The 46,117-nt window shown below is 69.3% G+C and carries 32 protein-coding genes and 2 pseudogenes; 17 read left to right on the top strand and 17 right to left on the bottom strand.

Annotated elements, in window-relative coordinates:
• Positions 1-1,590: ATP-dependent DNA helicase (locus K2Z83_RS19045; RefSeq protein ID WP_305082512.1), on the top strand; the 1,590-nt coding region annotated here is incomplete at its 5' end.
• Between the two features lie 124 nt (positions 1,591-1,714).
• Here K2Z83_RS19045 and K2Z83_RS19040 read toward each other — a convergent pair.
• On the bottom strand, positions 1,715-2,095 hold the full coding sequence (locus tag K2Z83_RS19040; protein WP_220596773.1) for a hypothetical protein: 381 nt from the start codon (positions 2,093-2,095) through the stop codon (positions 1,715-1,717).
• A gap of 218 nt (positions 2,096-2,313) precedes the next feature.
• Between K2Z83_RS19040 and K2Z83_RS19035 the strand changes: the two genes are divergently transcribed.
• On the top strand, positions 2,314-2,889 hold the full coding sequence (locus K2Z83_RS19035) for a DUF1997 domain-containing protein (protein ID WP_220596772.1): 576 nt from the start codon (positions 2,314-2,316) through the stop codon (positions 2,887-2,889).
• A gap of 84 nt (positions 2,890-2,973) precedes the next feature.
• Here the strand turns inward: K2Z83_RS19035 and K2Z83_RS19030 are convergent.
• Positions 2,974-3,246: pseudogene (locus tag K2Z83_RS19030) on the bottom strand (FHA domain-containing protein); the annotation flags it as partial.
• Between the two features lie 161 nt (positions 3,247-3,407).
• Here K2Z83_RS19030 and K2Z83_RS19025 point away from each other — a divergent pair.
• Together K2Z83_RS19025 and K2Z83_RS19020 are read left to right on the top strand one after the other, a co-directional pair.
• Positions 3,408-4,676, top strand: coding sequence for a DUF190 domain-containing protein (locus tag K2Z83_RS19025; protein WP_220596771.1), 1,269 nt, complete (start codon positions 3,408-3,410; stop codon positions 4,674-4,676).
• A 47-nt stretch (positions 4,677-4,723) separates the two neighbouring features.
• Entirely contained in the window at positions 4,724-5,764 is a 1,041-nt protein-coding gene (locus K2Z83_RS19020) for an NAD(P)-dependent oxidoreductase (RefSeq protein ID WP_220596770.1), read from the top strand.
• Here K2Z83_RS19020 and K2Z83_RS19015 read toward each other — a convergent pair.
• The 3 genes from K2Z83_RS19015 to K2Z83_RS19005 all read right to left on the bottom strand — a co-directional run bounded on the left by K2Z83_RS19015 (position 5,748) and on the right by K2Z83_RS19005 (position 8,447).
• Positions 5,748-6,692 carry a metallophosphoesterase gene (locus K2Z83_RS19015; RefSeq protein WP_220596769.1) on the bottom strand — a complete coding sequence of 315 codons (945 nt, stop codon included), beginning with the start codon at positions 6,690-6,692 and terminating at the stop codon, positions 5,748-5,750. The two genes, K2Z83_RS19020 and K2Z83_RS19015, sit on opposite strands and share 17 nt — an antisense overlap.
• Before the next feature lie 120 nt (positions 6,693-6,812).
• The gene (locus K2Z83_RS19010) at positions 6,813-7,721 is read right to left on the bottom strand and encodes a DUF72 domain-containing protein (protein WP_255604258.1); all 909 of its coding nucleotides are present in this window, start codon (positions 7,719-7,721) and stop codon (positions 6,813-6,815) included.
• 21 nt (positions 7,722-7,742) lie between these two features.
• Entirely contained in the window at positions 7,743-8,447 is a 705-nt protein-coding gene (locus tag K2Z83_RS19005; RefSeq protein ID WP_255604257.1) for an MATE family efflux transporter, read from the bottom strand.
• Positions 8,448-8,927: 480 nt separating this feature from the next.
• Between K2Z83_RS19005 and K2Z83_RS19000 the strand changes: the two genes are divergently transcribed.
• Positions 8,928-10,289 carry a TrpB-like pyridoxal phosphate-dependent enzyme gene (locus K2Z83_RS19000; RefSeq protein ID WP_220596767.1) on the top strand — a complete coding sequence of 454 codons (1,362 nt, stop codon included), beginning with the start codon at positions 8,928-8,930 and terminating at the stop codon, positions 10,287-10,289.
• A 59-nt stretch (positions 10,290-10,348) separates the two neighbouring features.
• Here the strand turns inward: K2Z83_RS19000 and K2Z83_RS18995 are convergent, their stop codons facing one another.
• Positions 10,349-12,289 (bottom strand): hypothetical protein, encoded by a 1,941-nt coding sequence (locus tag K2Z83_RS18995; protein WP_220596766.1) that lies wholly within the window; start codon positions 12,287-12,289, stop codon positions 10,349-10,351.
• Positions 12,290-12,348: 59 nt separating this feature from the next.
• Between K2Z83_RS18995 and trpS the strand changes: the two genes are divergently transcribed.
• From trpS to K2Z83_RS18975, 4 genes are all read left to right on the top strand, one after another.
• Positions 12,349-13,395, top strand: a complete 1,047-nt coding sequence (gene trpS / locus K2Z83_RS18990) for a tryptophan--tRNA ligase (RefSeq protein ID WP_220596765.1) — start codon at positions 12,349-12,351, stop codon at positions 13,393-13,395.
• A gap of 211 nt (positions 13,396-13,606) precedes the next feature.
• A complete protein-coding gene (gene trpE, locus K2Z83_RS18985) occupies positions 13,607-15,106 on the top strand; it encodes an anthranilate synthase component I (RefSeq protein WP_220596764.1) in 1,500 nt (499 codons plus the stop codon).
• 544 nt (positions 15,107-15,650) lie between these two features.
• A complete protein-coding gene (locus K2Z83_RS18980; protein WP_220596763.1) occupies positions 15,651-15,950 on the top strand; it encodes a hypothetical protein in 300 nt (99 codons plus the stop codon).
• Between the two features lie 80 nt (positions 15,951-16,030).
• Positions 16,031-19,411 (top strand): choice-of-anchor D domain-containing protein, encoded by a 3,381-nt coding sequence (locus K2Z83_RS18975; RefSeq protein WP_220596762.1) that lies wholly within the window; start codon positions 16,031-16,033, stop codon positions 19,409-19,411.
• A gap of 62 nt (positions 19,412-19,473) precedes the next feature.
• On the opposite strand, the gene K2Z83_RS18970 is transcribed toward K2Z83_RS18975, so the two are convergent.
• The 10 genes from K2Z83_RS18970 to K2Z83_RS18925 form a co-directional block, all read right to left on the bottom strand.
• Complete coding sequence (locus tag K2Z83_RS18970) at positions 19,474-20,364, bottom strand: alpha/beta fold hydrolase (protein ID WP_220596761.1); 891 nt, start codon at positions 20,362-20,364, stop codon at positions 19,474-19,476.
• 92 nt (positions 20,365-20,456) lie between these two features.
• Positions 20,457-22,430: a hypothetical protein gene (locus tag K2Z83_RS18965; RefSeq protein ID WP_220596760.1), complete on the bottom strand. Its 1,974-nt coding sequence runs from the start codon at positions 22,428-22,430 to the stop codon at positions 20,457-20,459.
• Between the two features lie 182 nt (positions 22,431-22,612).
• Positions 22,613-24,100: an HlyD family secretion protein gene (locus K2Z83_RS18960; RefSeq protein WP_220596759.1), complete on the bottom strand. Its 1,488-nt coding sequence runs from the start codon at positions 24,098-24,100 to the stop codon at positions 22,613-22,615.
• Positions 24,101-24,264: 164 nt separating this feature from the next.
• Positions 24,265-24,972 (bottom strand): ABC transporter ATP-binding protein, encoded by a 708-nt coding sequence (locus tag K2Z83_RS18955; protein ID WP_220596758.1) that lies wholly within the window; start codon positions 24,970-24,972, stop codon positions 24,265-24,267.
• 71 nt (positions 24,973-25,043) lie between these two features.
• Entirely contained in the window at positions 25,044-27,431 is a 2,388-nt protein-coding gene (locus K2Z83_RS18950) for an ABC transporter permease (protein WP_220596757.1), read from the bottom strand.
• 146 nt (positions 27,432-27,577) lie between these two features.
• Complete coding sequence (locus K2Z83_RS18945; RefSeq protein ID WP_220596756.1) at positions 27,578-28,426, bottom strand: DNA methyltransferase; 849 nt, start codon at positions 28,424-28,426, stop codon at positions 27,578-27,580.
• Positions 28,427-28,536: 110 nt separating this feature from the next.
• Complete coding sequence (locus K2Z83_RS18940) at positions 28,537-29,271, bottom strand: CBS domain-containing protein (RefSeq protein ID WP_220596755.1); 735 nt, start codon at positions 29,269-29,271, stop codon at positions 28,537-28,539.
• Between the two features lie 149 nt (positions 29,272-29,420).
• Complete coding sequence (carA, locus tag K2Z83_RS18935) at positions 29,421-30,545, bottom strand: glutamine-hydrolyzing carbamoyl-phosphate synthase small subunit (RefSeq protein WP_220596754.1); 1,125 nt, start codon at positions 30,543-30,545, stop codon at positions 29,421-29,423.
• A 63-nt stretch (positions 30,546-30,608) separates the two neighbouring features.
• The gene (locus tag K2Z83_RS18930) at positions 30,609-31,472 is read right to left on the bottom strand and encodes a hypothetical protein (RefSeq protein ID WP_220596753.1); all 864 of its coding nucleotides are present in this window, start codon (positions 31,470-31,472) and stop codon (positions 30,609-30,611) included.
• 58 nt (positions 31,473-31,530) lie between these two features.
• Positions 31,531-31,824, bottom strand: coding sequence for a hypothetical protein (locus tag K2Z83_RS18925; protein ID WP_220596752.1), 294 nt, complete (start codon positions 31,822-31,824; stop codon positions 31,531-31,533).
• 148 nt (positions 31,825-31,972) lie between these two features.
• Here K2Z83_RS18925 and K2Z83_RS18920 point away from each other — a divergent pair, with 148 nt between their 5' ends.
• Positions 31,973-33,097 (top strand): glycosyltransferase, encoded by a 1,125-nt coding sequence (locus K2Z83_RS18920; RefSeq protein WP_220596751.1) that lies wholly within the window; start codon positions 31,973-31,975, stop codon positions 33,095-33,097.
• Between the two features lie 7 nt (positions 33,098-33,104).
• A complete protein-coding gene (locus K2Z83_RS18915; RefSeq protein WP_255604252.1) occupies positions 33,105-34,754 on the top strand; it encodes an amidase in 1,650 nt (549 codons plus the stop codon).
• Positions 34,755-34,887: 133 nt separating this feature from the next.
• Here K2Z83_RS18915 and K2Z83_RS18910 read toward each other — a convergent pair whose 3' ends face one another.
• A complete protein-coding gene (locus K2Z83_RS18910; RefSeq protein WP_255604251.1) occupies positions 34,888-35,214 on the bottom strand; it encodes a biotin/lipoyl-containing protein in 327 nt (108 codons plus the stop codon).
• Positions 35,215-35,304: 90 nt separating this feature from the next.
• Here K2Z83_RS18910 and K2Z83_RS18905 point away from each other — a divergent pair.
• The 6 genes and pseudogenes from K2Z83_RS18905 to treS all read left to right on the top strand — a co-directional run.
• A pseudogene (locus K2Z83_RS18905) lies at positions 35,305-35,955 on the top strand (AAA family ATPase); the annotation flags it as partial.
• A 55-nt stretch (positions 35,956-36,010) separates the two neighbouring features.
• Complete coding sequence (locus tag K2Z83_RS18900; RefSeq protein ID WP_220596750.1) at positions 36,011-38,278, top strand: DUF5682 family protein; 2,268 nt, start codon at positions 36,011-36,013, stop codon at positions 38,276-38,278.
• An 83-nt stretch (positions 38,279-38,361) separates the two neighbouring features.
• Positions 38,362-39,045: a uracil-DNA glycosylase gene (ung, locus tag K2Z83_RS18895; RefSeq protein ID WP_220596749.1), complete on the top strand. Its 684-nt coding sequence runs from the start codon at positions 38,362-38,364 to the stop codon at positions 39,043-39,045.
• On the top strand, positions 39,042-40,184 hold the full coding sequence (locus K2Z83_RS18890) for a VWA domain-containing protein (RefSeq protein ID WP_220596748.1): 1,143 nt from the start codon (positions 39,042-39,044) through the stop codon (positions 40,182-40,184). Before ung ends, K2Z83_RS18890 begins: the two co-directional genes overlap by 4 nt.
• Positions 40,185-40,467: 283 nt before the next feature.
• Entirely contained in the window at positions 40,468-42,519 is a 2,052-nt protein-coding gene (locus K2Z83_RS18885; protein ID WP_220596747.1) for an alpha-1,4-glucan--maltose-1-phosphate maltosyltransferase, read from the top strand.
• 166 nt (positions 42,520-42,685) lie between these two features.
• Positions 42,686-46,045 (top strand): maltose alpha-D-glucosyltransferase, encoded by a 3,360-nt coding sequence (treS, locus tag K2Z83_RS18880; RefSeq protein ID WP_220596746.1) that lies wholly within the window; start codon positions 42,686-42,688, stop codon positions 46,043-46,045.
• The last annotated feature ends 72 nt before the right edge of the window (positions 46,046-46,117 follow it).

Below are 46,117 nucleotides of genomic sequence, written 5' to 3'. Positions count from 1 at the left end.
CGGGTCAACGTCACCCCCGAGACCTGCATCGGCCCGCGCTGCACCCACTTCCGCGAGTGCTACTTCTTCCAGGCCCGCCGCAGGGCCGAGGCCGCCCATATCGTCGTGGTCAACCACGCCCTGCTGATCGCCGACCTCTCGGCCCAGTCAAACGTGCTGCCGGCCTACGAGCACCTGATCGTCGACGAGGCCCACAACCTTGAGGATGTCGCCACCGACCAGCTCAGCTTCGCGGTCGACCAGGCCGCCCTGATCACGTTCCTCGACGACCTCTACTACGAGGGCGGCGCCCAGGCGGTGAGCGGCCTGCTCTCTGAGCTGCCGAAGTATCTCAGCGAGAGCTCCGCCGAGCCGGCCGAGCGCGAGAAGATCGCCCAAATCGCCGGCCAGATCCAGCCCTCCCTCGTCCGCGCCCGCGCCACCATCTACGAGTGCTTCAACCAGCTCGCTGGCTTCGTCGCCGGCGCGACGGAGTCCAACCAGTACGACACGCGCCTGCGGCTCACCCCAGAGGTGCGCAGGAAGCCGGCCTGGCAGGCCATCCAGGCCGGCTGGCAGAACCTGATCGACGGGCTCTCCACGATCGGCGACGGGCTGGGCAAGATCGACGCCATGCTGCGCGATATGGAGGGCGACGGCATCCCCGGCTACGACGAGCTGATGCTGCGGGTCAGCTTCCTCAACCGCTTCGCCCTGGAGGCCCGCGTGCAGACGGGCCACATCATCTTCGGCAACGAGGAGAGCATCTGCTGGCTCAACCACGACCGCCTGCGCGACACGCTCAGCCTGCTGGCCGCGCCGCTCAGCGTGGCCGAGATCCTCGCGGCCCAGCTCTTCGCCCAGAAGCAGACGGCGGTGCTCGCCTCGGCCACCCTGACGATCGAGGGCCGCTTCGACTTTGTGCGCGATCGGCTTGGCCTGCCCGAGCCCGAGGAGCTGATGCTCGAGAGCCCCTTCGACTACGAGCGCCAGGCCCTCGTCTTCATCCCTAGCGACATCCCCGAGCCGAACCAGCGCGGCTACCAGCAGGCCGTCGAGCAGGCCCTGGTCGAGCTGTGCGGCGCCACCGGCGGGCGCACCCTGGCCCTCTTCACCGCCAACAGCGCCCTCAAGCAGACCTACGCGGCCATCCAGGAGCCGCTTGAGGAGCTGGAGATCGCCGTGCTCGGCCAGAACATCGACGGCTCGCGCCGCTCGCTGCTCGACCGCTTCAAGGAGTTCCCGCGCACGGTGCTGCTCGGCACCAGCAGCTTCTGGGAGGGCGTGGATGTCGTGGGCGACGCGCTCTCGGTGCTGGTGATCGCCAAGCTGCCCTTCGCCGTGCCCACCGACCCGATCTACGCCGCGCGCAGCGAGCGCTTCGACGACCCCTTCGGCGAGTACAGCGTCCCGCTGAGCATCCTCAAGTTCAAGCAGGGCTTCGGCCGGCTCATCCGCTCCCGCGAGGACCGCGGCATCGTGGTGATCCTCGACAAGCGCCTGATCAGCAAGCGCTACGGCCAGCAGTTCCTGGCCTCGCTGCCCCACACCCGCGTGCGCACCGGCCCGCTCAAGCAGCTGCCGGCCCTCGCCGCCCGGTTTCTGGTGTAGATGTCACCTCACCCTCACCGTGTACAGTGTTGTGCTGGCAACAAAACCGGGGTTGCTTTGACCAACATGGCCAGCTTCGCTGGCCATGTTGGTCAAAGCAACCCCGGTTTTGAGAATGATGCGCTTACTTCTCGCCGCGAAACTTCGCCAGAACGTCGTCGACATTCAGGCCGGCCTGCTTCGCGAGCCGCATCTGCTCAAGCAGGCGCGACTCGGCGTCGGCGCGGCGGGCCGATGACTCGTTCGCCCGGCGCTTCTGATCCTCGGTCAGCTGACGATCAACCCACTGGTTCATCTGCTTCGTCTGCTGGTCGGCCCACTGGGTCGCCTGCTTCGCCTGCTGGTCGGCCCACTGCGACGCCTGCTTCGCCTGCTGATCGACCCAGTCGAACGTCTCCTTCCCCTGGACATCGGCCCGCTGAAGGGCCTGCTCCAAGAACAGCCCCGTCTCACGGAACAAGATTCCGAAGATCCCCGTCGTGCTGCCCTGCGGTCGCTCGCTCATTGGTGACTCCTTCCGCTCCATGTGACCTGGCTGCATCTTATTACGCTAGAGATAAAAAGTCAACGCGTTGTAGCCGCCGCTCGATGATTTCGCAGTCATTATCTTGCATAAAGATCGGCGAGATGCTATAATCGCCTGCATCGAATGCTTGCATATATGCAAGGGAATCACGACAGGCCGGTGAGGCGCTCGTCGCCCACCCGCGCAAGGAGCGCCGTATGGCAACGGCCAGCCCAACCAGCCCTCGGGTAGATCGCGCCGGCAGACATATTGTCCAGCTTGGCGGCCAGGCAGTCCACGTCTTCCGCTTCGCCGCCCCCGCCGATCTCGCCTACGAGTACTTCTGCGACGTCCCTGCCGTCTTCCAGCTGCTTCCCGACGCCCTCGACATCCAGCCCTATGGGCCCAACCGCTACCGTCTCGTCGTCGGCGCGACCGACGGCCACGGGCACACGATGGCCGCGATCTTCGACCTGCTGGCCATCCACGCGCCGGGCCAGTCGATCCGCGTCGTCCCCGACGACAGCGGCCCGCCGGCCAGGATCCCTGGCCTCGTCTTTAACGGCGCCCTCTCCGCTGAGGCGGTCTTCTTCCCCGAGCGCGACGGCACCGCCATCGAGTACACCGTCGATATCGCGATGGATATCCCTGTGCCGTCGGTGCTCCGCCTCATGCCCCAGCACTTTCTCCAGAACCTGGCCGAGCGCTCGATGGAGCATAAGATGACCCAGATGATCACGGGGTTCACCAACAACATCACCACCGACTTCCACGCCTGGGCCAGCGGCGAGTAGGACGTCTGGGGGAATACACAAGCGGGACCAGCGCCGGGTGGTGCCGACCTCGTTCACATCCTGGATCGCCGCCTTAAACGTCGCCGTCCCCACCGTCACCAGATCATTCTCGTCGATGCGCTGCTTCCCGCGCACGGGCGTGCCGTTGATAAAGACCAGCCCGCCCGCGTCGAGCGGCACAATAAACCAGCGGTCGAGCAGCACGCGGATCTCGGCGTGCCGCGGCAGCACCTGCCGGTCGTGCAGCACCACATCACAGCTGCCACTGCTGCCGATTATACTCAAACGGCCCGACACGATCGTCTGCAGGCCGGCCCGCGATCCGGAGATCCCGGTGAGCACAAGCGACTTGGCCATGGCGGCTCCCTTTCGATGCGGCGCTGTCTGATCAGGGGCAAAACCGGGCGAGCCGGTTAGATGCATGTTGTATCATGCGGCATCGCCCGCTGTCAATAGAAAATGAGTCATTTTTCTACGATGATAGAATCGCCATAACGCACCCGCTACGGATCAACCCTATGCCATCATCAGAGCACGTCCAGCGCGTCCGCATGTATCTGAGCCGCGACGACCAGTGGGAAGGCCGCCCCCGATACCTGGCGGTGCTGGATCGGCTGCGTAGCGCCGGGGCCACCGGCGCCACGGCGATCCAGGGGCTTGCCGGATTTGGCCCGGGCCATCGCATCAGCACCAGCCTGATCGAGCCGGCCAGCCAGCGCCAGCCTGTGGTGATCGAGTGGATCGACCGCGCCGACCGCGTGGCCCGCCTGCTGCCCCTGCTCGACGAGCTGCTGGAGCAGGCGATGGTCACCGTCGAGGATGTGCCGGTCTACCGCGCCGTGATGCGCGCCAGCGGCCCCTTCGCCGTCGACCGCACCGTCGGCGATACGATGCGAACCCCGGCCCCCTCTGTGCCCGTGAGCGCTAGCCTCGGCGAGGCCATCGCCCTGCTGATCGAGCGCCCGATCGCCGCCCTGCCCATCGTCGGCCCTGATGGCGCCCTCGTCGGCATGCTCTCCGAGCAGGAGCTCACCTGGCGCGTGGGCCTGCGCCTGCCCCCCGCGCTGATCCGCCTGCTCACCCCCGCTGAGCGCGACGCGATCCTCGCCCCCCTGATCGGCAGGGGCGTCCGCGAGGTGATGAGCGCCGAGCCGCGCAGCGTCTCCCTCAGCACCAGCCTGCCCCAGGCGCTCGTCACTATGGTCGAGTGGGGCTACGCCCAGATCCCGGTGATCGGCCGCGACGGCATCCTGGCCGGGATCATCGGTCAGGATGATGTGCTGCGCGCCGCCGTCGAGCAGGCTGAGCCGGCCGAGAGCGCCGTCAGCCCGGCCGAGCCGCCCGCCACCGTCGGCCTGGTGATGCAGACGATCGCGCCGCAGCTGGCCCTCGGCCGACCCCTCGCCCTCGCCCTCGCCCAGCTGCTGTCCGCGCCCTCCCGCCGCATCCTGATCACCGACGGCGTCGGCCACCTGCGCGGCACGATCGACCTCGCCGGCGCCCTCACCGCCCTCGCCGGTGAGGATCGCGCCGCGCTGCTCGCCGCCATCCAGCGCCCAGGGCCTGATGGGCACGCCCCTGTCAGCATCGGCGCCGGCCGCGCCCTCGACGCCCTTGTCGCGCCTGAGCCGCCCACCCTCAGGCCCGAGCTCCCGATTACCTACGCCGCACGCCACATCCTTGAGCTTGGCGTCGATAGCATGCCGGTCGTTGATGGGGATGGACGATTGTTGGGTATAATAGCGCGCGGCGGCCTGATCAGGGCCCTCCTACAACAGAGCGAGTAATGAGCCTCTGGGAAGCGGCCAGCTTCCCATAAGCTCCCAACACACCTATGCAAAAGTCCTTTATGATCACCGGCGGGGCCGGGTTCCTCGGCATCAACCTGGCGCGCTACCTGCTGGAGCAGGGCCATACGGTTCGTACCCTCGACATCGCCCCCTTCGACTACCCCGAGCGCGACCGGGTGGACGCCCACACCGGCGATATCCGCGACCGCGCCGCCGTCGACCGGGCCATGGAGGGCGTCGATGTGGTCATCCACACCGCCGCCGCCCTGCCCCTCTACACCCCCGCCGATATCTTCTCCACCGATATCGACGGCACCCGCAATGTGCTCCAGTCGGCCCTGGAGCATACGGTCGACCGCTTCATCCACGTCTCCTCCACGGCGGTCTACGGCATCCCCGACCACCACCCCCTGGTCGAGGATGATAAGCTCGACGGCGTCGGCCCCTACGGCGAGGCCAAGGTGCGCGCCGAGCAGATCTGCGCCAGCTACCGCGAGCAGGGCATGTGCGTCTCGATCGTGCGCCCCAAGTCCTTCATCGGCCCCGAGCGCCTCGGCATCTTCGCCCTGCTCTACGACTGGGCCAAGGACGGCAAGAACTTCCCGCTGCCCGGCAACGGCAAGAACCGCTACCAGCTGCTCGATGTCGAGGATCTCTGCGACGCCATCTACCGCTGCGCCACCCTGGATCGCGAGAAGGTCAACGACACCTTCAACATCGGCGCCAAAGAGTACACGACGATCAAAGAGGACTTCGGCGCCGTGCTGGAGTACGCCGGCAAGGGCAAGAAGATCATCAGCGTGCCGAGCGCGCCCATGGTGCTGGCCCTCTCGGTGCTCTCGGCGCTCAAGCTCTCCCCGGTCTACAAGTGGGCCTACGGCACCGTCACCGAGGACTCCTTCGTCTCGGTGGAGAAGGCCGAGCGCATCCTGGGCTTCGCGCCGAAGTACTCGAACAAGCAGTCGCTCATCCGCAACTACCAGTGGTACGTGGCCCACGAGGCCGACTTCAAGGGCGCCACCGGCGTCTCCCACCGCGTCCCCTGGAGCCAGGGCGTCCTCAAGATCATCAAGGTGTTCTTCTAGGGGACAGGGGACAGGGGACAGGGGACAGGGGACAGGGGCCGATGCCCCGGCTCACATAGACCTGGGTGCGCCCGACGTGGTGGAGGCCGATGGGGTAGCGCCACCCGTGGCGCGGCAGGACGAAGGAGCCCAGCCAGGGCAGGCGCATGTGGCCGCCGTGGGTGTGCCCCGAGAGCTGCAGGTCCACGCCGCGCTGGGCGGCCTCGTCGGCCATGTCGGGCATGTGGCAGAGCAGCACGGTGAAGCCGCCGGCGGGAGCCCCCTCCAGGGCCGCGGCCATATCCATCTCGCCGTCCCAGGCGTCATCCACGCCGGCGAGGGTGAACTCGGCGCCGCGCCAGCGCAGGCTGCGCCGGGCGTTGACCAGGAACTCGACGCCCAGCGGCCGCAGGGCCGCGGCGATCGCGGGCATGCCCTCCCAGTGATCGTGGTTGCCCGGCACCGCGTAGATGCCCAGCGGCGCCCGCAGCGGGGCGAGCAGGCCCGGCAGCTCGGCGATGTTGCGCGTGTAGCTGACCAGGTCGCCGGTGAGCGCCAGCAGGTCGGGCCCCTCATCGACCATCTGGGCCACCGCCCAGCGCGTGTTCTCGATGGCGAAGCGGTGCCCGAGGTGCAGGTCGCTCAGCTGCCCGATGCGCAGCCCGTCCAGCGCCGGCGGCAGGCCGGGGAAGCGCAGGCTGATCCGCTCCATGCGCGGCCGGCTCGGCTCGTATGATGTCGCGTAGGTCGCCCCGGCGACCCCCGCCGCCCCGATGGCCGCGGCGGCCCGCGGCCCGCCTCTCGCCACGGCCAGCGCGGCGAGCGCCGTCGCCCCGGCGCTCGCCCCCAGCCAGCGCGCCGAGTAGCGCACCCGGCCCGGCAGCGGGGCGAACGGGTTGTCGGGGCGCTTCGCGTCTTTATCCCCCGCCTTATGTGTGGTGCTCGCCATGATGCTGTGCTCCTCGTGGGATTGCCGATGGTCGATTATAGGTTGAGTGCTGTGGCCCATGCCCCCACCAGTATAGCCCCCCCACGTGACGAGGGGATGAACGGCAGGCGGCGCGGCGGGCTAAAACAGGCTCAGCTGCTCGGGCGGGGCGTCGGGCGGGGCCTCGGCGAGGGTGTCCCAGGGGAGCGGCGGGACGGCGCCGAGGGCCAGGAGGCGGCGCTGGATGGCCCGGCAGAGGGCGGGCGAGCGAGACTCGTCGGGGCAGTGCATGAAGCAGTAGACGGCGGTCCCCTCGGCGAGCCAGGCGGCGATGCGCGGCGCCCACTCGTCGAGCCAGGCATCGTTGCGGGCCGGGTCGGGGTGGCCGATGTAGCGGACCATGGCCATGCCGCCGCTGCGCAGGGGGTGCATGGGCACGTCGGGCTTGCGCTCGCGGGCGCCGTCGAGCAGCTCGCCCGCATCGTCGGCCTGGCGGATGGGCCGCACGTCCATGACCACCCGCCCAATGCCGAGTCGGCCAAGCAGCTCCATGGCCCGCTGCTCGTGGGCCGGGGCGTACCAGTCGGCGTGGCGCAGCTCGACGGCGAGGGGGTGCTCGCGGGGCCAGCCCTCCAGGAAGCGGGCAAGGTCGCCGCGCTGGGCCGGGCCGTAGCCGGGCGGCAGCTGGAGGAAGAAGGGGCCGAGGCGCTCGCCGAGCGGGGCCACCCGCTCGACGAAGGCGCGGGCGGCGGCGACCTGGGCCACAAGCGGGCCGGCGTGGCTCACCGCGCGCGGCAGCTTCAGGCAGAAGCGGAAGGTGTCGGGCGTCTCGGCGGCCCAGCGCGACACCACCTCGGGACTCGGCGTGGCGTAGAAGGTGGTGTTTCCCTCCACCGCCGTCAGCCGGCGCCCGTAGAGGCGCAGGAAGTCGGCGCTCCTGCTCCCGGCGGGGAACAGGTCGCCCACCCAGTCCTTGTAGGCCCAGACGGCGCACCCGAGGTAGAACTGCATACTGTTGAATGTTGAAGGTTGAATGTTGAATAGCGGCATTCGCCATTCAACATTCAACCTTCAACATTTTCTGCGCCAGGCCCGCCAGTAGACCAAGGTCTCGAAGGGGCCGACGACGAGGAAGGCGGCCCAGATCCCGGCCAGGCTGTGGAAGGAGGTGTTCATCAAGATAACGCCGAGGCCGACGGCCGACCAGATCGCGGCGGCGGTGATGACCAGGGGCGTGCGGGTGTCGCCGGTGCCGCGCAGCGCCCCGGCGTAGACGAAGGTGGCCGCCCAGAAGGGCTGGGTGAAGGCGACCACGCGGATGGCGGCGGCGCCGGTGGCGATCATGGCCGGGTCGGCGCTAAAGATCCGCACCAGGGACTCGGCGAAGATGAAGAAGAGCAGGCCGAGCCCGCCCATCCACATGATCGCCCAGCGCAGCGAGATGCTGATCACGGCGCGGGCCTCGTCGGGGCGGCGTGCGCCGATGGCCTGGCCGACCAGGGCGGTGGCGGCGAGGCCGAAGCCGAGGCCGGGCAGGAAGGAGAGCGAGAGGATGTTGATCACCACGCGCTGGGCGGCCAGCGAGACGGTGCCGAGGGTGGCGACGATCGGGGTGAGGGTGGCGAATGCGCCGATCACCAGCACCTCCTCCAGGGCCGCCGGCACGCCGACCTTGAGGATGCCGCGGAACACGCCGAGGCTGGGCCGCCAGCTGCCGCCGCCGCCGGCGCGCACATCGTTGCGGCCGCGCAGCAGCACGGCCACCAGGATGCACATACCCTGCCATGCCCATCGCATCGGTTGACACGCCGCGACTGGCCTGCTATACTCCGCGCAACTTCAGAGCAGCGACGTTGAGCAGGACGAGTACGCGCAACACGGTGCCCAGCGAGCCGGCAGATGGTGAAAGGCCGGCGCACACGGCGGCGCGGAATGGCCCTGGGAGTCGCAGGACGAACAGAATTTTTAATGTTGAATGTTGAATGTTGAATTGTCCGACAATTCAACATTCAGCATTCAATATTCAACATTCATAAGTAGTCTTCGCCGGAGACGCCGCCGTTATCAGGGCGATGGGTATGGAGCGGCACCGCCGACAGTACCCGCAAAGTGCGCCGCGCCCGAGAGGGCCGGCGAACGAGAGTGGCACCACGAGTTTTTCTCGCCTCTCGACCCAGCTCGGGTCGGGGGGTTTTTTGTTGTTGTGACGCGCGTAGGGACAGAGCGTGCTGCGTCCCTACTCAAGGAGAATCTCCAATGCCAGACATGATCAAGTACGTGCTCAGCGAAGACCGCATGCCCACCAGCTGGTACAACATCGCCGCCGACCTGCCGACGCCGCTGGCCCCTGCGCTGCACCCCGGCACCGGCCAGCCCCTCGGCCCGGCCGACCTCGCGCCGCTCTTCCCCATGGCCCTGATCATGCAGGAGGTCAGCGCCGAGCGCTCGATCGATATCCCCGAGGAGGTCCAGCAGATCTACCGGCAGTGGCGGCCATCCCCGCTCTACCGCGCCCGCCGCCTGGAGGCCGCCCTCGACACGCCGGCGAAGATCTACTACAAGTACGAGGGCGTCAGCCCGGCCGGCAGCCACAAGCCGAACACCGCTATCGCCCAGGCGTACTACAATAAGCAGGAGGGCGTCAAGCGCCTCGTCACCGAGACCGGTGCCGGCCAGTGGGGCTCCTCGCTGGCATTCGCCGGCGCCCTCTTCGGCCTTGAGGTCAAGGTCTACATGGTCAAGGTGAGCTACCACCAGAAGCCCTACCGCCGCGCGCTCATGGAGGTCTACGGCGCGAGCGTGGTGGCCAGCCCCAGCGCCGAGACGGCCTGCGGCCGCGCGATCCTGGCCGAGCACCCCGACAGCACCGGCAGCCTCGGCATCGCGATCTCCGAGGCGGTCGAGATGGCCGTCCAGCGCGAGGACACCAAGTACGCCCTCGGCAGCGTGCTCAACCACGTCATGCTGCACCAGACGGTGATCGGCCAGGAGGCCATGTCCCAGATGGAGATGGCCGGCGACTACCCGGATGTTCTTATCGGCTGCACCGGCGGCGGCTCGAACTTCGCCGGGCTCACCTTCCCCTTCATCGGCGCGAAGCTGCGCGGCGAGCGCGACGTGCGGGTGCTGGCGGTCGAGCCGTCCGCCTGCCCCTCGATCACCAAGGGCAAGTTCGCCTACGACTACGGCGACACCGCCCACCTCGCGCCGATCACCAAGATGCACACCCTGGGCAGCACCTTCGTGCCCTCGGGCATCCACGCCGGCGGCCTGCGCTACCACGGCATGGGGCCGCTGGTCAGCCACCTGGCCGACCTGGGCACGATCGAGGCGACGGCCATCCAGCAGCTTGAGACCTTCGCGGCCGGGATCCAGTTCGCCCGCACCGAGGGTATCCTGCCCGCCCCCGAGGCCAACCACGCGGTGGCGGCGACCATCCGCGAGGCGCTGCGCTGCAAGGAGGAGGGCAGGAGCGAGACGCTCCTGTTCAACCTCAGCGGCCACGGCCACTTCGATATGACAGCGTACCAGGACTTTATGTCAGGGCGACTTCAGGATTTCGAATATTCGGCTGAGGAAGTAGCTATGGCCCTGGCGGGGCTGCCCTCGGTCGGATAATCCCGAGTGTTGAGTGTTGAGTGTTGAGTGTCCGAACGCTCAACACTCAACACTCAACACTAAAAACTAACTTGCACCTGAACAATTGGCCCATTGGCCTTTATAACCACATACCGGCTCAGCCCGACCGTCTCGATGACCGGGGCGACGGTCTGGCCGTTGAGGGTGACTCGCGTCACCTGGCGGGCGGCGGCGGGCAGCAGGATGCGCAGGGTGCTGCCGTCGCCGCTGCCGGTGGCCTCGACCGTGATCGACTGTGGGCCGCCCTTCTTGAGGGCCGGCGCGTAGTGCCAGCGGTAGGCCGCGTAGCCGCCGGTGCTCGCGTAGCGCGCCACCACATAGGCGTCGCCCACCTTGTCGCGCGGGGCGGCCGGCCAGCGCGGGCTGATCGTCGCCCCGCTGAAGTTGACCCCGCTGTCCTCGACGCCGGCCGCGCCCTCGACCAGGGCGCCGAGCATGGCGCTGGAGCCCCAGCCGTCGGTGCCCAGGAACTCGTTGACCGGGGCGAAGCCGCCGGTGGGGTAGTACCAGAGGTAGCTGGCCCCGGTGCGGCTGATCAGGTCGGCGTAGCGCTCAAGGATGTCGAAGCCGTACTCCTCGTAGCCGTAGCGGAAGGCCCCGCGCGAGAGCTCGCCGCCGACCAGCGGCATCACCCCGCCGTTGACGTACTCGCCGGGGCGCTCGCCCAGCCGGCCGTTCAGCCCGAACGCGCCGGGCGGGAAGGGCGGGTCGATGCTCCACCACTCGGCGAAGGCGACCCGGCCCCTGGCCTGGAGCCGGCGCAGGTACTCGCCGACGATCATGCGGCCCTGCTCCACCGTCAGCACGCCGCGGTTGAGCGCCAGGGCGTTGGAGAGGCTGAGCTGGGTGGCCTCATCGACGCCGGGGACATCGTAGGGCACGAGCTTGACGTGGTGGGTGTAGAAGCTGCCGTTCCAGCTCAGGGCGTTCAGCCGAGTCATAATGTCGTCGGCCAGCGCCCGCCGGCTGTAGGCGCTGTCCCAGAGCCCCGCCTGCTGCTCCATGGTCGAGAGCGAGCGCAGCGCCTCAGCCAGGCCTGTGTTGTCGCCGTGGAAGATGCCCCACTTGGTCTGGCCGTCGATCCAGTGGCGCGGGGCCGGGTTGCCAGTGCGCGGGTCGCTGGTGGTCGGGCCGTACTCGAAGTCCCATGTGTCGATCGTGAAGGGCCGCTTCACCAGGCCCAGGTAGGGCTCCCAGCGTTCTGGGCTGGTCAGCGTATACGCAATCGCCTTCTGGGCCGAGGGCAGCATCCCCAGCATCCAGGCTGTGTCGCCAGTGGTCTGCCAGGTCTCATAGATCAGCTGGACATAGAGGAACTCCACGTCGGCCTCGACCGGGGTGCGGAAGGCCGGGATGCCCCACTCGGGGCGGGCCAGGAAGTCGGGCAGGCTGCCGTCGGGCAGCTGGGCGCGGGCGAAGGCCTCGGGCAGGCTGCGCAGGTCCTGCTCGAAGTAGCGGAAGGCCCGGTTCTGGTAGTAGTGGTCGCGCAGCCAGAGCAGCGGGCTGTCGGGAGAGCGGTAGCCGGCGACCTGGGCGCCGTCGAGGCTGTAGCTCAGGCGGTCGCTGGCCATAAAGCCGCGGACCTTGTCGTAGAGCGTGTCGAAGGCGGGGGCGCCGGTCTGCACCGTGGTGTCGGCGTCGAGGGTGTAGATCGTGCCGGCGTAGACCTGGGCGCCGTTGACGAAGAGCGCGCCCCAGTGCTGGCCGAGGGCGCCGCGCGGCAGCACCTGGACGGCACCGTAGCCGCCGCTCAGCGTAAGCTCGAAGGCGCCGGCCGTGCGGCCGGCCGGGTCGAAGATCAGCAGCTGGGCCGGGCCAGTGTAGCCCTGCACATTCACATAGATCAGGGCCGGCGTCAGCGGCGACACCACCGGGCGCTCGCTGGTGAATGAGGCAATGGTCTGGGCGCGGGCCGGGGCGTTCGGGATGAGCGTGATCAGCAGGAGCACGGCCAGGGCCAGCAGGATGCGACGAGGCATAATACGTTATGTAATAAAATATATTCTGGCGAGATAAGATGGCCCGAGTATACCATTACATGGCCCGTTCGGCGTACACCACAATCGCCGGGGTCGCCGGGGTCGCCGGGGAGCGCGCGCGCGTCTTCTCGGGCATCCAGCCCTCGGGGATGCTGCATATCGGCAACTACCTGGGCGCCATCCAGCAGTGGGTGGCCGGCCAGGGCCAGAAGACCAACTTCATCTGCCTCGTCGACCTGCACGCGATCACCGTGCCGCAGGAGCCCGCCGACCTGCGCCGGCAGACCCGCGAGCTGGCGGCGCTGCTGATCGCCGCCGGGATCGACCCCGCGCAGACCACGCTCTTCGTCCAGAGCCACGTGCGCGCCCACGCCGAGGCCTGCTGGCTGCTGACCTGCCAGACGCCGCTGGGCTGGCTTGAGCGCATGACCCAGTACAAGGCGAAGGCCCAGCGGCAGGAGAGCGTGCTGGCCGGCCTGCTCAACTACCCGGTGCTGATGGCCGTCGATATCCTGCTCTACGACACCGACGAGGTGCCGGTGGGCGACGACCAGAAGCAGCACGTCGAGCTGACCCGCGACATCGCCCAGCGATTCAACGGGCTCTACGGCGAGACCTTCGTGGTGCCCAAGCCGGTCATCCGCGAGAGCGGCGCGCGGATCATGGCCCTCAACGACCCGACGTCGAAGATGAGCAAGAGCGACTTCACCCGCGGCCACGCCATCCGCGTGAACGACACGCCCGAGGAGATCCGCTGGGTGATCAAGCGCGCCGTCACCGACGCCTTTGGCAGCATCGGCTTCAGCGCCGACCCGGCCCGCGCCGGGGTGAACAACCTGCTCCAGATCTACGAGCTGTTCACCGGCCAGAGCCGCGCCGCGATCGAGGCCCACTTCGCCGGCAAGGGCTACGGCGCGCTGAAGGCCGACGTGGCCGAGGCGGTGATCGAGGGCCTGCGGCCCATCCGCGAGCGCTACGAGCGCCTGATCGGCGACCCAGCCGAGCTCGACCGCATCCTGGCCATCGGCGCCGCCCAGGCCCGCGCCGTGGCCGACCCTAAGCTGCGCGAGGTGATGGAGCGGATGGGGTTTGTGTTACCGGCGTGACGCATCGTAGGGGCGCAGCAGGCGCTGGTAGATGTGCCCGTTGGGCCGATGATCCGCAGCGCGACCGTTGGGGCGCAGCAGGCGCTGGTAGATGTGCCCGTTGGGCCGATGATCCGCAGCGCGACCGTTGGGGCGCAGCAGGCGCTGGTAGATGTGCCCGTTGCGCCGATGATCCGCAGCGCCTGCTGCGCCCTTACATCAGGAGATACCCATGTACTCACCGACCCTAGATGAGATGCGCGCCCTGCGCGCGCAGGGCAACCTCTGCCCGGTCTACCGCGAGATATTGGCCGACCTGGAGACGCCGGTGTCGGCCTACCTGAAGCTGGCCCAGGCTGGGCCGTCCTTCCTGCTGGAGAGCGTGACCGGCGGGCAGAATGTGGGCCGCTACTCCTTCATCGGCAGCGACCCCTACCAGATCCTGCGCATGCACGACGGGGTGGCCCAGGCGACCCAGGGCGGCTATAAGCAGACGCTGCAGTATGAGGACCCGCTGCTGGTGCTCGACAGCTACCTGAGCGCCTACCGCCCGGTGCGTATCCCCGGCCTACCGATCTTCGTCGGCGGCGCGGTGGGCTACCTGGCCTACGAGGCGGCCCGCTGCTTCGAGCGCCTGCCCATGCCCGCCGCCCGCGCCTACGACATGCCCGACAGCTGGTGGATGTTCGTGGACACTATCCTGGTCTTCGACCACGTGAAGCATAAGATCCTGGTGATCTCGCACGCCCACCTCGACGCCGAGGACCTGGCGGGCGAGTACCAGCGCGCGGTGGGCAAGATCGAGGCGGTGATCGCCCGGCTGATGCGCCCGCTGCCCCAGGCGTCGCCGGCCGTGGCCCGCAACTACGAGCCGCACAGCGTGACGCCGGCCCGCGAGCCGGTGCCGGTGGCTTCCAACCGCACCCGCGAGGAGTTCGAGCAGGCCGTGCTGGTGGCCAAAGAGTACGTCATGGCCGGCGATATCTTCCAGGTGCAGATCTCGCAGCGATTCAGCAAGCCCACCGCCGCCGACAGCTTCACGATCTACCGGGCGCTGCGCACGATCAACCCCTCGCCCTACATGTTCTACATCCGCACCGGCGAGGGCGACCTGGTGGGCGCCTCACCCGAGATGCTCGTCCAGGTGCAGGACGGCAACGTCGAGACGCGCCCGATCGCCGGGACGCGCTGGCGCGGCAAGGACACCGCCGAGGACGAGCGCCTGGCCGCCGAGCTGCTGGCCGACGAGAAGGAGCGCGCCGAGCACCTGATGCTAGTCGATCTGGGCCGCAACGATGTCGGCCGGATCAGCGAGCCGGGGAGCGTGGAGGTGCCGACCTTCATGGTGATCGAGAAGTACAGCCACGTCCAGCACATCGTCTCGGCGGTGACGGGCCGGCTGCGCGCCGACCTCAAGCCGCTGGACGCCCTGCGGGCCTGCTTCCCGGCCGGCACCGTCACCGGCGCGCCGAAGATCCGCGCCATGGAGGTAATCGCCGAGCTGGAGCAGCAGCAGCGCGGGGTCTACGCCGGGGCGGTGGGCCACGTGGGCTTCAACGGCGACCTGGACACCTGCATCGCCCTGCGCACCCTGATCGTCAAGGACGGGGTGGCCTACGCCCAGGCCGCCGCCGGGGTGGTGGCCGACAGCACCCCCGAGTACGAGTACGTCGAGAGCTGTAACAAGGCCGCCGCCTCGCTGCGGGCGATCGACGCGGCGGATGATCTGTAGCGGGAGTATGTGGGAGCGCTTCGCGCTCCCACATACTCATCAGTAGACCGCGTTGTTGCTGACACCATAGCGGGAGGGTTTCGACGAGGGCTTCGCCCTCGCTAAAACCCTCCCGCTCAATCTTGTCCTATCTTAACTCGTAATGAAATTGCCAATGCCTCAGATGTGAGCAAGTGAGCTTATAATCTTTAGGGATTCTTGAGATGTGCCTGCATTGCCGAGTAAGCTGACATCTGTGAATAATATGTTAAACTCAGGCTCTTATCAAGGGCACGCTCAGGTGCGGACTCTCCTGCTCGCCGGCATGGCGCTCGCCCTGGCTGCATGCGGCGCGCGTGATCTGCGCGGCTCGCCCGCCCCGGCGCCCTCGCCATCAGCCCTGTTGGGGGCGGCCCCGCCCACCCCGACAGCGACAGCCAAGGCTACTGCGCCCCCCGCCCCCACTGCTATCCCCGCTCCAAGCGCGACTCTCGCCCCTACCGCTGCCCTTGCGCCTGCCCCGACCGTCGCCGCGTCGCCCACAAGCCTCCCTGCGCCCGGCGAGGTGCTCGTCACGCTCCCGCCCGCGGCACCGGAGGTCACGCTCACGGTCGGCCAGGTTATCCGGCTGATCCCGCCCCAGGATGCGGCCGGGTGGAATATCAGCTACAGCGGCGATATCTTGGCCATGCTCACCGCTGCCGATCGGCTCGATCGCCCCGGCGACACGGGCTGGCAGCTCCGGGCGATGCGCCCCGGCCAGACTGACGTGATGGTGACCAGCCGGCCGGAGCCTTGTTCGACCAATCAGCCCTGCTCACCACCCGTGATGCAGTTTACCCTTAGTGTCATTGTGCGGACCTGACGCCTCAGGTCGGCACGTTAGGGGGAAGTATGCGCTGGCTCATGTCACTCCAAGCTCGGCTTCGCGGGGGTGCGGTTGTTGTGGCGACGCTGATCGTCGTCGTCGGGGGCGGCCTGCTTTTTGTACGTGGCCGCGCGACGGGCGAGCTCTGCGATCGGCCGGGGCTGAGCCTCGCCGAGATCGCCGCCCACCGCCAGATCAGCGTCGAGATGGCGGAGCAGCTGGGCAGGCTGCGCAGCCTCAGCCCGGCGGCGATCTGTGTCATGCCGCAGGACAAGCTCGACCGGGCGATCTTCCGGGTGGGTAGCCCCATGCCCGATAAGCCCGACGAGGCGCTCGCCTGGCGCAACCTGGCCCTGCGCAGCGAGGATGGCAGCATCAAGCCCGACGGCATCGGCCTGGCGCTTGAGCACGTCGCCCAGATGCGCGCCGCCGACCCGAGCGGTCCGCCGGCGGCCGGGATCGCCCAGGACCAGTGGAAGTGGCTCGGGCCGGGCAATATCGGCGGGCGCATCCGCGCGCTGGTCATCCACCCCACCCAGACGAGCCGCATGTGGGCCGGCAGCGTCTCCGGCGGCATCTGGTACAGCAGCAACGGCGGCACGCGCTGGGATCCGGTGGACGACTTTATGAGCAACCTGGCCGTCTCGACCATGGTGATGGACCCCACCAACTCCGATGTGATGTACGCCGGCACCGGCGAGGGCTTCTATAACATCGATGGCATCCAGGGCGCCGGCATCTTTAAGAGCAGCGATGGCGGGGTGAGCTGGAGCCAGCTGAGCGCCACTGCGAACAGCAACTTTGTCTATGTCAACCGCCTGGATATTTCCAATGACGGCGCGACCCTGCTGGCCGCGACGCGAACCGGGATCTACCGCTCGACGGATGGCGGCAGTTCCTGGACCCAGGTGTGGTCCACCCAGACTCTTGATGTTAACTTTAACCCAAATGACCCAACCTATGCCGTAGCAGGCGGGCGCTATGGCGATGCCTGGTACTCGACGAATGGCGGGGTGAGCTGGACAGCGGCGAGTGGGATACCGCTTAGCACTAGCACCTCCCGCCGGGTCGAGGTCGCCTATGCGCCGAGTGTCGCCGCCCCTGGCACGATCTATGCCTCGGTCGATATCAACAGCGGCGAGATCTGGAAGAGCACCGACGGCGGGCAGAGCTATAGCCTGGTGAGCACGGGCTATAGCTACCTGGGCGGACAGGGCTGGTACGACAACATCATCTGGGTGGCGCCAGACAACCCCAACACCCTGATCGTCGGCGGGATCGACCTCTGGCGCAGCACGAATGGCGGCGCGAGCCTCACCCAGGTCAGCTCCTGGCAGTACTCGCCCTCCTCAGCGCACGCCGACCAGCACGCAATTGTGGCCGACCCCGGCTATAACGGCACAACCAACCGCACGGTCTACTTCGGCAATGATGGCGGCATCTATAAGGCTGTTAATATCAGCACCCTCGGCGGCGACTATCCCTATAACACCACCGGCTGGCAGGAGCTGAACAACAACCTGGGGATCACCCAGTTCTACGGGGCGGCCGGCAACGCCAGCACGGGCGTGATTATCGGCGGCGCCCAGGATAACGGCACCCTGGCCTATCACGGCGATAGCGAGGGCTGGGTCAAGGTCTATGGCGGCGACGGCGGCTTCTCGGCCGCCGACCCCAATGACTCGAACTACTTCTACGGCGAGTATGTCTACGCAAATATCCACCGCACCTCGACCGGCGCCACTGTCAACTCGGCCGCGTATATCTCTGGCCAGTACTGGACGGGGAGCGCCTATGCATGGAAGCCGGCCCCCTACACGATCACTGACGCCGCGAACAGCGCTGCCAACTTCATCGCGCCCTTCATTCTCGACCCGAACGACTCCAACCGCATGCTGGTCGGCGGCCTCTCGCTCTGGCGCACGAACAATGTCAAGGCGCCCAACACCAACTCCACCGGACCGCAGTGGGCGGCGATCAAGCCGAGCGTCGGCAGCAACATCAGCGCGATCGCGGTCGCCCCGGGCAACTCGGATATCATCTGGGTCGGCCATAACAACGGCAATGTCTATCAGACGACCAACGGCACGGCGGCGTCGCCGACCTGGACGCAGGTAGACACCAACGGCGTCGGCCTGCCGAACCGCTACGCGAACCGGATCGCCATCGACCCGAACAACAGCGCGATCGTCTACGTGACCTTCGGCGGCTTTAGCGCCGATAACGTCTACCGCACCGCCGACGGCGGCGCAACCTGGGCCGACCGCACCGGCGCCGGGGCGACCGGGCTGCCCAACGCCCCAGTGCGCTCGCTGGTGATCAGCCCGCTCGACAGCAGCCGGATCTACGTCGGCAGCGAGGTGGGCATCTTCGCCAGCGAGGACGCCGGGGCCACCTGGAGCCTGCCCCACGATGGGCCGTCGAATGTCTCGGTCGATGAGCTGTTCTGGGTGGGCAACACGCTGACGGCGGCGACCCACGGGCGCGGCGTGTACCAGGCGCTGGCGAACGCCGCGCTCTCGACCGGTAGCGTTGGCTTCAGCACCCTGCGGGTCGGCAGCACCAGCGCGGCGCAGCAGGTGACATTCACCAACAGCGGCGCCGCCGACCTGCATATCAGCGACATTGCGGCGGACGGGGACTTTGCCCAATCCAACGACTGTGGGGCCACGCTGGTGCCGGCGGCGAGCTGCACCATCGATGTGACCTTCACGCCGACGGCGACGGGTAGCCGCAGCGGCACGCTGACGATCACCAATGATGCGGCCGGCAGCCCGCACAGCGTGGGCCTGAGCGGGGCGGGAATCGCCCCGGCGGTCAGCCTGTCGGAGGGCAGCCTGAGCTTCGGCAGCGTGCGGGTCGGCACAACGACCGCAGCGCAGCAGGTGACGCTGACCAATAGCGGGAGCGACACGCTGGCGATCAGCGGCATCGTGGCGAGCGGCGACTTCGCGCGAACGAGCACCTGTGGGGCCACCCTGGCGGCGGGGGCGAGCTGCACGATCAGCGTGACCTTCACCCCGACGACGACGGGCAGCCGCAGCAGCGCGCTGACGATCACCAACGATGCGACCGGCAGCCCGCAGAGCGTGACCCTGGGCGGCACCGGTATCGCCCCAGCGGTGATCATATCGGGCAGTAGCCTGAGCTTCGGCGGCGTGCGGGTCGGCAGCATCAGCACCAAGCAGGTGACGCTGACCAACAGCGGGAGTGACACGCTGGGCATCAGCGGCATTGTGGCGAGCGGCGACTTTGCGCACGCAACCACCTGTGGGGCCACCCTGGCGGCGGGGGCGAGCTGCACGATCAGCGTGACCTTCACCCCGACGACGGCGGGCAGCCGCAGCGGCGCGCTGACGATCAGCCACGATGCGGAAGGCAACCCGCACAGCGTGGGCCTGAGCGGCAGCGGCGAGCTACCTTCATTCGACGTCTACATACCACTGCTGATCCGCTAGCGATCATGGGGCATGACACTGGAAAGCAGAAGGGGCGGCTCACAAGCCGCCCCTTCTGCTTTCTACAATCTGCCAAGCCAGGGCAGCAGCGCGTCGCAGAAGAGCTCGGGTGTCTCATCGAAGGGGCAGTGGCCGGTGGATGGCAGGATGGCTAACTCGGCCTGCGGCAGCACGCGCCCCTTGATCGCCTCGGCGTCCGACGGCGGGATGGAGCGATCCTCGGCGCCCCAGATTAGCAGCGACGGCGCGGTGATCTCGCCCGCCTTGGCGTCGATGATCAGCCCCTGGAAGTTGCGGCTGACCGCCAAGTATGAGGCCGCCCCGTACCTGCGCAGCGGCGCGCTGAAGGTCTCGACCAGCTCATCCGTGACCCGCTCCTTGTGGTGGTAGGCCGAGAGCAGCCCCTGGCGCACGCTCCAATCGACGCTCAGCGGGTTGGTGAAGAGCCCGGCCACCGCCTCGCCGAGCAGCGGCGCGCCGATCGCCGACATCATCATCATGTCGAACTGGCTGGGCGGGCGCTCCGAGACCTGCATGCCTGAGCTGTTCACCAGGACGAGGCCGCGGGTCAGCTCGGGGTAGCGCCGGGCCACCTCGACGGCGACCACGCCGCCCATCGAGTGGCCGACGATCACCGCCGGCCCGCCGACCACCTCGCGGATGAAGTCGGCCACCTGCTTGGCCCAGCGCTCCCTGGTGGGCGTGCCCCTCGGGCGGGCCGACTGGCCGAAGCCGTAGAGGTCGAGCGCGTAGAAGGTGTGCTCGCGCGCCACCGGGCGGATGATCCGCCGCCAGTGGTCGATCATGGCGGCGTAGCCGTGGATGAATACGACCGGCAGCCCGTGCTGCGGCTGCGAGGCCCAGTAGCGGGTCTTGCCATGCTCGCCTGAGAGAAAGCTCTCGCTCACGCTGTAGCGCTGCTCGGTCATGGTATCGGAAATAGCTGTTGCCATTGTGGTGCCCTTGGTTGATCGGGTGTTCGTCTCGTCGCATCTATAGCGTACCACATTTGTCATGGATATGCACGGTATTTGCAAAGCCACATCTATCGCCCCACAAAGGGCAGGTAGCGCCGATAGACATGCTCGCTCACCACCATGCGCAGCGGGATATCGCTGGTTCCGGCGGAGCTACTGACGCGCAGGATCGCGCTGTAGCTGCCCAGCCTCAGCCCGGCCGGGCTGAGGCTGATGCGCAGGAGGCTGCGGTAGCCCTGGCCGGCGGGCGTCTGCACGTCGGCCCAGGCGGCGTCCGTCGTCGCCGCCCAGCTGATCGCGCCGGAGCCGCTGTTGGCGACAACGATGCTCAGCTGCTGCGGCGGGTCGTCCGGCTGCACATGCACATCCAGGCTGGCGGGCGCTATCGTGAGGCCGGGTGAGATGCTCTGGATAAGGTAGATCGGGCTCTCGCTGAGCGCAAGCTGGGCCGCGCCGCCGACGATGCTCAGCCCCTGCGCCGCGCCCGCGCGGTCGAGCAGCTCGGCCCCGCGCCCCGGCTCCAGGGGCAGGTAGACGGTCCCCACACCGCTGTTCCGCCAGAGCAGATCGACGAGCCGGTTGTCGGCGGTGAGAAAGCGCAGGTGGAAGCGGGCCTGTGGGCTGAGCGCCGCCGGGCTGTAGGCGAAGGTGCTCAGCCCGCCGAAGCCGAGGAAGCTCGCCCCCGTCAGCAGCCCGGACATGGCCGCGTAGGCCTGGGCCGCCGGCTTGGCCCGGTAGCCCTCGGCGGCGGTGCCGAAGATCGCCGCCTCCTCCCAGAAGTTGTGCGCCGAGCCGTCGAACTTGTCCTCGAGCTGGAACCAGCTCATGTGCTGCACGCCGGCGGCCATCGCCAGCCCGTAGGCCCGCACCAGGTAGCTGGCCTGCTGGTCCTCGCTCTTGCCGACCAGCGCGGCGAGCCCGGCGGAGTCGAGCTGCGGCGCAGACGTGTCGGTGTAGGCGCCAGTGGCCATCGGGCCGAGGAAGGCCGTAGGCTGGCCAGCCTGCTGCTCCTGGCCCCTGGCCCCTGCCTCCTGCTGCACGCCCGCCGCCGCCCCGGCGTAGCAGTCGGCCTGGGCGGCCGTGCAGGTGGACCAGCCGACCTCGCTGACCCAGAGCGGCTTCGGCGGGCCGCCATAGCGCCGGGTGTGCTCATCGAGCCAGGCGCGCGCGGTGCTCAGGCGGCCCCACAGGCTGATGGAGCCATAGAGCCCGGGCTGATCGGGCGCGACATCGGGCATGTAGGGGTGGACGGCCAGGGCGTCGAAGCTGCCCCAGAGGGAAGGGCGGGCGGCCAGCGCCTCATCGAAGAAGCGCAGGCCATCGCCATGCCCCACGCCATCCTGCCACTGCCCGTCGAAGACATAGAGCCCTGGCGAGGCGACGACCGCCGTCGGGTCGGCGGCCCTGGCGGCGCTGTAGCCGGCCTGCCAGATCGCGGCGAACTCAGCCGGGCTGCCCGGCCATGTCTCCCAGGCGTTGGGCTCATTCCAGATCTGCCAGGCGGCCACGCGCGGCGAGCCCGGCGCGTCGTCCACCCCGTCGCCGTCGTAGCGCTCGACGGTGGCCCGCACATAGTCGGCGAAGTCCTGCGGGCTGGCCGGCGGGCACCAGTAGCTCTCGGCGCGCACGCCGGCGTAGATGTAGCGCAGCGTGCGGACGCCGCAGTCGCCCACCCTGGCCCAGGCCGGCGTGGTGAGCAGCATGCCGACGACCCCGTAGCCGGCCTGGGCGGCCGCGCCGATCCGTATGTCGATATCGTCCCACTGCCACAGGCCCTTGCCCTCGCGCTCGATGTTGCCCCAGCTCAGCTCCTCGCGGGCCCATGCCACGCCGATCTGGCGGCCCTTGGCGATCAGCGTCGCAACCCCCGCGTCGCCGTCGCGGCTGATCCGCTCGCGGCCGGTGAAGTAGGTGTTCATGCCGAAGAGGCTGATTGCGGCGGGCTGGGTTGACGTGACCGTCTGCGCCTCAGCCGGGAGCGCGGCGAGCAGGATGGCCGTCAGAGCGAGCAGCGCCGCCAGCGGGTAGATGTGTCGTCTCATGGTCGGGGCAGGATAGCACGCGGGCTCTGGCATGCGCAATGGGAATATGAAGACAGCTCGGTGAGGGTGTGGGAGAGCTTCGCTCTCCCACAAAAAAACTGATGGTGCTGCGGCGCGGCGTAGCCGCGCCGCAGCACCATCAGTGCAGCATGTGCCTGCTGGGCACATGGCATCTCCATACGCTAGAGAGAACTCGCCGTCACCACGGCGGTCATGTTCCAGCGCAGGCGGGCCTCCTCCTGCCCGAGGGCCACCACCACGGTGTAGACGATGTCGCCCTGGCGGTTGCTGCCCTGCGGCTTGATCATCGTGATCGTGCCGGGCAGACTCACGTCGGGCAGCGCGTCGAAGGTGACGGTCACGGCGTCGCCCTCGCGCAGCTTGACCACGTCCAGCTCGGTCAGGTCGTCGGTCTCGATCCGCCAGCTGGAGAGGTCGGCCAGCACGATGGCCGGGCCGCTGGGGCCGGTCAGCGCGCCGATGTCCAGGTCGATGCGGGCCACCGTGCCGGCGAAGGGCGCGCTGAGCGTGGCCTGCTCCAGGTCGAGCTGGGCCTGCTCAAGCGACACCTTCGCGGCGTCGACGGCGACCTTGGCCACCGTCATGTCCACCTCGCGGACAGGGGCGGCCACCTGCTCGCGGGCGGCCTCGGCCTGCGAGATCGCCGCCTCGGCCACGTCGAGCTGGGTGCTGCGGGCGGGGCCGCGCAGCTTCGCCAGGCTGGCCTGAGCTGCGGCCACGCGGGCCTTCGCGGCGGCCACCTTATCGGCGTCGGCCGGGGCGACCAGCTGGTCGAGGCGGGCCTGGGCGTCGCGGACGCGGGCCTCGGCCGAGGCGACCCCGGCGGACTCGGCCTGGCCGGCGTTCTCCAGGGCCACCTGCGCCTGGCCCATGGCCGCCTCGGCGCTGTCGACGGCGCGCAGGGCGGCGGCCTCGGCGTCGATCAGGGCCTGGGGCAGGTCGCCCGGCAGCGACTCCTTCTCGCGGTTGTCCCAGTAGATCCGCGAGTAGCTGTCCTGGGCGTTGCGCAGCGCGTTGGCGGCCTGGTCGAGCTGGAGCTGGGCGCTCGTCTTGGCGGCCGAGAGCCCGTCGCGCTGGCTGGTCAGGGCCGAGCTGGCCTGGTCGAGCGCGGCCTGGGCCTGGGTCACCTCGGTGCGCTTCGGGCCGTCGAGCAGCTGGGCCAGGGCGGCGTTGGCCTCGGCGAGCTGTGCCTGGGCGGCGGCCAGATCCTGGCCTGTCACCCCGGCGGCCACCTGGGTGGCGCTGGCCTGGGCCTGGGCCACGGCGGCGTCGGCGGCGGCGATCGCCTCGGGCGAGGCCCCGGCGGCGATCTGCTCGTAGCGGGCCTGGGCCTGGTCGAGGCCGACCTGGGCCTGCCTGACGCGCAGCTCCAGGGCGCGGGTGTCGAGGCGGGCCAGGGGCTGCCCGGCCTGCACGGCGTCGCCCTCGCGCACCATGATCTCGGCCACCGTGCCGGCGCGGTCGAAGGAGAGCGTCACATCGGCGGCGGGCAGCACCTTGGCGTCGGCCACCACCGCCTGGGCCTGCGTCTGCGCCGGCATGGTCGGCTCGGGCGTGGCCGCCAGGCTGGGCAGGTTCCCGCTGAAGGCGAAGAAGCCGCCGCCGGCGATCAGGACGATCACGATGATCGGGAAGATAAACTTGCGCATGTGGGTGTATTCCCCTCGTAAAAATGTATATCCGTGGGGCCGGGGCGGTGGGGTAGGGCCGAAGCATGCGCCCCTGATCCCTCACCAAGACGCCATGTAAATGGTGCGCATGCTTCGGCCCTACGGCGATGGCGACGGCGACGGCGACGGCGATGGTGACGGCGTCACGCGGCCGGCGCATCGACGATCTGCCCGTCGGCGACGATCACGGCGCGGCTGGCGCGGCTAGCCAGGTCGTTATCGTGCGTCACCATCACCACCGTCTTGCCCTGCGCGGCCAGCTCCTCGAAGAGGTGGAAGATCGAGTCGGCGGTGCGCGAGTCCAGGTTGCCGGTGGGCTCGTCGGCCACCAGCAGCGGCGGGTCGTTAGCCAGGGCGCGGGCGATCGCCACGCGCTGCTGCTGGCCGCCCGAGAGCGCCATCGGCAGCTTGTTGGCCTGCTCCTCGGAGAGATCCATGCGCGCCAGCAGCGCGGCGGCCCGCTCGCGGCGCTCGCGCGCCGTGCCGATGTCGCAGAAGTCCATCGGCAGCATCACATTCTCGGCCACCGTCAGGGTCGGCAGCAGCTGGAAGAACTGGAAGATGATCCCGATCGTGCGGCCGCGCCAGACGGCCAGCTTGCCCTCGTTGAGCTTGCCCAGGTTCTCGCCGGCCACCCGCACCTCGCCCGAGGTCGAGCGGTCGATGCCGGTGATCATGTTGATCAGGGTGGACTTGCCGCTGCCCGACTTGCCGACGATCGCCACGAACTCGCCGCGGTCGATCGTCAGGTTGATCCCGCGCAGGGCCGTGTAGGCCCCGGCGGCCGTCTCGTACTGCTTCACCACGTTATGCAGGCTGATCAGAGCCTGGCCTGCTGATGCTGCGGTCATCGTACATTCCTCTAAGACTCTTTCTGCTTCTGGCAGCGCGCCTGCGGCGCGCTGCCGCCAGTATGAAAGGGTTATTCGTAGGCGAGCACCTCGCGCACGGTCAGGCGCGAGGCCGAGCGGGCCGGCAGGACGCTGGCCACGCTGGCGATCAGCAGGACCAGCCCCAGCCACATGGCCACGGCGGGCAGCGAGTACACCCAAATCAGCGGCGTGTTCAGCAGGGCCATGCCGAAGGCGTAGCCCATGGCCAGGCTCATCGGCACCGAGATGACCGTGCTGATCACCCAGGCGATGCCGCCGATGATCAGCCCCTCGCTGAGCACGATCTGGCGCACGGCCGCGTCCGAGGCGCCGATGGCGCGCATCACCCCGATCTCGCGGGTGCGCTCCAGCACATTGATGCTCATCGTCCCGGCCAGGCCCAGCCCGCCCACCGTGCCGATGATCGCGGCCATGATCGTCAGCACCGCCGTGAGCACGTTGAAGCGCTCGGCCAGGATGTTGCGGTCCTCGGTGCGGGTGTGGATGAGCCTCACCTCGAACCCGTCGGCGCTGAGCCGCTGCTCCAGGGCCATGGCGGCGGCGGCGTGGCTGGCCGCGTCGTGGCCGGCCGTGGCGACCCGCAGGGTGTCGGTGCGGCCCACGCCGCCGAGCGCCTGCGTGTAGGCGTCGATCGTCACGTAGGCCCAGGCCGGGCTGACCGGCGGGATCAGCTCTTCGATGAAGCCAACCACCCGCCAGCGCTCGTTGTCGCCGTTCATCTCCAGGGTGATCTCGTCGCCGACCCGCGTCTGCGGCGCCTTCACCAGGTAGTTGCTGGTCAGCACGACGGCCCGGCCATCCCCGGGCAGCAGCCAGCGCCCGCCGGCCATGCGCGGGGCGAACATGTCGGTGTTGGCGGGTATCGCCCGCAGGTTCAGCCCCTCGGCGGTGGTGCCGTCGGCCAGCACCGGGAAGGCCATGCCGCGCAGCAGGCTCTCCGCGCCCGTCACCCCCGGCACGCCCAGCACCGCCTGCTCGGCCTGCGCGTCGCGGTAGGGGCGGGCAAACTGCACCTCCACATCGTAGCGCTGCGAGGCGATGCTCTCGTCCAGGGTGGTGAACAGCGAGGCCCGCAGGGTCATCACGGTGATAAAGACGCCGCCGCCCAGGGCCAGGGCGATCAGGGTGCGGACGAGGCGGCCCCGGCGGCGGAAGGTGTTGCGCAGGGCCAGGCGCGTCGGCCGGGAGATGCCGTGGAGGCGGCTGAGCAGCCGGTCGATCGGGCTGTGCTCGGGCGGCGCGCTGGTCTCGCCGCTGAGCGCCTCGCGGGCCGGCCGGCGGGCCACGGCGCGGATGGGCAGGGCGGCGGTGGCCATGGGCACGATCAGGGCGGCGGCCACCTGGAGCCCCAGCACCGGCAGCGGGAAGCGGAAGCCCACGATGTCGAGGTTGAACTCGCCGGCCAGGAACTGGGTCAGCCCATAGGCGCCGAGGACGCCCAGGGGCACGGCGAAGAGCAGGGCCAGCACGCCGAAGCCCGCCGAGAGGCCGAAGTAGAGACCGGTGATCTGGTCGGCCCTGGCCCCGATCGCCTTCATGATCCCGATCTGGCGGGTCTGCTGGGTCAGGATGGCGCTGATCGTGTTGATGATCAGGAAGCCGCTGATCAGCAGCGAGAGCAGGCCCAGCGAGGTGAGGATGAACAGGATGGTGGGCAGCAGGATCTCTAGCGGGTGCTGGAGCGGCGGGGTGGGCACGTCGGTATTGATCACCGTGCGCCCGCTGCGCTCGACCAGCCGGCCCACCGCGTCGGCCACCGCCTGGATGTGGGCCGCGTCGCTGCGCCCCTCGCCCACCACGATCTGGATCTGGTTGTAGCTGCGCGGGCCGCCCAGCCACTCCAGGGTGTCGAAGCTGACGTAGGCGTACACCTGGCCAGAGATCACCGCCGGCTGCAGGCTGAGGTCGTAGGTCAGCCCCGCGATCGGGATCTCGCGCGAGTCCTGGCCGGCGATCTCGATGCGGACGGTGTCGCCGACGGCGGCCTTGGTCTTGCCCAGCGAGGCCCGCTCGACCAGCAGGGCGTCCTTGGGCGGCGGCCACGCGCCCTGCCAGGGCTTCACCACGCCGATGTCGCGCCAGCCCTCGTCGGGAAGCACGTACAGCGCCGTGTCCTGCCACTGCTGGGGGCCGGTGGCGATGCGCGCGCTCACCACGCGCACGCCCTGGGCCTGGGCCACCCCCGGCACGTGGCGCACCGCGTCCAGCAGGTCATCGTCAAACGGGTCGGTGGTGATCGTCGCGCTCAGCGGGTTGATCGCCAGGTAGCTGTCGTGCAGCTGCTCGGTGATGATCGTGCGTGTGGCCAGGATGGAGCCGAAGGCGAAGACGCCGATCGAGATCGACAGCACCACCATGACCGTCCGGGTCGGGCTTGATATCAGGTCGCGGAAGACTTTGTGCCATCGGGGCCGCATCGCTGCTCCGTGTTGCTATCTTTGATTGACTGGTCAATCAAGATTGTAACACAGCTGTCAAGGGCGGGGGCGGGCGTTTGAACCCCGAAGGACGCGGAAGGGCGCGGAGGACACGAACGCGAAAGCGCGATGCCAACCCCCAACCCCTACGGAACGTAGCGGAAGATCAAGATAAACTGGTGCATCTGGTTCGACACGAAGGCGAAGGGGTAGCCGAAGGGGTAGAGGTTCTGGCTCTGGTCGTGCCAGATACGGTAGCCGCGATACTCCAGGCCGGGCAGCTCGCGCAGGGCGGCCACGATATCGGCGTGGAGCATATTGTGGTGCTCGGCGGTGGGCTGGAGGTCCTTGGTGAAGAGCACCAGGTGGCCGCGCGGCCTGAGCAGGGCGAGGGCGTCGCGCAGCAGCTCGGTCAGCTCGGCCAGAAACTCCCAGTAGCCCAGGTTGCCCAGGTCGTCCGGCGAGTCGGTGAAGGGGGTGGCCTCGGCATGGCCGCGCTTTTTGCGCTCGCCGGTCTTCGCCTTGGCCAGCATCTGGGCGTAGGGCGGGTCGGTCAGGATCAGGTCGAAGGGCCGCGCCGTCACCTCGGGGATCGTCGCCAGCCGCCGCGAGTCGCCCACCACATAGGGCTGCGGCGCCATGTCGAGCGCCGCGCAGACCTCAGCGTAGCAGGCGGCGTACTCGGGCGAGAGGTCGACGCCGACGCCGCTACGGCCCTCCAGCGAGCAGGCGATCAGGGTGCCGCCCACGCCGGCGAAGGGGTCGAGCACGTGCCCGCCGGCCTTGGTGAAGAAGCGCAGCAGCTCGGCCATCAGCTGGGGCGGCTTGGGCGAGGGGTGCATGCGGCGCAACTGATGGGCGTAGGCCTCCGGCCCTCTGGTCGGGTAGCGCGTGCTGAGCACCGAGCGCAGGGCGTAGGTCCACTCGCTGCCAGTCATGTCGTTCAGGCGGTTGCGCGGGTCCACTGCGCCATCGGCGCTGTCATCATCACTCATAGGTGGCTGTCGGGGCGCAGCCGTGCGGCGCGGCTGCGCCCTTACATTTATGGATGCGGGTCGGGGCGCAGCAGCGCCGCGCTGCTACGCCCTTACGGCCCCAGCGTCGATCACATCCGGTAGAGGACATCGGCGTGGGTGATGATGCCGAGCGGCCGCTGGGCGCGCTTGCCGTCGCGGGTGACGATCAGGGCCGCGACGCCGGGGCGGCGCAGGGCCTCCACCACGGCGGCGTGGCTGGCGTCGGCGGCGATCACGCCGAGGCGCCGGCGGGACTGGGCCGACAGCGCCTCGCCCACCGTCATGCCGTTGGCGCGCCCGCCGGGGATCATATCAGCGGCCACCAGGTCGCGCTCGGTGAGCAGGGCCACCACCGCGCCCTCGCGGAGCACCGGCAGCTGGCCGAAGCCCTCGCGCAGCATGGTGTCGCGGGCCTCGCTGAGCGGCGCGCCCTCGGCCACCGTGCGCATGCGGGCGCTCATCATCTGCTCGGCGGTGTCGGCCTCCTGGCGGATCAGCGCGCCCAGGAACTCGACCACCTCAGCGGCGAGGTCGGGGCTGGTCTGCAGGCCGTAGGAGTGGGCCAGGCAGTTGCGCACCTGGGCGTAGGCCTCGGCCCGGTCGAGCAGCTCCTCGCCGAGCGGGCCGCGCCGGCGCAGCCAGCTGGCGTAGCGCCCGATGCTGCCGCGCTCCTGGCGGTAGCCCGCCTCGATCGCCTGGTACTCCAGGTACTCCTCAAGCAGCTTCAGCCCCTGGTCCCCCGCCTCGGCCGGGTCATCGCGCAGCCGGCCGCGTAGGTGCGCCAGCCTGCGGGCGAAGCCGCCAGTTACCGAGTGGTCGCTCATCAGTGCCCCAGCGCCTCAGCGCGTGTGCCCGGCCCGTGAATGGGCGGGCTCTCTCCGACGAAGGCCTCCTGCGCGGCCTTCGTCGGAGAGAGCCCGCGGCTTCAGCCGCCGGGCGATGTTCGCGGTATCACCCTCATCACCTCAGTGACTCAGTGCCTCAGTGATCCCATCAGCCCGGTGAACTCGTGGAAGAGGTAGGTCGCGTCGTGGGGGCCGGGGCCAGCCTCGGGGTGGTACTGCACGCTGAAGCAGCCCAGCCCGACGTGGCGCAGCCCCTCCACCGTCTGGTCGTTCAGGTTGATATGCGTGACCTCGACCTCAGCCGGCAGGCTGTCCGGGTCCACCGCAAAGCCGTGGTTCTGTGAGGTGATCTCGACCTTGCCGCTGGGGATGTGGCGCACCGGGTGGTTGGCCCCGTGGTGGCCAAAGGGCAGCTTATAGGTGCTCCCGCCCAATGCCAGGCCCATCAGCTGATGGCCCAGGCAGATCCCGAAGACCGGCACCTTACCCAGCAGTCCGCGCAGCGTCTCCACAGCGTAGGCGGTGGCCGCCGGGTCGCCCGGCCCGTTCGAGTAGAACACGCCGTCCGGCCTGAGCGCCAGCGTCTCGGCGGCGCTCGTGCTCCCCGGCACCACCGTCACCCTACAGCCGTGATCGACCAGGCGGCGCAGGATCGTCCGCTTCAGGCCGAAGTCGTAGGCCACCACGTGGTAGCGCGGCTCCTCGACCGTGTCGTAGGTGTAGGTCGGGCTAAAGGGCGCGCTGCCATCGGCCCAGCCGTAGGGATCCTCGCAGCTCACGGCGCGGGTCAGGTCGAGGCCCTCCATCGACGGCGCCGCGATCGCCTTCGCCCGCAGCAGCCCAACCGCCTCGCCGGTGGTGGAGATGATCCCGCGCATGGCGCCGGCCGTGCGGATATGCCGCGTCAGCGCCCGCGTGTCCACATCGCTGATCGCGACGACGCCGTGGGCGCGCAGGAGCTGGGCCAGGCTGCCGCGCGAGCGCCACGAGCTGTAGTCCTCGCTATAGGAGCGCACGATGAAGCCGGACGCCTGCGGCTGGATCGACTCCAGGTCGAAGTCGTTCACCCCGGTGTTGCCGATATGCGGCGCGGTCATCGTCACCAGCTGGCCGCAGTACGAGGGGTCGGTCAGGATCTCCTGGTACCCGGTCATCCCGGTGTGGAAGACCACCTCGCCGATCCGCTCGCCGGCGGCGCCGAACGAGCGCCCCGGGAAGACCCGGCCATCCTCAAGCACAAGCACTGCGTCCATAGGCGGTATCGTAGAGCTCACAGTATATGACATGTATACGAGAGCCCATCGCCCTCGCCGTGGCTATTCTACCATGGTTGCGGGGCAAGGCTCGGGCTTCTGCGCTGAGGCGGGCAGTAGGACCATGACGAGGGCAGGGATGAACTCGCCGACGACGGCCCACGACATGCCGCCCTGGGGCCAGAAGAACCAGCCGATGTAGGTGAGCCAGCTGCCGATGATCAGGATCAACATCGCCCGGGTAGACTGGGGGATCAGGAAGAGCAGGAGCTGGTCGTAGAAGAGCCGCTGCGGGATAAGCGCGAGGGCCAGCAGCAGCCGCCCGCGCCGCTCGCGCCAGCGCAGTGCGGCCAGCAGCAGCAGCGCCCCCGGAAGGCTCAGCAGCGGCGTGGCGTTGGGGTGCCCGCCGAGCACGTGCAGCCAGTCGAGCGGCCAGAGCGGGCGGATCAGCAGGCTGATCAGGCCGATCCCGGCCAGGCCCGCCACCCCCGCCCACCTCCAGGGCGTGCTGAGCAGCACCGCGAGCCCGATATTTGGCTTCGCGCTGACCAGCAGCAGCAGGGCGGGGCTCAGCCACACCGCGCAGAGCAGCGGAGACCACTGCACCGTCTGGAGGGCCTGCCAGTAGGGGGCGGCGAGAAAGAAGATGAGCCGTGCCCAGCCATCGCGCGTGAGCAGGAAGGCCAGCAGCGCCGAGGAGCCGCCGAAGAACAGCCCCGCCGCCGCCTCGTGCGGCAGGTGCAGGAAGGGGATCGCCAGGATGAACGCGCTCAGCGGGTAGAAGAGCGGCAGCCCGCCGGGCGGGTTGGGGATGGTGTAGGGGTTCTGCCCGGCGAGCATGGCCCGCGCCCCGGTGAGGCTGTAGATCAGGTCGCCCGCATCGCGCCCGAAGGCGCGCTGGTACCAGAAGCAGATCAGCCCGCTCACCAGACCGATGCCTAGCGAGCAAGCAATCCGGGCGACCTCTCGGCGGCCTATCACAGGCTTAGCCATTGTGCAGGATCAGCTTGCGGTGATAGGGGCTGAGGATGTCGCTGAGCTGCGTGCTGAACTGCGGCGACCGGCGCGCCCCGCTGATGTGGGCGAGGTAGCGCCCCAGGACGCCCATCGTCGCCAGGCCGTAGCGCACGCTGCGCCGGAAGTTGATCGAGGAGGCCTCGGCATCGTCGACAAGAATCACGTGGTCTGCTACGTCACGGGGGATGTTGTGGTAGGTGCGCTCAAGCGTCTGTGCGGCGTTGTACGCCGGCATCACAATGATGACTTTTGCAGGGTTCATTGGTGGCTCCCCACCTGATGCGGCGTGGGTATTGCGTATAATGTAGCGCTATCATACCAAAGGTGTTTCGGAAGTCTATCAGCTCTATGGTACTGAGCCTCAGAGGTACTGAGGCCGGCCCACCGGGCGGCGCGGGCGGTGCCCTACGATGCGTGTCCTCCAGGTCTATAAGGACTACTTCCCCATCCTCGGCGGGATCGAGGGCCACCTGCGCCTGCTCGCTGAGGGCATGGTCGCCCGCGGCCACCAGGTGACGGTGCTGACCAGCGGGCGCGGCCGGCGCGGCGAGGTGCGCGAGATCGGCGGCGTGCGGGTGATCTACGCCGGGCGCATGGCCACCCTCGCCTCCGCGCCGGTCAGCCCGGCCCTGCTCGCCCACATGGCCCGCCAGCGGCCCGACATCGTCCACCTGCATATGCCCGACCCGACCGGCGACATGGCCCTGGCCCTGGCCGGCCCGCGCGCGCCCCTGGTCGTCAGCTACCACAGCGATATCGTGCGCCAGCGCCGCCTGCTCAGGCTCTACGCGCCCCTGCTGCGCCGCACCCTGCGCCGGGCCAGCCGCATCATCGCCGCCAGCCCGGCCTACATACAGAGCTCTCCCTTCCTCGCGCCCCTGGCCGAGCGCTGCGCGGTGATGCCCTACGGGATCGACCTCGCCCGCTTCGCCCGCCCCAACCCCGCCAAGGTCGCCGCCATCCGCGCCCGCTACCCCGGCCCGCTGGCCCTCTTCGTCGGCCGGCTGCGCTACTACAAGGGCGTCGACCAGCTCGTGCGGGCGATGGCCCACGCCCCCGGCCGCGCCCTGATCATCGGCGCCGACGCCACCGTGCGCCGGGCCGACCTGGAGCGCCTGGCGCGCGAGGTCGGCGTGGCCGAGCGCGTCCACTTCCTCTCGGTCGAGGACGATCATGAGCTCGTGGACTACTACCACGCCGCCGACCTCTTCGTGCTGCCCTCGGTCGAGCGCAGCGAGGCCTTCGGCATCGTGCAGATCGAGGCCCAGGCCGCCGGCCTGCCGGTGGTCGCCACCGAGCTGGGCACCGGCACCAGCTACGTCACCCTCCACGGGCAGACCGGCATCATCGTGCCGCCCGCCGACCACCTGGCCCTGGCGCGGGCGATCCAGGCAATCATGGGCAGCCAGACGCTGGCCCGCACGATGGGCGAGGCCGGCCGCCGCCGCGCCCACGCCGAGTTCAGCCTGCCGCGCATGCTCGACCGGGCCGAGGCGCTCTACGCCGAGGCGCTTCGTGCGAATGTTGAATGTTGAATGCTGAATGCTGAATGCCGGATCGGACGCGCTAGATCGCTGTACACTGTACATTCAACATTCAACATTCAACATTCAACATTACAAGGAGTTCCCCATGACCGACCTGATCGACCGCCTGCGCGCCAACCTGCGCGCCGCAGGCATCCCCGCCGCCGAGGGCGACTTCGCCGGCATCGCCGAGAAGGGCTTCCTCAGCCGCGTCGCCGATGTTGAGCGGGTGATCGCCGGCCTGCCCAGCGACGACCTGCCCGACTACCTGGACGCCGGCTCGCTGCCCGCCCGCGCCGCCTCGGCCGACCCCGGCGCGCCCCCCGCCAGCGCTGACCTCCAAACCATCGCCGGCATCGCGGCCCAGATCCACGCCCGCGCCGTCTCGCCCGTCGAGCTGGCCCAGGCCGCCCTGGCCCGTGTCGCCGACCGCGACGGGCAGCTCAACGTCTTCCAGCTCGTGCTGGCCGAGCGGGCCATGGCCGACGCCCGCGCCGCCGAGGCCGCCATCGCCAGCGGCCAGTACCTCGGCCCGCTCCACGGCGTGCCCGTGGCCGTCAAGGACCTGCTCGACCTGGCCGGCACGCCGACCACCGCCGGCTCGAAGATCCTGGCCGGCAGCGTGGCCGCCCAGGACGCCACCGGCGTGGCCCGGCTGCGCGCCGCCGGCGCGGTGATCATCGGCAAGACCCGCATGTCCGAGTTCGCCTACTCGCCCGGCTCGAACAACGCCCACTACGGGCCGACATCCAACCCGCACAACCTGGAGCGCGACACCGGCGGCTCCAGCAGCGGCTCGGCGGCCGCCGTCGCCGACGGCATGGCCTTCGCCGCCCTCGGCTCCGACACCGGCGGCTCCATCCGCATCCCCGCCGCCAACTGCGGCATCGTCGGGCTGAAGGCCACCCACGGCCGGGCCAGCCTGGCCGGCGCCGTCACCCTCTCCTGGTCGCTCGACCACCTCGGCCCGCTGGCCCGCAGCGTCGCCGACGCCGCGATCATGCTTGAGGCGATCGCCGGCCCCGACCCGCGCGACGGGCGCACCCTCCGGCCGGCCCCGGCCTTCCGCGCCGGCGGGCTCGACGGCTCGGCCCGCGGGCTGCGCGTCGGCCTGCTCGGCGACGACGGCACCGGCAGGCCCCTGGCCGACGCCGAGACTCTGGCGGCCGTCCGGCGCGGCGCCGAGGCCCTGCGCGACGCCGGGGCCGACCTGGTCGAGATCGACATCCCCGAGATCGACGCCCTGCGCGTGGTCAGCCCGGTCATCCTGGCCCTGGAGGCGGCCGCCTTCCACACCCCCAACCTGCGCGCCCGCCTGGACGACTACGGCGAGTTTATGCGCCAGCGCATCCTAGCCGCCTTCGTCTACGGCCCGGCCACCTTCGTCGAGGCCCAGCAGGCCCGCGCCGCCCTGCGCCGGCGCATGGCCGCCATCTTCGAGCGGATCGACATCCTGGCCCTGCCCAGCGTGCCCGACCTCGCGCCGCCGCTCGGCGTGCCCACGCCCACCACCTTCACCGGCCCCTTCAACTGCCTGGGCTGGCCGGCGATCAGCATCCCCGCCGGGCGCAGCGCCTCCGGCCTGCCGCTCTCGCTCCAGCTCGTCGCCCGCCCCTGGGAGGAGCCGGCCCTCCTGCGCGCCGCCCACGCCGCCTGCGCACGGTGAGGCTGTGGGAGATCTCCGCTCCCCCACAAAAAACTGATGATGCTGCGGCGCGGCGTAGCCGCGCCGCAGCATCATCAGGGCCGTTTGGCATAGCGCAGCGCAAAACCTGCCACCTGCCACCTGCCACCTCGCCTCACTCAAGCACGAAGAGCAGCTGTCCCTCCTGGACGACATCGTTCAGCTTGACGCAGACCTCGGCGATCCGGCCGGCGAAGGGGGCGAGGATGGCGTTCTCCATCTTCATCGCCTCAAGGTTCGCCACCTCCTCCCCTTTGTGGACGACATCGCCGACGTGGATCGGCCCGCGCTGCGGGTTGCCGATCCGCCACACGTTGCCGTTGATCGGGGCGCCGATATCCTGCGCGCCCCGCGCCAGCCGGATCTCGACCTTCTTGGCCCGCGGCGTCGCCACCGGGTAGACGCGGGTCACATTATTGACCTTGAGCACCACGTGGATCATGCCCTCGTGCTCGGCCCCGACCGACACCAGCTCGATACAGTAGGGCTTGCCGTCGAGCTGGAAGTCAACCTTCTGGCCGGTGTGCTGCAGCTGCGGGCCATGCAGGACGGCAAGATCGCCCGCGTCGAGGAGCTGACCCGCATCCCCGCCGAGGTGCAGGACACGCTGATCACGATCCTCTCCGAGAAGACGCTGCCCATCCCCGAGCTGAACAGCGAGGTGCAGGCGGTGAAGGGCTTCAACCTGATCGCCACCGCCAACGACCGCGACCGGGGCGTGAATGATCTCTCCAGCGCGCTCAAGCGCCGCTTCAACACGGTGGTGCTGCCGCTGCCCGACACGGTCGACGAGGAGGTGGACATCGTCCAGCGGCGCGTGGCCAGCCTGGGCGCGGCCCTGGAGCTGCCCGCCGAGGCGCCGGCCCTGGCCGAGATCCGCCGCATCGTGACGGTCTTCCGCGAGCTGCGCGGCGGGCAGACCGCCGACGGTAAGACCAAGCTCAAGTCGCCCAGCGGCACGCTCAGCACCGCCGAGGCGATCTCGGTGGTGAACAGCGGCTTGTCTCTGGCCGCCCACTTCGGCGACGGGGTGATGCGCGCCGCCGACGCGGCCTCCGGCCTGGTCGGCGCGGTGATCAAGGACCCCGTGCAGGACCGGCTGGTCTGGCAGGAGTATCTGGAGACGGTGGTGAAGGAGCGCGACGGCTGGAAGGATCTCTACCGGGCGTGCCGAGAGCACTGAGGGACTGAGGCGCTGAGGCGCTGAGGCACTGAGGCGCTGAGGGACTGAGGGACTAATGTCATCACACCACATCTTTGGCATCCGCCACCACGGCCCCGGCTCGGCGCGCAGCCTGAGAAAGGCGCTGGAGGATCTCGTGCCCGACGCGGTGCTGGTGGAGGGGCCGCCCGACGCCGAGCCGGTGCTGCCGCTGCTGGCCCACCCCGAGATGCGCCCGCCGGTGGCCCTGCTCGTCTACGCCGCCGACCAGCCGCGCGACGCGGTCTTCTACCCGTTCGCCACGTTCTCGCCCGAGTGGCAGGCGATCAGCTACGGGCTGGGACGGGGCCTCCCCGTGCGGATGATGGACCTGCCGCAGTGGCACCAGCTTGGGCAGAAGGCAGAGGATACCGGCACAGAAGACAGCTCCGCCGACCTTCATCCTTCATCCTTCATCCTTCACCCTTCCCAAGACCCGCTGGGCTGGCTGGCCCAGGCCGCCGGGTTCAGCGACGGCGAGCGCTGGTGGGAGCAGATGGTCGAGCAGCGCCGCGATAGCGCCGACATCTTCGCGGCTATCCTGGAGGCGATGGCCGCCCTGCGGGCCGAGTCGCCCCCGCCCGAGCCGGGCGAGGCCCGGCGCGAGGCGTGGATGCGCAAGACGATCCGCACGGCCCTCGGCGAGGGGTTCACGCGGGTCGCGGTGGTCTGCGGGGCGTGGCACGGGCCAGCCCTGGTTGACCTGGGCGACAAGAAGGGCGACGCCGCCCTGCTCAAGGGCCTGCCCAAGACGAAGACCGCCGCCACCTGGGCGCCGTGGACCTACGGGCGGCTCTCCTCCGCCAGCGGCTACGGCGCGGGCATCGGCTCGCCCGGCTGGTACGACCACCTCTGGGCGCACGAGGAGCAGGTGACGGTGCGCTGGATGACCCGCGTGGCCCGCCTGCTGCGCGGCCAGGATCTGGACGGCTCGGCGGCCCACGCGATCGAGGCGGTGCGCCTGGCCGAGAGCCTGGCGGCGCTGCGCGGCCACCCGCTGCCCGGCCTGGATGAGCTGAACGAGGCGAGCCGGGCGGTCTTCTGCTTCGGCGGCGACGCGCCCATGCGCCTGATCCACGACCAGCTGATCGTCGGCGAGCGCATGGGCGCGGTGCCCGATGAGACGCCGAGCGTGCCGCTCCAGCAGGATCTTCAGCGCGAGCAGCGGCGGCTCCGGCTGGCCCCCGAGGCGACATGGCGCGACATTGACCTCGACCTGCGCAAGCCCTTCGACCTGGAGCGCAGCCACCTGCTGCGCCGGCTGGGCCTGCTCGGCGTTGCCTGGGGCCAGCTCCAGGGCGGCGGCGGCACCGGTACCTTCCGCGAGGTCTGGCGGATCGAGTGGCGGCCCGAGCTGACCGTGTCCCTGATCGAGGCCGGGATCTGGGGCAACACCCTGCGCGACGCGGCCCGCGCCCGCGCGCTGGACGAGGCCGAGCGCGCGGCCGGCCTCCCCGATCTGGTGGGCATTGTCAACCAGGTGCTCCTGGCCGACCTGCCCGACGCGGTGCCCGCGCTGATGGCCTGGCTCCAGGAGCGCTCGGCGCGCACCGCCGATGTGGCCCAGCTGATGGACGCCCTGGTGCGCGAGGACCAGATCACCCGCAGCAGCCTGGTGTCCAGCCTGCGCTACGGCGGGGTGCGCAACACCGACACGGCGGCTATTGCGCATGTGGTGGACGGGATCGTGCTGCGCATCTGCATCGGCCTGCCCGGCGCGTGCAGCTCGCTGAACGATGACGCGGCCGGCGCGATGTTCGGGCGGGTCGTGGCGGTCGCTGCGGCCCTGCGCCTGCTCCAGCAGCCCGCGCACCTGGAGGCGTGGCACCAGTCCCTGCTCCGGGTCGCCGATCTTGGCGCGGTCCACGGGCTGGTGGGCGGGCGCTGCTGCCGGCTGCTGCTCGACGCGGGGGCGATCGACGCCGAGGAGGCGGCCCGCCGCGTGGGCCTGGCGATCTCCCAGGCGACCGCGCCGGCCCACGCCGCCGCATGGGTCGAGGGGCTGCTCAAGGATAGCGGGGCGATCGTGCTGCACGACGACCTGCTCTGGGGCATCCTCGACGGCTGGGTCGCCAGCCTGACGCCGGACCTCTTCCTCCAGACTCTGCCGCTGATCCGGCGCACCTTCGCCACCTTCGCGCCCGCCGAGCGGCGGCAGATGGGCGAGCGGGCCAGGCGCGGGGCTGCGTCTGGCCCCGCGTCGCCCCGCGCCACCGATGACGATATCGACGCGGCCCGCGCCGAGGCGGTGCTGCCTCTGGTGGGGAGATTGTTGGGGGTGGACGTATCCCCGGCGCATCCGTAAGGGCGCAGCAGCGGCCTCTTAGGAGTCGGGTGAGACCGGATAAAACAGGGGCCGCTGCTGCGCCCTTACGTAAGGAGCACCTCATGACCCTCGTTGATCAGCTCCCGCCCGACTGGCGGGCCGCCCTGTCCGGCGAGCGCGACAAGCCCTACCTGGCCCGGCTTGAGGCCTTCCTGGCCGAGGAGCGCACCCGGCACACGGTCTTCCCTCCCGAGGGGGATGTCTTTGCCGCCCTGCGGCTCACGCCCTACGGTCAGGTGCGGGCGCTCATTGTGGGCCAGGACCCCTACCACGACGACGGCCAGGCCCACGGGCTGGCCTTCAGCGTGCGCCGGGGCGTGCGGGTGCCGCCCAGCCTGGTGAACATCTACAAGGAGCTGGAGGCCGACCTGGGTATCCCTCGGGCGGGCCACGGCAGCCTGGAGCGCTGGGCCGCGCAGGGCGTGCTGCTGCTGAACACCTCGCTGACGGTGCGCGCCCACGCGGCGGCCTCGCACAAGGGCCGGGGCTGGGAGCAGCTCACCGACGCGGTGATCCGCGCGGTGAATGCCCGTCCGCAGCGGGCGGTCTTTGTGCTCTGGGGCGGCCACGCCCAGAAGAAGCGCCCGCTGATCGACGGCCCGCAGCATGTGGTGGTCGAGTCTGCCCACCCCTCGCCGCTCTCGGCGCGCGGCGGGTTCTTCGGCTCGCGGCCCTTCTCGGCGATCAACCGCGCCCTGGAGGAGGTCGGCGTCGCACCGATTGACTGGCGACTGGAGGCGGCATGATCGGCGAAGAGGAGCGCATGCGCCGCTGGCGGCTCATCCTGGGCGGCGGCGCGGCCGACGGCACCGGGGTGCGCCTGGGCGGCCCCGACAGCGGTATGGACGGCGCCCTCCAGGCGCTCTACGACTCTGATCGCTCGGGCGGGCTGGGCGGCTCCTCGCCCAACGTCGCCCGCTGGCTCGGCGATATCCGCGGCTACTTCCCGGCCCCTGTCGTCCAGGTGATGCAGCAGGACGCGCTGGATCGCCTGGGGCTGCGGCGCATGCTGCTTGAGCCGGAGCTGCTCCAGGCGGTGGAGCCCGACGTGCGCCTGGTGGGCAGCCTGCTCGCCCTGGGCGGCGTGCTGCCCGCGAAGACCCGCGAGACGGCGCGCATGGTGGTGCGGCGGGTGGTCGAGGCGCTGATGCGCAGGCTGGCCAGCCAGACCCGCCAGTCCGTGATGGGCAGTCTGAGCCGGGCCACCCGCAGCCGCCGCCCGCGCCACAGCGAGATCGACTGGCACCGCACCATCCGGGCCAACCTGCGCCACTACCAGCCCGCCCACCGCACGATCATCCCCGAGACGCGGATCGGCTACGGGCGTCGCCGCAGCTCCCTGCGCGACATTATCCTCTGCGTCGACCAGAGCGGCTCGATGGCCTCATCCGTTGTCTACGCCGGGGTCTTCGGGGCGGTGCTGGCGTCTCTGCCCGCCGTGAGCACGCGCATGGTGGTCTTCGACACCGCTGTGGCTGATCTGACCGATGAGATGCGCGACCCGGTGGACCTGCTGTTCGGGGTGCAGCTGGGCGGCGGCACGGATATTAACCAGGCGCTGGCCTACTGCCAGGGGCTGGTGCGCCGGCCGCAGGAGACGATCCTGGTGCTGATCAGCGACCTGTACGAGGGCGGCAACGGCGAGGAGATGCTGCGGCGCGCGGCGGCTCTGGCCGGGTCGGGCGTGCAGATGATCGCCCTGCTGGCCCTGAGCGACGATGGCGCGCCCGCGTGCCACCGGCAGAACGCCGCCGCCCTGGCGGCCCTCGGCGCGCCCGCCTTCGCCTGCACGCCCGACCTCTTCCCCGACCTGATGGCGGCGGCGATCGGCCGCCAGGACATCGGCCGCTGGGCCGCCGCCCACGATATTGTGGCCGCGCGGTGATAAAGCGTTTGGATCACGAAGCACGCGAAGCCGTGCGGGGGACGCGAACGCGAAGGGGGCGAAAGAGGCGGGCCGCCCGCCCCCTTCGTGTTCGCGTCCTTCGCGTTCGGGTTTGACACATGCTAGTGGCTTCTGTACAATCAGGGTGCAGACCATGTGCGTTTACCAACGTGTCACCTACGGCGCGCCGATGTCGCCCTTGATGGCGGCGCCCGCCGATTGTCTTAGCTTGTCTTCTTTTCTGGGGCTGCGGCCGCCAGCACGCTAACCTACGGAGGTGTCGATGTCAGCCCAAGCGACGGAATCCGCCAGAAGCCGCGCGGCGGCTGACCGCAGCCCCAACGGCCTCGACACGCTCGGCGATGGCCGCCGGCGCGTCATCCTTGAGCGGCTCCAGCCCGAGATCGACGCCGGGCGCTTCCCGATCAAGCGCACCCCCGGCGAGCCTGTCCTCGTCGAGGTGGACGCCTTCGCCGACGGGCACGATGTGCTCGGCTGCGTGGTGCGCTACCGCAAGGAGGGCGCCCCCGCCTGGTCCGAGTCGCCGATGGAGCCGCTGGTCAACGACCGCTGGCGCGGCAGCTTCACGCCATCCGAGGTCGGCCGCTACCAGTACACGGTGGCCGGCTGGGTCGATCACTTTACGACCTGGGAGCACCAGCTGCACCGGCGGGTCGAGGCCGGCCAGGATCTGCGCGTCGACCTGATGATCGGCGCCGACCTGGTGGCCGACGCCGCCGACCACGCGCCCGCCGACGCGGCCGCCCGCCTGCGCTCCTACGCCGACGCCCTGCGCGCCGGCGACCATAGCGCCGCCTTCGCCCCGTCCCTCTCGGAGCTGATGGCCGCCCACGCGCCCCGTCGCTACATGTCGTCCTATGAGCGCACGCTGACGGTGGTGGTGGACCCGGCCCTGGCCCGATTCTCTAGCTGGTACGAGCTCTTCCCGCGCTCGACCTCGCCCGAGCCCGGCCGCCACGGCACCTTCCGCGATGTGATCAACCGCCTGCCCTATGTGGCCGAGCTCGGCTTTGATGTGCTCTACCTGACGCCCATCCACCCGATTGGCAGCACCTTTCGCAAGGGCAAGGATAACGCGCCCACGGCGAGGCCCGGCGAGCCCGGCAGCCCCTACGCGATCGGCTCCGAGGAGGGCGGCCACCTCGATATTCACCCCGAGCTGGGCACCCTGGAGGACTTCCGCGAGCTGGTGCGCGTGGCCCGCGAGCAGTACGGCATCGAGGTGGCGCTCGACAACGCCTTCCAGTGCTCGCCCGACCACCCCTACGTCAAGGATCACCCCGAGTGGTTCCGCGCCCGCCCCGACGGGACGATCCAGTACGCCGAGAACCCGCCCAAGAAGTACCAGGACATCTACCCCTTCGACTTTGAGTCGTCTGACTGGCAGGGGCTCTGGCACGAGCTGAAGCACTACTTCGACCACTGGATCGCCCAGGGCGTGAAGGTCTTCCGGGTCGATAACCCGCACACCAAGAGCTTCCGCTTCTGGGAGTGGTGCATCGGCGAGCTCAAGGCCGAGCACCCCGAGGTGATCTTCCTCTCCGAGTCCTTCACCCGGCCGAAGGTGATGTATGGCCTGGCCAAGCTCGGCTTCACCCAGAGCTACACCTACTTCACCTGGCGCACGAGCAAGTGGGAGCTGACCCAGTATATGCTGGAGCTGACCCAGGGCGAGCCGAGGGAGTTCTTCCGGCCGAACTTCTGGCCGAACACCCACGACATCCTCACGCCGCAGTTCTACGAGGGCTACCGCGGCACCTTCTACGCCCGCGCCGCCCTGGCGGCCACGCTGGCGGCCAGCTGGGGCATGTACGGGCCGGCATACGAATTGCTGGAGCATATGCCGGTGCAGGGCCGCGAGGAGTACCGCAACAACGAGAAGTACGAGCTGCGCACCTGGAACCTTAACGACCCGCGCAGCATCGCCCCGTTCATCGCCGCGCTCAACCGCGCCCGCCGCGAGAACGAGGCCCTCCAGCGCAACGAGAGCATCCGCTTCCACCGCGTCGAGAATAACTACGTCGAGAACGAGCAGATCATCGCCTACAGCAAGCACAGCGCCGACATGAGCAGCATCGTGCTGGTGGTGATCAACCTCGACCCGGTCAACACCCAGGCCGGCTGGGTCGAGCTGCCCCTGGGCGACTGGGGGCTGACCGGCCCCGTCCAGATGCACGACCAGCTCAGCGACGCGCGCTTTGTGTGGAACGAGGGCTTCAACTATGTGGAGCTGAACCCCTACGCCATGCCCGTCCACGTCTTCCGGCTGCGCCGGCGCGTGCGCGATGAGCGCGGGTTCGAGTTCTACTCTTGATGGGGGACAGGGGACAGGGGACAGGGGATGGACGGGGGCAGGGGACAGGAATCTCGTCCGCCGATACGAAACGTCTTGTCGCCGGGATATTCCGTCAACCTCATGTGCTCGGCCTATTCCCTGTCTTCTGTCCCCTGTCCCCTCGCTTTGAACAGAAAGAGACCTTATGGCCACAAAGAAGACCCCGCAAATATTTAGCGACGACCCGCTCTGGTATAAGGACGCCGTGATCTACGAGGTGCATGTGCGCACCTTCTGCGACAGCGACGGCGACGGCAGCGGCGACTTCAAAGGGCTGATCAGCAAGCTCGACTACCTCCAGGACCTCGGCGTCACCGCGATCTGGGTGCTGCCCTTCTACCCCTCCCCCCTGCGCGACGATGGCTACGACATCGCCGACTATAACGCGGTCAACCCCTCCTACGGCACCATCCAGGATGTGCGCACGCTCATCCGCGAGGCCCACAGCCGCGGCCTGCGCGTGATCACCGAGCTGGTCTTCAACCACACCTCCGACCAGCACGCCTGGTTCCAGCGCGCCCGCCGCGCCAAGCCCGGCAGCAGCTACCGCGACTTTTATGTCTGGTCCGACACGCCCGAGAAGTATAAAGACACGCGGATTATCTTCAAAGATTTTGAGAGCAGCAACTGGAGCTGGGACCCGGTGGCGGGGGCCTACTACTGGCACCGCTTCTACAGCCACCAGCCCGACCTGAACTTTGAGAACCCGGCCGTCCACAGGGCGCTGCTCAAGGCGATGGAGTTCTGGCTCGATATGGGCGTGGACGGCATGCGCCTCGACGCCATCCCCTACCTCTACGAGGCCGAGGGCACCAACTGCGAGAACCTGCCGGCCACCCACGACTTCCTCAAGCAGATGCGCCGCCACATGGATGAGAAGTACCCCGGCCGCATGTTTCTGGCCGAGGCCAACCAGTGGCCCGAGGACCTGGTGGCCTACTTCGGCGACGGCGACGAGTGCCACATGGCCTTCCACTTCTCGGTGATGCCGCGCCTCTATATGGCCGTCTACCAGGAGGACCGCTTCCCGATCATCGAGATCATGCGCCAGACGCCGAGCATCCCCGACAACTGCCAGTGGGCGATCTTCCTGCGCAACCACGACGAGCTGACCCTGGAGATGGTCACCGACGAGGAGCGCGACTATATGTACCGGGTCTATGCGAAGGACCCGCAGGCCCGGATCAACCTCGGCATCCGGCGCCGGCTGGCCCCGCTGCTCGGCAACCACCGCCGCAAGATCGAGCTGATGAACGGCCTGCTCTTCTCGCTGCCCGGCACCCCGGTGCTCTACTACGGCGATGAGATCGGCATGGGCGACAATATCTACCTGGGCGACCGCAACGGCGTGCGCACGCCGATGCAGTGGACGGGCGACCGCAACGCGGGCTTCTCCAAGGCCAACCCGCAGCGGCTCTACCTGCCGATCGTCACCGACCCCGAGTACCACTACGAGATGGTGAACGTCGAGACCCAGAGCGCCAACCAGCACTCGCTGCTCTGGTGGACGAAGCGCCTGATCGCGCTGCGCAAGCGCTACCAGGCCTTCAGCCGCGGCACCCTGGAGTTCCTCCAGCCCGATAACCGCAAGGTGCTCACCTTCATTCGTCGCTATGAGGACGAGATCATCCTGATGGTGGCCAACCTCTCGCGCTTCGTCCAGGCCGTCGAGCTGGATATGGCCGAGTTCAAGAGCCTGATGCCGGTGGAGCTGTTTGGCCAGGTGGAGTTCCCGCCGATCGGCGACCTGCCCTACTTCCTGACCCTGGGGCCGCACGCCTTCTACTGGTTCCGCCTGGTGCCCCAGCGGGTCGAGGGCGTGCTGTCCGCGACGCCATCGGCCGACGACATTGCCCTGATCGAGACCCACGCCGAGAAGTGGGACGCGATCTTCTACGATGGCCGCCAGGCCCGCCTGGAGAAGGTGCTGCCCAGCTTCATGCGCCCGCGGCGCTGGTTCGGCGCCAAGTCGCGCAAGATCAAGTCTGTCAGCATCGGCGACACGGTGATGCTGCCCTTTAACCGCGACACCGACCTGGCCTACCTGGCCCTGGTGAGCGTGCAGTACACCGAGGGCAGCGATGAGACCTACCTGATGCCGATGGCCTACGCCGTCGGCGAGCGCGCCCAGCAGCTGCTCAACGACTGGCACCACACGGTGATCGCCCGCCTGCGCGTGGGCGACGCGGAGCCGGGCGTGCTCTACGACCCGCTGATCGAGCGCGGCTTCTGCGTGGCCCTGCGCGAGTTTGTGTCCGGCCGCCGCCGCCTGCGCGGCGCGAAGGGCGAGCTGGTGGGCACGCCGACGCGGGCGCTGCGCGGCCTGCTGGGCGGCCTCGGCGACGCCAGCCTCGACCCGCTGCCCGTGCGCGCCGAGCAGAGCAACTCCTCGATCAACTTCGGCGGTCGCCTGATCATGAAGCTGTTTCGCAAGATCGACAGCGGGCTCAACCCCGACCTGGAGATCGGCCGATTCCTCACCGACGAGCAGGGCTTCGCCAGCACGCCGCCGGTGGCCGGCAGCATCGAGTACACCCGCAACGGCGATGAGCCGATGACCCTGGCCATCCTCCAGGGCTTTGTGGAGAATGAGGGCGACGCCTGGGACTACACGCTCGATGTGCTGCACACCTACTTCGACGAGGTGCTGGCCCGCCCCGAGCTGGAGGTGCCGCAGGTCTCCGCCACCCTGGCGTCTCTGCTGGACGCCGCCGGCCAGGACGAGCCCGATCTGGCCGCCGAGCTGGGGGCCGGCTACATCGAGCGCGCCCGCCTGCTCGGCCAGCGCACCGCCGAGATGCACCGCGCCCTGGCCAGCGGCGAGAGCGCGGCCTTCGCCCCCGAGCCGTTCTCCCAGCTCTACCAGCGCTCGCTCTACCAGAGCATGCGCACCCTCACGGTGCAGACCTTCCAGAGCCTGCGCAAGCTGCTGCCCAAGCTCCCCGACGCCGTGCGCGCCGATGCCGAGGCCGCGCTGGCCGGCGAGGACGCCCTGATGGCCCGCTTCCAGCGCATCGTCGGGGCGAAGATCGAGGTCGCGCGCACGCGCATCCACGGCGACTTCCACCTTGGCCAGGTGCTCTTCACCGGCAAGGACTTCATGATCATCGACTTTGAGGGCGAGCCGGTGCGCCCGATCAGCGAGCGCCGGATCAAGCGCTCGCCCCTGCGCGATGTCGCCGGCATGCTGCGCTCCTTCCAGTATGCCGCCTACTCCAGCTACTTCAGCCGCACCAGCGCCATGGCCGTGTCGGAGGAGGAGGCCGCCCGCCTGCGCCAGTGGGCCGACTTCTGGGCCTTCTGGGTCAGCGCGGCCTACCTGGGCAGCTATATCGAGCACGCCGCCGGCACGCCCTTTATGCCCGCCGGCCGGGCCGACCTGGAGACGCTCCTGGAGGTCTACGTCCTGGAGAAGGTGGTCTACGAGGCGAGCTACGAGATGAACAACCGTCCGACATGGCTGAGCATCCCGCTCAGCGGCATCCTGCGCCAGGTCGGGGGGTAGGGGCATACTGTTCAAACAGCCAACCCCAACACCACATAATGAATACGTGAAGGAGCTTATATGACCGACAAG

Source organism: Oscillochloris sp. ZM17-4 (assembly GCF_019599295.1).
Taxonomy (GTDB): Bacteria; Chloroflexota; Chloroflexia; order Chloroflexales; family Chloroflexaceae; genus Oscillochloris.
The sequence above is the reverse complement of the archived record's forward strand: the minus strand, read 5'-3'. Positions and strand labels throughout refer to the sequence as shown.

Coding starts and splice junctions, on each gene's coding strand:
- K2Z83_RS19040 (WP_220596773.1), bottom strand. CDS start 2,095: ATGAGCGAGCGACCGCAGGGCAGCACGACGGGGATCTTCGGAATCTTG.
- K2Z83_RS19035 (WP_220596772.1), top strand. CDS start 2,314: ATGGCAACGGCCAGCCCAACCAGCCCTCGGGTAGATCGCGCCGGCAGA.
- K2Z83_RS19025 (WP_220596771.1), top strand. CDS start 3,408: ATGCCATCATCAGAGCACGTCCAGCGCGTCCGCATGTATCTGAGCCGC.
- K2Z83_RS19020 (WP_220596770.1), top strand. CDS start 4,724: ATGCAAAAGTCCTTTATGATCACCGGCGGGGCCGGGTTCCTCGGCATC.
- K2Z83_RS19015 (WP_220596769.1), bottom strand. CDS start 6,692: ATGGCGAGCACCACACATAAGGCGGGGGATAAAGACGCGAAGCGCCCC.
- K2Z83_RS19010 (WP_255604258.1), bottom strand. CDS start 7,721: ATGCCGCTATTCAACATTCAACCTTCAACATTCAACAGTATGCAGTTC.
- K2Z83_RS19005 (WP_255604257.1), bottom strand. CDS start 8,447: ATGTGCATCCTGGTGGCCGTGCTGCTGCGCGGCCGCAACGATGTGCGC.
- K2Z83_RS19000 (WP_220596767.1), top strand. CDS start 8,928: ATGCCAGACATGATCAAGTACGTGCTCAGCGAAGACCGCATGCCCACC.
- K2Z83_RS18995 (WP_220596766.1), bottom strand. CDS start 12,289: ATGCCTCGTCGCATCCTGCTGGCCCTGGCCGTGCTCCTGCTGATCACG.
- trpS (WP_220596765.1), top strand. CDS start 12,349: ATGGCCCGTTCGGCGTACACCACAATCGCCGGGGTCGCCGGGGTCGCC.
- trpE (WP_220596764.1), top strand. CDS start 13,607: ATGTACTCACCGACCCTAGATGAGATGCGCGCCCTGCGCGCGCAGGGC.
- K2Z83_RS18970 (WP_220596761.1), bottom strand. CDS start 20,364: ATGGCAACAGCTATTTCCGATACCATGACCGAGCAGCGCTACAGCGTG.
- K2Z83_RS18965 (WP_220596760.1), bottom strand. CDS start 22,430: ATGAGACGACACATCTACCCGCTGGCGGCGCTGCTCGCTCTGACGGCC.
- K2Z83_RS18960 (WP_220596759.1), bottom strand. CDS start 24,100: ATGCGCAAGTTTATCTTCCCGATCATCGTGATCGTCCTGATCGCCGGC.
- K2Z83_RS18955 (WP_220596758.1), bottom strand. CDS start 24,972: ATGACCGCAGCATCAGCAGGCCAGGCTCTGATCAGCCTGCATAACGTG.
- K2Z83_RS18950 (WP_220596757.1), bottom strand. CDS start 27,431: ATGCGGCCCCGATGGCACAAAGTCTTCCGCGACCTGATATCAAGCCCG.
- K2Z83_RS18945 (WP_220596756.1), bottom strand. CDS start 28,426: ATGAGTGATGATGACAGCGCCGATGGCGCAGTGGACCCGCGCAACCGC.
- K2Z83_RS18940 (WP_220596755.1), bottom strand. CDS start 29,271: ATGAGCGACCACTCGGTAACTGGCGGCTTCGCCCGCAGGCTGGCGCAC.
- carA (WP_220596754.1), bottom strand. CDS start 30,545: ATGGACGCAGTGCTTGTGCTTGAGGATGGCCGGGTCTTCCCGGGGCGC.
- K2Z83_RS18925 (WP_220596752.1), bottom strand. CDS start 31,824: ATGAACCCTGCAAAAGTCATCATTGTGATGCCGGCGTACAACGCCGCA.
- K2Z83_RS18920 (WP_220596751.1), top strand. CDS start 31,973: ATGCGTGTCCTCCAGGTCTATAAGGACTACTTCCCCATCCTCGGCGGG.
- K2Z83_RS18915 (WP_255604252.1), top strand. CDS start 33,105: ATGCTGAATGCCGGATCGGACGCGCTAGATCGCTGTACACTGTACATT.
- K2Z83_RS18910 (WP_255604251.1), bottom strand. CDS start 35,214: ATGATCCACGTGGTGCTCAAGGTCAATAATGTGACCCGCGTCTACCCG.
- K2Z83_RS18900 (WP_220596750.1), top strand. CDS start 36,011: ATGTCATCACACCACATCTTTGGCATCCGCCACCACGGCCCCGGCTCG.
- ung (WP_220596749.1), top strand. CDS start 38,362: ATGACCCTCGTTGATCAGCTCCCGCCCGACTGGCGGGCCGCCCTGTCC.
- K2Z83_RS18890 (WP_220596748.1), top strand. CDS start 39,042: ATGATCGGCGAAGAGGAGCGCATGCGCCGCTGGCGGCTCATCCTGGGC.
- K2Z83_RS18885 (WP_220596747.1), top strand. CDS start 40,468: ATGTCAGCCCAAGCGACGGAATCCGCCAGAAGCCGCGCGGCGGCTGAC.
- treS (WP_220596746.1), top strand. CDS start 42,686: ATGGCCACAAAGAAGACCCCGCAAATATTTAGCGACGACCCGCTCTGG.